The sequence below is a fragment of the Streptomyces sp. NPDC048258 genome (assembly GCF_043201995.1).
Taxonomy (GTDB): domain Bacteria; phylum Actinomycetota; class Actinomycetes; order Streptomycetales; family Streptomycetaceae; genus Streptomyces.
On sequence record NZ_JBICZH010000012.1, the window covers coordinates 161,806 to 217,224 of the forward strand.

The 55,419-nt window shown below is 70.5% G+C and carries 56 protein-coding genes and 1 tRNA gene (2 of these 57 cut by a window edge); 11 read left to right on the forward strand and 46 right to left on the reverse strand.

Annotation, left to right across the window (positions count from 1 at the left end):
- Positions 1-1,343, reverse strand: the 5' portion of a protein-coding gene (locus ACGFYQ_RS26390) for an immune inhibitor A domain-containing protein (protein ID WP_393748105.1). It extends 1,012 nt beyond the left edge of the window; only the first 1,343 of its 2,355 coding nucleotides appear in the window; its start codon is at positions 1,341-1,343; the stop codon falls past the left edge of the window.
- A gap of 472 nt (positions 1,344-1,815) precedes the next feature.
- Between ACGFYQ_RS26390 and ACGFYQ_RS26395 the strand changes: the two genes are divergently transcribed.
- Positions 1,816-2,151: a hypothetical protein gene (locus ACGFYQ_RS26395; protein WP_393747909.1), complete on the forward strand. Its 336-nt coding sequence runs from the start codon at positions 1,816-1,818 to the stop codon at positions 2,149-2,151.
- Positions 2,152-2,173: 22 nt separating this feature from the next.
- Here ACGFYQ_RS26395 and ACGFYQ_RS26400 read toward each other — a convergent pair whose 3' ends face one another.
- Positions 2,174-2,905, reverse strand: a complete 732-nt coding sequence (locus ACGFYQ_RS26400; RefSeq protein WP_393747911.1) for an RDD family protein — start codon at positions 2,903-2,905, stop codon at positions 2,174-2,176.
- 97 nt (positions 2,906-3,002) lie between these two features.
- Positions 3,003-4,457 carry an RDD family protein gene (locus tag ACGFYQ_RS26405; protein WP_393747913.1) on the reverse strand — a complete coding sequence of 485 codons (1,455 nt, stop codon included), beginning with the start codon at positions 4,455-4,457 and terminating at the stop codon, positions 3,003-3,005.
- A 258-nt stretch (positions 4,458-4,715) separates the two neighbouring features.
- Here ACGFYQ_RS26405 and ACGFYQ_RS26410 point away from each other — a divergent pair, with 258 nt between their 5' ends.
- A complete protein-coding gene (locus ACGFYQ_RS26410; RefSeq protein WP_393747915.1) occupies positions 4,716-5,195 on the forward strand; it encodes an SsgA family sporulation/cell division regulator in 480 nt (159 codons plus the stop codon).
- A 5-nt stretch (positions 5,196-5,200) separates the two neighbouring features.
- On the opposite strand, the gene ACGFYQ_RS26415 is transcribed toward ACGFYQ_RS26410, so the two are convergent.
- A complete protein-coding gene (locus ACGFYQ_RS26415; protein WP_393747917.1) occupies positions 5,201-6,583 on the reverse strand; it encodes an FAD-binding oxidoreductase in 1,383 nt (460 codons plus the stop codon).
- A gap of 96 nt (positions 6,584-6,679) precedes the next feature.
- Between ACGFYQ_RS26415 and ACGFYQ_RS26420 the strand changes: the two genes are divergently transcribed.
- A complete protein-coding gene (locus tag ACGFYQ_RS26420; protein ID WP_393747919.1) occupies positions 6,680-8,200 on the forward strand; it encodes a tetratricopeptide repeat protein in 1,521 nt (506 codons plus the stop codon).
- Positions 8,201-8,351: 151 nt separating this feature from the next.
- Here ACGFYQ_RS26420 and hppD read toward each other — a convergent pair whose 3' ends face one another.
- A complete protein-coding gene (gene hppD, locus ACGFYQ_RS26425; protein WP_362392094.1) occupies positions 8,352-9,497 on the reverse strand; it encodes a 4-hydroxyphenylpyruvate dioxygenase in 1,146 nt (381 codons plus the stop codon).
- A 133-nt stretch (positions 9,498-9,630) separates the two neighbouring features.
- On the opposite strand from hppD, the gene ACGFYQ_RS26430 reads away from it, so the two are divergent.
- From ACGFYQ_RS26430 to ACGFYQ_RS26440, 3 genes are all read left to right on the forward strand, one after another.
- A complete protein-coding gene (locus tag ACGFYQ_RS26430) occupies positions 9,631-10,107 on the forward strand; it encodes an Lrp/AsnC family transcriptional regulator (protein WP_393747921.1) in 477 nt (158 codons plus the stop codon).
- Between the two features lie 67 nt (positions 10,108-10,174).
- Complete coding sequence (locus ACGFYQ_RS26435; protein ID WP_393747923.1) at positions 10,175-10,777, forward strand: ArsR/SmtB family transcription factor; 603 nt, start codon at positions 10,175-10,177, stop codon at positions 10,775-10,777.
- Positions 10,774-12,069: an MFS transporter gene (locus ACGFYQ_RS26440; RefSeq protein WP_393747926.1), complete on the forward strand. Its 1,296-nt coding sequence runs from the start codon at positions 10,774-10,776 to the stop codon at positions 12,067-12,069. The genes ACGFYQ_RS26435 and ACGFYQ_RS26440 overlap by 4 nt, the downstream gene beginning before the upstream one ends.
- Here the strand turns inward: ACGFYQ_RS26440 and ACGFYQ_RS26445 are convergent.
- The 6 genes from ACGFYQ_RS26445 to ACGFYQ_RS26470 all read right to left on the reverse strand — a co-directional run bounded on the left by ACGFYQ_RS26445 (position 11,999) and on the right by ACGFYQ_RS26470 (position 18,140).
- Positions 11,999-12,796: a S16 family serine protease gene (locus tag ACGFYQ_RS26445; RefSeq protein ID WP_393747928.1), complete on the reverse strand. Its 798-nt coding sequence runs from the start codon at positions 12,794-12,796 to the stop codon at positions 11,999-12,001. The genes ACGFYQ_RS26440 and ACGFYQ_RS26445 overlap by 71 nt on opposite strands.
- Before the next feature lie 372 nt (positions 12,797-13,168).
- On the reverse strand, positions 13,169-13,810 hold the full coding sequence (locus ACGFYQ_RS26450) for an IclR family transcriptional regulator (RefSeq protein ID WP_007264382.1): 642 nt from the start codon (positions 13,808-13,810) through the stop codon (positions 13,169-13,171).
- 326 nt (positions 13,811-14,136) lie between these two features.
- Entirely contained in the window at positions 14,137-15,921 is a 1,785-nt protein-coding gene (locus ACGFYQ_RS26455; protein WP_393747930.1) for a DEAD/DEAH box helicase, read from the reverse strand.
- 136 nt (positions 15,922-16,057) lie between these two features.
- Positions 16,058-16,441 carry a type II toxin-antitoxin system death-on-curing family toxin gene (locus ACGFYQ_RS26460; RefSeq protein ID WP_393747932.1) on the reverse strand — a complete coding sequence of 128 codons (384 nt, stop codon included), beginning with the start codon at positions 16,439-16,441 and terminating at the stop codon, positions 16,058-16,060.
- Entirely contained in the window at positions 16,442-16,639 is a 198-nt protein-coding gene (locus ACGFYQ_RS26465) for an Arc family DNA-binding protein (protein WP_393748107.1), read from the reverse strand.
- A gap of 43 nt (positions 16,640-16,682) precedes the next feature.
- Positions 16,683-18,140 (reverse strand): MFS transporter, encoded by a 1,458-nt coding sequence (locus tag ACGFYQ_RS26470; RefSeq protein ID WP_393747934.1) that lies wholly within the window; start codon positions 18,138-18,140, stop codon positions 16,683-16,685.
- A gap of 171 nt (positions 18,141-18,311) precedes the next feature.
- On the opposite strand from ACGFYQ_RS26470, the gene ACGFYQ_RS26475 reads away from it, so the two are divergent.
- Positions 18,312-18,383 (forward strand) — tRNA-Cys (locus ACGFYQ_RS26475).
- Between the two features lie 157 nt (positions 18,384-18,540).
- On the opposite strand, the gene ACGFYQ_RS26480 is transcribed toward ACGFYQ_RS26475, so the two are convergent.
- The 17 genes from ACGFYQ_RS26480 to ACGFYQ_RS26560 form a co-directional block, all read right to left on the reverse strand.
- Complete coding sequence (locus tag ACGFYQ_RS26480; RefSeq protein ID WP_393747936.1) at positions 18,541-19,395, reverse strand: DUF6551 family protein; 855 nt, start codon at positions 19,393-19,395, stop codon at positions 18,541-18,543.
- 168 nt (positions 19,396-19,563) lie between these two features.
- Entirely contained in the window at positions 19,564-20,817 is a 1,254-nt protein-coding gene (locus ACGFYQ_RS26485; RefSeq protein WP_393747938.1) for a tyrosine-type recombinase/integrase, read from the reverse strand.
- 11 nt (positions 20,818-20,828) lie between these two features.
- Positions 20,829-21,065: an excisionase family DNA-binding protein gene (locus ACGFYQ_RS26490; RefSeq protein WP_393747940.1), complete on the reverse strand. Its 237-nt coding sequence runs from the start codon at positions 21,063-21,065 to the stop codon at positions 20,829-20,831.
- Positions 21,066-21,347: 282 nt separating this feature from the next.
- A complete protein-coding gene (locus ACGFYQ_RS26495) occupies positions 21,348-22,895 on the reverse strand; it encodes a YfjI family protein (RefSeq protein ID WP_393747942.1) in 1,548 nt (515 codons plus the stop codon).
- A complete protein-coding gene (locus ACGFYQ_RS26500; protein WP_393747944.1) occupies positions 22,892-23,821 on the reverse strand; it encodes a bifunctional DNA primase/polymerase in 930 nt (309 codons plus the stop codon). Before ACGFYQ_RS26500 ends, ACGFYQ_RS26495 begins: the two co-directional genes overlap by 4 nt.
- 84 nt (positions 23,822-23,905) lie before the next feature.
- Positions 23,906-24,196, reverse strand: a complete 291-nt coding sequence (locus ACGFYQ_RS26505) for a hypothetical protein (protein WP_393747946.1) — start codon at positions 24,194-24,196, stop codon at positions 23,906-23,908.
- Between the two features lie 13 nt (positions 24,197-24,209).
- Positions 24,210-24,512, reverse strand: a complete 303-nt coding sequence (locus tag ACGFYQ_RS26510) for a hypothetical protein (protein ID WP_393747948.1) — start codon at positions 24,510-24,512, stop codon at positions 24,210-24,212.
- Entirely contained in the window at positions 24,509-25,114 is a 606-nt protein-coding gene (locus ACGFYQ_RS26515) for a hypothetical protein (RefSeq protein ID WP_393747950.1), read from the reverse strand. The genes ACGFYQ_RS26510 and ACGFYQ_RS26515 overlap by 4 nt, the downstream gene beginning before the upstream one ends.
- Positions 25,114-25,311 carry a hypothetical protein gene (locus tag ACGFYQ_RS26520; protein ID WP_393747952.1) on the reverse strand — a complete coding sequence of 66 codons (198 nt, stop codon included), beginning with the start codon at positions 25,309-25,311 and terminating at the stop codon, positions 25,114-25,116. Before ACGFYQ_RS26520 ends, ACGFYQ_RS26515 begins: the two co-directional genes overlap by 1 nt.
- A gap of 4 nt (positions 25,312-25,315) precedes the next feature.
- Positions 25,316-25,597: a hypothetical protein gene (locus ACGFYQ_RS26525; RefSeq protein WP_393747954.1), complete on the reverse strand. Its 282-nt coding sequence runs from the start codon at positions 25,595-25,597 to the stop codon at positions 25,316-25,318.
- A 140-nt stretch (positions 25,598-25,737) separates the two neighbouring features.
- Positions 25,738-27,897: a cell division protein FtsK gene (locus ACGFYQ_RS26530; RefSeq protein ID WP_393747956.1), complete on the reverse strand. Its 2,160-nt coding sequence runs from the start codon at positions 27,895-27,897 to the stop codon at positions 25,738-25,740.
- A gap of 74 nt (positions 27,898-27,971) precedes the next feature.
- Positions 27,972-28,316: an RRQRL motif-containing zinc-binding protein gene (locus ACGFYQ_RS26535; RefSeq protein ID WP_393747958.1), complete on the reverse strand. Its 345-nt coding sequence runs from the start codon at positions 28,314-28,316 to the stop codon at positions 27,972-27,974.
- On the reverse strand, positions 28,316-29,422 hold the full coding sequence (locus ACGFYQ_RS26540; RefSeq protein ID WP_393747960.1) for a conjugal transfer protein: 1,107 nt from the start codon (positions 29,420-29,422) through the stop codon (positions 28,316-28,318). The genes ACGFYQ_RS26535 and ACGFYQ_RS26540 overlap by 1 nt, the downstream gene beginning before the upstream one ends.
- Entirely contained in the window at positions 29,422-30,066 is a 645-nt protein-coding gene (locus ACGFYQ_RS26545) for a GGDEF domain-containing protein (protein ID WP_393747962.1), read from the reverse strand. The genes ACGFYQ_RS26540 and ACGFYQ_RS26545 overlap by 1 nt, the downstream gene beginning before the upstream one ends.
- Positions 30,063-30,383, reverse strand: coding sequence for a hypothetical protein (locus ACGFYQ_RS26550; RefSeq protein WP_393747964.1), 321 nt, complete (start codon positions 30,381-30,383; stop codon positions 30,063-30,065). The genes ACGFYQ_RS26545 and ACGFYQ_RS26550 overlap by 4 nt, the downstream gene beginning before the upstream one ends.
- Positions 30,384-30,460: 77 nt before the next feature.
- Positions 30,461-30,931, reverse strand: a complete 471-nt coding sequence (locus ACGFYQ_RS26555) for a transcriptional regulator (RefSeq protein WP_393747966.1) — start codon at positions 30,929-30,931, stop codon at positions 30,461-30,463.
- Positions 30,932-31,024: 93 nt separating this feature from the next.
- A complete protein-coding gene (locus ACGFYQ_RS26560; protein WP_393747968.1) occupies positions 31,025-31,174 on the reverse strand; it encodes a hypothetical protein in 150 nt (49 codons plus the stop codon).
- Positions 31,175-31,422: 248 nt separating this feature from the next.
- On the opposite strand from ACGFYQ_RS26560, the gene ACGFYQ_RS26565 reads away from it, so the two are divergent.
- Entirely contained in the window at positions 31,423-32,169 is a 747-nt protein-coding gene (locus tag ACGFYQ_RS26565; RefSeq protein WP_393747970.1) for a helix-turn-helix domain-containing protein, read from the forward strand.
- Entirely contained in the window at positions 32,166-32,636 is a 471-nt protein-coding gene (locus tag ACGFYQ_RS26570) for an NUDIX domain-containing protein (protein WP_393747972.1), read from the forward strand. The genes ACGFYQ_RS26565 and ACGFYQ_RS26570 overlap by 4 nt, the downstream gene beginning before the upstream one ends.
- Here the strand turns inward: ACGFYQ_RS26570 and ACGFYQ_RS26575 are convergent.
- Positions 32,629-33,192, reverse strand: a complete 564-nt coding sequence (locus ACGFYQ_RS26575) for an HD domain-containing protein (RefSeq protein ID WP_393747974.1) — start codon at positions 33,190-33,192, stop codon at positions 32,629-32,631. The two genes, ACGFYQ_RS26570 and ACGFYQ_RS26575, sit on opposite strands and share 8 nt — an antisense overlap.
- 27 nt (positions 33,193-33,219) lie before the next feature.
- Positions 33,220-33,657 carry a GntR family transcriptional regulator gene (locus ACGFYQ_RS26580; protein WP_393747976.1) on the reverse strand — a complete coding sequence of 146 codons (438 nt, stop codon included), beginning with the start codon at positions 33,655-33,657 and terminating at the stop codon, positions 33,220-33,222.
- Positions 33,658-34,152: 495 nt separating this feature from the next.
- Here ACGFYQ_RS26580 and ACGFYQ_RS26585 point away from each other — a divergent pair, with 495 nt between their 5' ends.
- Positions 34,153-34,635: a hypothetical protein gene (locus tag ACGFYQ_RS26585; protein ID WP_393747978.1), complete on the forward strand. Its 483-nt coding sequence runs from the start codon at positions 34,153-34,155 to the stop codon at positions 34,633-34,635.
- A 231-nt stretch (positions 34,636-34,866) separates the two neighbouring features.
- Here ACGFYQ_RS26585 and ACGFYQ_RS26590 read toward each other — a convergent pair whose 3' ends face one another.
- From ACGFYQ_RS26590 to ACGFYQ_RS26655, 14 genes are all read right to left on the reverse strand, one after another.
- Positions 34,867-36,285 carry a deoxyguanosinetriphosphate triphosphohydrolase family protein gene (locus ACGFYQ_RS26590; RefSeq protein WP_393747980.1) on the reverse strand — a complete coding sequence of 473 codons (1,419 nt, stop codon included), beginning with the start codon at positions 36,283-36,285 and terminating at the stop codon, positions 34,867-34,869.
- A 946-nt stretch (positions 36,286-37,231) separates the two neighbouring features.
- Positions 37,232-37,690 carry a hypothetical protein gene (locus ACGFYQ_RS26595; RefSeq protein WP_393747982.1) on the reverse strand — a complete coding sequence of 153 codons (459 nt, stop codon included), beginning with the start codon at positions 37,688-37,690 and terminating at the stop codon, positions 37,232-37,234.
- Between the two features lie 310 nt (positions 37,691-38,000).
- Positions 38,001-38,546: a hypothetical protein gene (locus tag ACGFYQ_RS26600; RefSeq protein ID WP_393747984.1), complete on the reverse strand. Its 546-nt coding sequence runs from the start codon at positions 38,544-38,546 to the stop codon at positions 38,001-38,003.
- Positions 38,546-40,861 carry a hypothetical protein gene (locus ACGFYQ_RS26605; protein ID WP_393747986.1) on the reverse strand — a complete coding sequence of 772 codons (2,316 nt, stop codon included), beginning with the start codon at positions 40,859-40,861 and terminating at the stop codon, positions 38,546-38,548. The genes ACGFYQ_RS26600 and ACGFYQ_RS26605 overlap by 1 nt, the downstream gene beginning before the upstream one ends.
- Positions 40,862-40,869: 8 nt before the next feature.
- Positions 40,870-41,301, reverse strand: coding sequence for a hypothetical protein (locus ACGFYQ_RS26610; protein ID WP_393747988.1), 432 nt, complete (start codon positions 41,299-41,301; stop codon positions 40,870-40,872).
- Between the two features lie 49 nt (positions 41,302-41,350).
- The gene (gene mycP, locus ACGFYQ_RS26615) at positions 41,351-42,499 is read right to left on the reverse strand and encodes a type VII secretion-associated serine protease mycosin (RefSeq protein WP_393747990.1); all 1,149 of its coding nucleotides are present in this window, start codon (positions 42,497-42,499) and stop codon (positions 41,351-41,353) included.
- A 51-nt stretch (positions 42,500-42,550) separates the two neighbouring features.
- Positions 42,551-43,963: a WXG100 family type VII secretion target gene (locus ACGFYQ_RS26620; protein WP_393747992.1), complete on the reverse strand. Its 1,413-nt coding sequence runs from the start codon at positions 43,961-43,963 to the stop codon at positions 42,551-42,553.
- Positions 43,963-44,490, reverse strand: coding sequence for a hypothetical protein (locus ACGFYQ_RS26625; RefSeq protein WP_393747994.1), 528 nt, complete (start codon positions 44,488-44,490; stop codon positions 43,963-43,965). Before ACGFYQ_RS26625 ends, ACGFYQ_RS26620 begins: the two co-directional genes overlap by 1 nt.
- Positions 44,491-44,661: 171 nt before the next feature.
- A complete protein-coding gene (locus ACGFYQ_RS26630) occupies positions 44,662-46,965 on the reverse strand; it encodes a xanthine dehydrogenase family protein molybdopterin-binding subunit (protein ID WP_393748109.1) in 2,304 nt (767 codons plus the stop codon).
- A 35-nt stretch (positions 46,966-47,000) separates the two neighbouring features.
- Positions 47,001-48,974 carry a 2Fe-2S iron-sulfur cluster-binding protein gene (locus ACGFYQ_RS26635; RefSeq protein ID WP_393747996.1) on the reverse strand — a complete coding sequence of 658 codons (1,974 nt, stop codon included), beginning with the start codon at positions 48,972-48,974 and terminating at the stop codon, positions 47,001-47,003.
- Complete coding sequence (locus tag ACGFYQ_RS26640; protein WP_393747998.1) at positions 48,971-49,861, reverse strand: FAD binding domain-containing protein; 891 nt, start codon at positions 49,859-49,861, stop codon at positions 48,971-48,973. The genes ACGFYQ_RS26635 and ACGFYQ_RS26640 overlap by 4 nt, the downstream gene beginning before the upstream one ends.
- 247 nt (positions 49,862-50,108) lie before the next feature.
- On the reverse strand, positions 50,109-51,767 hold the full coding sequence (locus ACGFYQ_RS26645) for a beta-N-acetylhexosaminidase (protein WP_393748000.1): 1,659 nt from the start codon (positions 51,765-51,767) through the stop codon (positions 50,109-50,111).
- A gap of 146 nt (positions 51,768-51,913) precedes the next feature.
- Positions 51,914-52,198 carry a DUF3039 domain-containing protein gene (locus tag ACGFYQ_RS26650; RefSeq protein ID WP_030010729.1) on the reverse strand — a complete coding sequence of 95 codons (285 nt, stop codon included), beginning with the start codon at positions 52,196-52,198 and terminating at the stop codon, positions 51,914-51,916.
- 28 nt (positions 52,199-52,226) lie between these two features.
- A complete protein-coding gene (locus tag ACGFYQ_RS26655; protein ID WP_382647708.1) occupies positions 52,227-52,787 on the reverse strand; it encodes a YqgE/AlgH family protein in 561 nt (186 codons plus the stop codon).
- Positions 52,788-53,050: 263 nt separating this feature from the next.
- Here ACGFYQ_RS26655 and murA point away from each other — a divergent pair, with 263 nt between their 5' ends.
- Positions 53,051-54,394 (forward strand): UDP-N-acetylglucosamine 1-carboxyvinyltransferase, encoded by a 1,344-nt coding sequence (gene murA / locus ACGFYQ_RS26660; protein ID WP_393748002.1) that lies wholly within the window; start codon positions 53,051-53,053, stop codon positions 54,392-54,394.
- 297 nt (positions 54,395-54,691) lie between these two features.
- Here the strand turns inward: murA and ACGFYQ_RS26665 are convergent, their stop codons facing one another.
- Positions 54,692-54,973 carry an HU family DNA-binding protein gene (locus ACGFYQ_RS26665; protein ID WP_007264399.1) on the reverse strand — a complete coding sequence of 94 codons (282 nt, stop codon included), beginning with the start codon at positions 54,971-54,973 and terminating at the stop codon, positions 54,692-54,694.
- 395 nt (positions 54,974-55,368) lie between these two features.
- A protein-coding gene (locus ACGFYQ_RS26670; RefSeq protein ID WP_393748004.1) for an NAD-dependent malic enzyme crosses the window boundary here: on the reverse strand, positions 55,369-55,419 show its 3' end. 1,353 nt of this gene lie beyond the right edge of the window; only the last 51 of its 1,404 coding nucleotides appear in the window; its start codon lies off the right edge, out of view — the gene reads right to left on this strand; its stop codon occupies positions 55,369-55,371.

Here is a 55,419-nt window from a genome sequence, read left to right on the forward strand (position 1 = left end):
ACGACGTCGGTCTTGACCTGCTTCTTCGGCAGCTCGACGACCAGCGCCTGCTTGTCGCTGGTGTTGTACTCCGAAACGCCCAGCTTGTGGGTGGACTTCGTCGCGGCCTTGGCCTTGTCGTAGTTCAGCCAGCCCAGCTGGAGCTTGTCCCAGGCGGTCATGTCGCCCGGGAGGTCGCCTATGGAGTCCTTGCCGGTGCCGAGCCAGGAGCCGGCCGACATCAGGGACCAGAAGCCGACCGAGTTCTCGCCGCCACCGGAGGTGTCGTAGAGGTCCGGCAGACCGAGGTCGTGGCCGTACTCGTGCGCGAAGACGCCGAGGCCGCCGTTCTCCGGCTGCATCGTGTAGTCGCCGACCCAGATGCCGGTGTCACCGATCTGGGTGCCGCCGGCCTTGTTGTTGTCCGGGCCGGTCTTGCCCGCCGCGGTGCCGTAGGCGTACCAGCGGTGCGCCCACAGCGCGGTCGTGCCCTGCACGCCGCCGCCGGCCGACTCGTCCTCGCCCGCGTGGACGATCTGGAAGTGGTCGATGTAGCCGTCGGGCTCGTTGAAGTTGCCGTCGCCGTCGAAGTCGTAGCGGTCCCACTGGTCGTACTGGGCCAGCTGCGCCTTGATCTGGGCGTCGGTCTTCCCGGCCTTCTTCTGGGCCTCCGTCCACGCCGTGACGCCGTCCTTGACGGTGTCCCACACGTTGGAGCAGTTGGTCTGGCCGCAGTAGTTGGAGCCGTAACGGCCCTCGTTGTACGGGACCTTGACCCAGTCGGCGACCTCGCCCTCGACCGAGTAACGGCCCGAGGAGGTCTTCTCGTAGTAGGTCTTCAGCGAGTCCTTGCCCTGGCCGGTACCGAAGTACAGCTCCTGGAAGTAGTCGCGGCTGAAGTCCTTGCGCCAGGCGGTGCTGTTGTCCGAGGCGCGGTCCGGCTGGGCGATCGTGTTGTGCATCGGCCCGGGGGTGCCCCCGTACTTCGGAACGGCCGGCTTCGGGCCGGGACCGTCCGGGTCGAACATGGTCGTGTTGTCGACCTGGTCGCCGAACTCGACGAGGATCGTGAAGATCTTGTCGGTCTTCTCACGGCCGAGCTCGACGTACTTCTTGTCGTCGAGCTTGACGACCTTGGAGGCGCCGCGCTGCTCGACGCCCTTCTTGCCGGCCAGCACCTGGTCGAGAGCGGCCTTGCGCTGCTCCGCCTGCTGCTCGCTGAACGGGCCCTTCAGGTCGTGCTCGACGACCTTGGCAGGAGCGGTCGGGTCCTGCCGGTCGGCCGCGGGCGCCCCGATCGGACTGGGGTTGGCCTGGGCCGCGGTGACGCTGAAGAAGGTGGCACTGGTCGCGCAGGCGGCCATGGTCACGGTGACGGCGGCAGCACGAAGCGCACGCCGACGGGCGGAATTGCTGGTCACTTGATGTCGTTCCCCTCCCGCGGCCGCAACGTAGGTCGGAACGTCTCCATAGGAGCGGGGGGTTCCGCGCGGCGCGCGTCTCAAGTGACGACATTTGACCGGAGAGTCGAAAGAAAAGACAGACCTTGACTTGTTCCTTACAACTGCACTATGCGGTCAACGAGTTCCGCTATTCGGACGTTCGGATGCCATACGGGGCGAAGGGTGCTTCCCGACCGTCCATCGCGTGCCTCAGGACGGCATTTCTGGCAGGCCGCGGCGCGAAGAATGACCCCGTGCGCCCCCCGTGCTCCGGCACCGTGGGTTAGGTCACGCTTACTGGCGGTTCCCCTCGGGCATTCCCCGTCGTAGAGTCACTTGACGCGCGACCTAGTTGAGCCGACTCCCCCTCCCCTCCCTGAGGACGGATATCGCCATGCCGCGTCCGACTGCCGCACAGCTCGCCTACGGGTCCGCCACCGTCGTCGTGTCGACGATCGCCATGCTGCTGCTCTCGCAGACGAGTACGGGGCTCGGGATCGCGGTCATCTCCGCGGCCGCCCTCGGGCTCGGTCTGCTCGTCGCCGTCACCGTGCCCCACCCCAGGCGCCGCGGCCGCCACGCGGCCCGTACGGGCGCTCCCGCGGCCACCGCGGCCCCCGTCCCGGCCCCCGCGTCCGCCCACTCGCGCGTCTCCTACGCGGACGCGCCGGCGGCCGCCCGGGTACCGGAACCCCGAACGGCCGCCGCCGAACACCCTGTTCACCACTGAGCCCGTCAGGGCCCGGCGGACGTCAGGTCGTCTGGACCACCACCGTCCTGCCGACCTTGTCGTGCAGGCCCTGCTTGTACGGCTTGTCGACGAGGATCGAGATCACCAGCGCGATCGGCCACAGGCAGAAGCAGCAGATCAGCGTCGGCAGCCAGAGGACGGCGGCGCGGGCGAGCGCCGGGTTCGACTGCGGGACACTGCCGTCGTTGAGCATCGCGATGCGCAGGCCCATCGCCTTCTTGCCGACGGTCTGCCCGCTCTTCTTGGTGAACCACCAGTCGTAGCCGACGTACGCGACGATCGAGATCAGCGTCATGATCAGGCCGCTGCCGCTGTAGGACTTGGTGATGACCTCGGTGACGTCCTCGCCCTTGTTCGTCTCGACGGTGTACCGGTTCGTGCCGAACGCCAGCTGGATGAGGAACAGCGGCACGGCGATGATCACCACGTCGATGATGCGGGCGGCGAGCCGCTTGCCGAAGTCCGCGAGCGGGGGCATTCCGGCGAGCGGATCGGGCATGCCGTAGCCGCCGCTGCCGCCGTAGGGGTCGCCGCCACCGCCGTACGGGGGCGGCGGTGGCGGGTATCCGCCGCCGCCGCCTCCGGGGGGTGGGGACGGCGGGTATCCGCCACCGCCACCGGGTGGGGGTGAGTCGTACGGCGAACCGCCCGACGGAGGCGTCGGTTCCTGGGGCTTCTTGAGGAACGGGTCTTCCTCGGGAGGCTCGCCGGGCGGCGGCTGATCGGTACTCATGGCCCGAGTCGAACCCGGCTCCGTCAACCCCGCAACGGGAGGCTGTCCATTCGGGGGACGGGCCCGTCCCGGGCGGCCCGGCGGGCCTCAGCTGGGCTCAGCGGGCCACGTACGTCTTGGCCGCCTTGTCGTGCCAGGCCTGGCGGCGCGGGCGGTCCACGAGGCACCAGAGGGCGCCGGGGACGCCGAGGAGGACGAACACCAGCCAGCGGCGCAGGGCCGCGCCGAAGGTGGGCGGGCGCAGGGTGGTGGTGGCGAGCACCCGGACGCCGAGCAGCTTCTTGCCCGGGGTGCGGCCCCAACGGGCCGTGGGCAGGGCCTCGTAGAAGACGCCGAAGAGCAGGACCGCGCCGAGGACCAGGCCGAGCTGGCCGGCGATGATGCCGTCGAACAGCCAGACCGTGGTGGTGCGGCCGCCGGTCCGGGCGGCGTCCACCTTGTCCTGGATGTGGGCGGTGGCGGCGGGCAGGAGGGGCCGGGCGACCGCCGCCGCGACCGCCGCGAGGACCAGGGAGTCCAGGGCGCGGGCCGCGGCGCGGCGCACCAACCCGGCGGGCCGTGCGGCCCGCTCGGCCATCCGCTCGAACACTTCCCGGTGCGTACGGGTCCCCTCGGGCCGGGGCTCGGCCGGGGCGGCCGTCCGGGCCGCCGGAACAGCAGGACGGGCCCCGCCGGTCCGGGGCTGCCAGGGCTCGGGGCGGGCCGCCTCGGCCGACGGGGCCTCGGCGGGGGCGGAGGGGCTGGGTCGGGATGCGGCCGGGGCCGGAGCCGGGTGGCGGCGCGCGGGCGCCTCCCGCGGGGACGGCTCGGCCGGGGCGGCGGGCGCGGGACGCGGCCGCGCCGGGCGGACCGCCTCGGACGGGGGCGCCGCCGGGGCGGCCGCCGCCTCGGGCCAGGAGGACGTCAGGCCGGACCCGCCGGAGCCGCTGCCACCGGGGGCATCGGGCCACGCCGGAACCGGGGCCGGGGCGGGGGCGGCGGGGGCGGGAGCCGGTGCCGGGGCGGGAGCCGGGGCCGCCGCCGGGGAGCGGACCGACAGGATCCCGGCCGCGGCCTGGGGCCGGAACCGCTGGGCCGGTGCACCCGCCGCCGCGGCGGCCGGCGTACGGGCCAGGGAGATCCCGGGGCCCGGGCCCGGGGCCTGAGCCGGAGCCGCGGCCGCCGGCTCCGGCGGGCTGCCCCACGACACCCGGTGGTCGCGCGGCCCGCCGAAACCGGCCTGGTGGACGGGGTCGGCCTGCCACGCCGCCTGCTCGGCGGCCCGCTCGGCGACCGGCTCCGCGCCCCGCTGGACGACCGGCCCGGCGACCGGCCGAAGCTCCGGTTCCGGTTCCGGTTCGGGCACCGCCGGCGTCTCCGTCACCGAGGTCCGGTCCAGGAAGACCGGCCCCGTCTCCTCGACGGGCGCGGCGGGGGCAGGGGTGGGGGCAGGACGGCTCGTACCCGGAACCCAGGCGGCGCCGTTCCAGTACCGGACGTACCCGGGGATGGAGGGGTCCGGGTAGTAGCCCTCGCGGGCCGCGTGCTCGCCGTCACCAGGGGAGGCCGTCAATGTCCCCAACTCCGATCGTGGCTTGAGGCATGTGCAAGGCAGGACCATAGCCAAGAACCGCCCCCCGACAGGTCGGGTAACGGGAGATTGTCAACCTTTGAGCGAACCTCGGGCCAAGCGAATGTTTTCGGTCACCCGACAGAATTCGGCCAACCTTCGATTCCCCGCCCGAAGTCGCGTCATACCCGGGTACACCGGAGCTCTCTCCGGGTGTGGGGCGCTATCCGGCCCCTCGCACCGAACCGAAGTGAGGCCGTCATGCACCACCCCGTCATCGAGCGCGAGCTGGAACTGAAGCTGGTCCTGTCCCCCGAGCGCAGCATCCCCGTACCCGCCCGGCTCCTCTACCTCACGGACGACCCGTACGCCGTCCACATCACCTTCCACACCGGCTCCAGCGCCCCGGTCAACTGGACCTTCGCCCGCGAGCTGCTGGTCGAGGGCGTGTTCCGCCCGTGCGGACACGGCGACGTCCGGATCTGGCCCACCAAGATCGACAACAAGGCCGTGCTCTGCATGGCCCTCAGCTCGCCCGACGGCGACGCCCTGCTGGAGGCCCCCGCCACCTCCGTGTCGGCCTGGCTGGAGCGCACCCTGCGCATCGTCCCGCCCGGCACCGAGGCCGAGCGGCTCGGCCTGGACGCGGCCCTGGCCGAGCTGCTCACCCCGACCCCGGCCGACGAGCTGTGGCTGCACGACCCCTGGCCGTCGGACGAGTCGGCGGACGGGGAGCTGTGACGCCGTCAGAAGAGCTTGCCCGGATTGAGCAGCCCCAGCGGGTCGAAGGCCCGTTTGACGGCGCGCTGCATCTCCAGGCCCACCGGGCCGAGTTCGCGGGCCAGCCACTCCTTCTTCAGCACCCCGACGCCGTGTTCGCCGGTGATAGTCCCGCCCAGTTCCAGTCCGAGCGCCATGATCGCGTCGAAGGACTCGCGGGCCCGCCGCGTCTCGTCCTCGTCCGCCGGGTCGAAGCAGACGACGGGGTGGGTGTTGCCGTCGCCCGCGTGCGCGCAGACCCCGATGAGCAGGCCGTACGAACGGGCGATGGCGGCCGTCCCGTCCAGCATCTCGGCGAGCCGGGAGCGCGGTACGCACACGTCGTCGATCATCGTGGCGGGCCGCAGCGTCTCCAGGGCGGTGAGCGACATCCGGCGGGCCTGGAGCAGCAGTTCGGACTCGGCCTCGTCCTCGGCGGGCACCACGGCGGTGGCCCCGGCGGCCGTGCACAGCTTCCCCACGGCCGCGAGGTCCTCGGGGGCGTGCGGGGTGTCGAAGGCGGCGAGCAGCAGGGCCTCGGTGGTGTCGGGCAGTCCCATCCTGCCGAGCGCGTTGACCGCCTGGACGGTCGTACGGTCCATCAGCTCCAGCAGGGAGGGCGTCAGCCCGGCCTCCATGACGGCGCAGACGGCCGCGCAGGCGGCCGCGGTGGAGGGGAACTCGGCGGCCAGCGCGAGCCGGCGGGGCGGTGCGGGTCGCAGGGCGAGGACGGCCTGGACGACGACGCCGAGGGTGCCTTCGGAGCCGACGAAGAGCCGGGTGAGGTCGTATCCGGCGACGCCCTTGGCGGTACGCCGGCCCGTGCTCAGCAGCCGCCCGTCGGCCAGGACCACGTCGAGGCCGAGGACGTACTCGGCGGTGACCCCGTACTTGACGCAGCACAGCCCGCCGGAGGCGGTGCCGATGTTGCCGCCTATGGTGCACTGCTCCCAGCTGGAGGGGTCGGGCGGGTAGTACAGGCCCTGTTCGGCGACGGCGCGCGAGAGCACGGCGTTGACCACGCCGGGCTCGACGACGGCGATCCGGTCGACGGCGGAGACCTCCAGGATCCGGTCCATGGTGACGAGCGAGAGCACGATGCAGCCGTCGGAGGCGTTGGCGCCGCCCGACAGGCCCGTACGGGCGCCCTGCGGGACCACGGGGATCCGTAGGGCGGTGGCGGTGCGCATGACGTGCCGGACCTGTTCGACGGTCCGGGGCAGGACGACGGCGGCCGGGGTGCCGGCGGCGCAGAAACCGGCCATGTCGGTGGCGTAGGAGGCGGTCACCTGGGGATCGGTGAGCAGGGCTTCGGCGGGGAGACCTTCCAGCAGGCGTGCGCGCAGACGCGCGGAGAGATCGTCATCCATGGGAGCAGCGTGGCACCGGGGGCCATCGGTGTGAACACGGCCGCGACCGGCTTCGGACATCTCGGCGCGCTCTTCATATTGACGCACAGTGAGCGCATGGACCGTATCGACCGTATCGACGAGGAATCGCAGACCCCGGCGCCGCCCGTGACCTTCACCGGCCGCAAGACGCTCGTGGCGGCCGCGGTCGCGGTGGTCCTGATCGCGGGGGCCCTGCTGATCCGGCCCGCCCGCGGCGGTGACGACGCCCGCCCGCCGGGACCGAGCGAGCGGGCCGCGGCGGCGGTCGGCATGGGCGCGCCCGCGGCCGCGGTGGACCTGGCGGCGCTGGTCGCGGACCGGGAGAAGTGGGTCGCGGCGCACCCGGACGACGAGGCTTCGTGGGCGGTCCTCGGTGCCGCGTACCTGGAACTGGCGCGGCGCTCGGCGGACTCGGGCTGGTTCCCGAAGGCGGAGAAGGCCCTGAAGCGGTCGCTGGAGGCCCGCCCGGCCGAGAAGGGCAACTTCGACGCGATGACGGGCATGGGCACGCTGGCCAACGCCCGGCGGGACTTCGGGACCGGCAAGAAGTGGGGCGAGCTCGTACGGGCGCAGGCGCCGAAGCGGTGGGGGGCGTACCCGGTGCTCGTGGACGCGTACACGGGCCTGGGCGACTACAAGGCCGCGCAGGCGGCGATGGAGCAGCTGATGGAGCTCCGGCCGGGCCTGGCGGCGTACGTCAGGGCCTCGCAGGTCTACCGGGACCGCGGCTGGCGCGAGGACGCGGCGATGTCGATGGAACACGCGGCGGGCGCGGCGAAGGCCCCGGCGGAGAAGGCGTACACGCTGTTCCGGCTCGGGGAGCTGTCCTGGGAGCGGGGTGACGCGGGGGAGGCCCTGCGCCAGTACGAGGGCTCGCTGCGGGCGGATCCGGCGCAGGCGGAGGCGCTGGGCGGCCGGGCCAGGGCGCTGGCCGCGCTGGGGCGGACCGGCGAGGCGGTGCGGGACTACCGGCTGGCGCTGGGCCGCACTCCGGTGCCGCAGCTGGCGCGGGAGCTGGGCGAGCTGCTGGAGTCGCTGGGACGGGCGCAGGAGGCGCGCGTGCCGTACGACATGCTGGGCGCGCTGGCGGCGCGGGACAACACGAACGGCGTGGACGACGACGTGGTCCTGGGCCTGTACGAGGCGGACCACGGGGATCCGGCGGCGGCGGTGCGGAGGCTGTCGGAGGAGTGGACGCGGCACAAGAGCATGCCGGTCGCGGACGCGCTGGGCTGGGCGCTGCACAAGGCGGGCGAGGACGAGGCGGCGCTGGAGTACGCGAAGAAGGCGACGGAACCGGGGCTGCGGAGCGCGGAGTTCGCGTATCACCGGGCGATGATCGAGCGCGGCCTCGGCGACGCGGCGGCGACGCGGCGCCACCTGGAGGAGGCGATGCGCACGAATCCGCAGTTCTCGCCGCTGCGGGGGCCGCTGGCGAAGGAGGCCCTGGCGGCGGTCGGGCAGCCGCCGCCGGGCGGTCCGGAGCACCTGCAGCCGACCGCGCCGTGGGTCGCCCCGGAGCTCCCGAAGGCGGCCGCCCCGAAGCCGACGCCGCCGCCGGTGGACCCGAAGCCGAAGCCGTCCGCGTCGGCCTGACGGTCCGTTGCGCAGGGCTCCCCGCGCGCTGCCCGTATCGCCGGCGCGGCTCAAAGCCCTGGGGCTCCGCCCCAGACCCCGGGGGCAGCGCCCCCGGCAACGGCGCCGCGCCCGGACCCCCCGGCGGAGCCGAGGGGCCGGGCTTTGCAGGCTAGAGGTTGCCCCGCTTCGCCTGCTCGCGCTCGATCGCCTCGAACAGGGCCTTGAAGTTGCCCTTTCCGAAGCCCATCGATCCGTGCCGCTCGATCATCTCGAAGAAGACCGTCGGCCGGTCCTGCACCGGCTTGGTGAAGATCTGCAGCAGGTAGCCGTCCTCGTCGCGGTCGACGAGGATCTTCAGCTCGCGCAGGGTCTCGACGGGGACCCGGGTCTCGCCCGCCCACTCGCCGAGCGTGTCGTAGTACGAGTCGGGGGTGTCCAGGAACTGCACACCCGCGGCCCGCATGGACCGCACGGTCGCCACGATGTCGTTCGTGGCCAGCGCGATGTGCTGGACGCCCGCGCCGCCGTAGAACTCCAGGTACTCGTCGATCTGCGACTTCTTCTTCGCGATCGCCGGCTCGTTGATCGGGAACTTCACCTTCAGGGTGCCGTCCGCGACCACCTTGGACATCAGCGCCGAGTACTCGGTCGCGATGTCGTCGCCCACGAACTCCTTCATGTTCGTGAAGCCCATGACCTTGTTGTAGAAGGCGACCCACTCGTTCATGCGGCCGAGCTCGACGTTGCCCACGCAGTGGTCGATGGCCTGGAAGGTGCGCTTGGCCGGCGGCTCGACCATCGGGTCGACGGCGACGAAGCCGGGCAGGTACGGGCCGGTGTAGTCCCCGCGCTGGACCAGCGTGTGGCGGGTCTGGCCGTACGTGGCGATCGCGGCCAGCACGACCGTGCCGTGCTCGTCCTTGACCTCGTACGGCTCGTCCAGGCCGCGCGCGCCGTGCTCGACGGCGTACGCGTACGCCGCCCGCACGTCGGGGACCTCGATGGCCAGGTCGATCACGCCGTCGCCGTGGTCGGCGACGTGCTCGGCGAGGAAGCGGCCGCGGTCGGTCGTCGCCTTGATGACGGAGGTCAGCACGAAGCGGGCGCCGCCGTTGGTCAGGACGTAGCTGGCGGTCTCGCGGACGCCGTTCTCCGGCCCGGAGTAGGCCACGAGCTTCATGCCGAAGGCGGTCGAGTAGTAGTGCGCGGCCTGCTTGGCGTTGCCGACGGCGAAGACGACCGCGTCCATGCCCTTTACCGGGAAGGGGTCTGCCTCACGCGCGGTGTGCGGGGTGGTGTCGAGGGTCTCAGTCATGAGCGCAGAGTCCCGCCGATCCACAAGCTGCGCAATAGTTTCCTATTTGGCTGTACAAACTGACCAGCTGCGCAGGAGGATGGTTGAAACATCTGTGCACTATGACCACCTCTGAGGACCCCGGAGCATATTCATGGGAATCGACGACCTCGACGGCCGGCTGATCGTCCTGCTCGCCCGCGAGCCCCGGATCGGGGTCCTGGAGGCCTCGCGGCGCCTGGGGGTGGCCCGCGGGACCGTGCAGGCCCGTCTCGACCGGCTCCAGTCGAACGGAGTCATCCGCGGCTTCGGCCCGCAGGTCGACCCGGCGGCCCTCGGGTACCCGGTGACCGCCTTCGCCACCCTGGAGATCAAACAGGGTCAAGGGGCCGACGTACGGGCCCACTTGGACGGGGTGCCGGAGGTGCTGGAGCTGCACACCACCACGGGGCACGGGGACATGCTGTGCCGGCTCGTGGCCCGGTCCAACGCGGATCTCCAGCGGGTGATCGACCGTGTCGTCGGTCTTGACGGCATCGTGCGGGCCTCGACGGCGATCGTCATGGAGAATCCCGTGCCCTTGCGGATCATCCCGCTGGTCGAACAGGCCGCCGAGGACGACAGTCGATAGGACCATCCCCTCCAGGCGTTGCAAATAAATCGTTGCACAGACTTCTTTGCAACTCTACGGTCGGCGCATGCCCGAGAAGAACGCCGCCTCCCGAGAGCCGTCCGCGCCCCAGGAGCGGGTCCTCGACGCCCGCTCCCTGCGGGGCCTCGCCCACCCGCTGCGCATCCGCATGCTGGCCGCCCTGCGCCACGACGGCCCGGCCACCGCCTCCCAACTGGCCCAGCGGCTCGGGGAGTCCAGCGGGTCGACCAGCTATCACCTGCGCCAGCTCGCCGCGCACGGGTTCGTCGAGGACGCGCCCGAACGCGGCAAGGGCCGCGAGCGCTGGTGGAAGGCCGCCCACGACGGCACGGTCTTCGACGAGAAGCTGATCTACGACGAGGACCCGGCCACGCGGGGCGCGGCGGACCTCTTCCTGCACGAGATCGCGACGATCCACACGCAGGAGATGAGCACCTGGCTCGGCAACGCCCACAGCTGGCCCCAGGAGTGGCGGCGCGGCTCGGACATGAGCGACTTCACCCTGCGCCTGACGGCAGGGCAGAGCCTCGAACTGATCGACAAGATGCACGAACTGGTCAACAACTACCGCGATCTGCCGCCCGTGGAGGGCATGGCGTCGGTCCGTGTCCACACCCACGTCCTCCCGCGCACCGGCGAGACCTCATGAGCCGGCGGCCCCTGGCGGCGGTCCTGGCCGCCAACACGATCTCGATAGCCGGAAGTTCGCTCACCCTCATCGGCGTCCCGTGGTTCGTGCTCCAGACCACGGGCAGCGCCGCCCGGGCCGGAGTCGTCGCGTTCTGCGCCACCCTGCCCGTCGTCGTGGCGGCCCTCGTCGGCGGACCCGTCATCGACCGGATCGGCCGCCGCCGGGTCTCCGCCGCCTCCGACCTGATCTGCGCCCTGTCCGTCGGCGCGATCCCGCTGCTGCACCACGCGGGCGTGCTGGAGTTCTGGATGCTGTGCGCGCTGATGGCCGTCGGCGGCCTCGTGCACACCCCGGGCCTGACCGCCCGGTCCGTCCTGCTGCCGAATCTCGCCGAGCACGCCGGCACCACCGTCCCGCGGGCGGCCGGCCTCTACGACGCGGTCTCGCGCGGAGCCCGGATGATCGGGGCCGCGGTGGCCGGCGTACTGATCGCGGCGTTCGGCGCCGAGACCGTACTGCTGCTGGACGCGGCGACCTTCGGGGCGTCGGCCCTGCTGGTCACCGCCTTCCTGCGCGGGATCCCGGCCGCCGAGCCGCAGCGGGCGGCCGGGAAGGTGTCGTTCGCGGCCTACCGGGCCGAACTGGCCGAGGGCTGGGTCTTCCTGACCCGCTCGCGGCTGCTGCTGGGCATCACGGTGATGGTCATGATGACCAACGGCCTGGACCAGGGCTGGTCCTCGGTACTGCTGCCCGTACACGGCCAGGAGGCCCTGGGCGGCCCCGCCGCGCTCGGCCTGATGATCTCCCTCTTCGGCGGCTTCGCGCTGCTGGGCGCCCTGCTCTACGGGGCGTGGGGCGAGCGGCTGCCGCGCAGGGCGGTCTTCGCGGCCGCGTTCCTGCTCTGCGGGACGCCCCGCTACGTGACGGCCGCCGTCACGGACACGCCGCTGCCGCTCGCGGTGACGATGGCCCTGTGCGGGCTGGGCGCGGGCGTGCTCAACCCGGTCCTGACCACGGTCATCTACGAGCGGGTGCCGGAGGAGCTGCGCACCCGCGTCTCGGGCGTGACCATGGCGGGCTGCGAGCTGACCATGCCGCTGGGCGGGCTCGCCGCGGGCCTGCTGGTCGACGGCTTCGGCGTGGCGAAGGCACTGCTGCTGTTCGGCGGCACGTACCTGCTGACCACGCTGGCGCCGCTGGTGTTCCCCGCGTGGCGCGGCATGGACCGCGCCGCGTCCGTCAGCAGGACGGAGCGGGCTCTCCCCGGTTCAGTGCGCGAAGGGCGCTCACCGCATCCGTCAGCGAGGTGACGGGGACCAGCCGGAGCCCCTCGGGGAGTTCCGACTGCGCGTCGGAGCACTCGGCCTTCGGTACGAGGAACACGGTCGCCCCGTCGCGCCGCGCGGCCTGGGTCTTCAGGGCCACTCCGCCGACCGCGCCGACCGCGCCGTCCGCGCCGATGGTGCCCGTACCGGCGATGGTGCGTCCGCCGGTGAGGTCGCCGCCGCTGCCGTCGCCGTCGAGCTTGTCGACGATGCCGAGGGAGAAGAGGAGCCCGGCGCTGGGACCGCCGACGTCGGCGAGGTTCAGCTCGACCTTCACGTCCTTGGGGTCCTTGTGGAGGTAGCCGAGGGCCGCCTGCGCGGCCGTCGACTGGGATTTGGCCATTTCCTCCAGATTGTGCTCCTCGATCTCCTTGTCGGTTCCGCCCGAGGAGTAGACGACCTCCTTGGGCATGACGGCCCGGGAGGTGTCGAACCAGTTGTCGAGGAGGTCGGGCAGGTTCACCGTCGTGGAGGGGCCGGTGGCCTGGATGGTGGTCATGCGGAGCTGCCCCGTGGTCTGCCGGGCAGGGGCACCGCTGACCGCGATGACTGCCTTGCCGTCCCGCTCGCCCAGCACGTCGGCCGTGAGCCCCGGCTGCGCGATCACGAAGGGCAACGGCGCGAAGACCGCGACGGCGAACAACCCGAGCACGGGCACGGCGCAGACGGCCAGAGCGGCGGAACGCGGCAGACGAGAGAGACGAGAGAGCACGCCCCCAATCTATCGGCCCACCCACCCGCCCCTCGGCCGGGCACATCCATCCCCGCCGACCACCCTTGGCCCCGCCGGGCACCTCGGCCCCGCCGACCACCCTTGGCCCCCGCCGGGCACAACCCAGCCCCGCCGGGCTCAAACCAGCCCCGCCGGGCACAACCCAGCCCCGCCGGCGTTTGAGGCGCGGGGCCCGGGGCGGAGCCCCGATCCTTCAGCCCCGCCGGCGTTTGAGGCGCGGGGCCCGGGGCAGAGCCCCGATCCTTCAGCCCCGCCGGCGTTTGAGGCGCGGGGGCCCGGGGGCAGCGCCCCCGGCAACGGCGCCGCACCCACCACACGGCCCGGCCCGACCGACCCGGCCAGGCCCGCGGCTCAGCGAAGGGCGTCCGCGACCTCACGCGCCGCGTCGACCACCCGCGGCCCGACCCGCTCCGGCACGGCGTCGGCCAGCATCACGACCCCGACGCTGCCCTCCAGCCCGGTGATCCCCACGAGCGGCGCGGCAGCGCCACTGGCGCCCGCCTCCAGCTCCCCGTGGGTCAGCGTGTAACCCGGCTCGATCAGCGAGCCCTGACGGGCGGCCAGAATGGCCCGCCCCGCGGCCCCACGGTCCAGCGGATGGCGGAAGCCGGCCCGGTAGGCCACGTGGTAGTCCGTCCAGGTCGGCTCCACGACGGCGACGGCGAGCGCCTCGGTGCCGTCGACGAGGGTCAGGTGCGCGGTGGCGCCTATGTCCTCGGCGAGGGACCGCAGCGCGGGCAGGGCGGCCTCGCGCACGAGCGGATGCACCTGCCGCCCAAGCCGCAGCACTCCGAGCCCGACCCGGGCCCGGCCGCCGAGGTCACGGCGGACCAGGGCGTGCTGCTCCAGGGTGGCGAGGAGCCGGTAGACCACGGTGCGGTTCACACCGAGGCGGTTGGAGAGCTCGGTGACGGTCAGACCGTGGTCGGTGTCGGCGAGCAGTTTGAGGACTCTGAGCCCTCTGTCGAGAGTCTGGGAGGTTTCCGCGGTCACGACGCCTCTCCCTCTTTCGGTGAGCGGCGGTGACTCTCGGGGTGGCACGCCGCCGGTCCCGCGGCGGCGCACGGAGAGGCCGCCGGTAGCGGCCATTGCACCGGCTGCGCTCCCGCGGCGGCGCTGCCACGGTGCGTTCGATGCGGGGACAGTAGCGAGCAGGTCCGCTCAGCGGAAGGCCTCGTCCAGAATCCGGGCGCGCGCTACCCCTTTATGCCGTTTCCTGACCGCCTCCGGAGTCGTTTCGTGACCCCGGATCTCCGCGGGGTCCGTACGAAGCTCCGTACGGACCCCAACTCACTCCCGGGGGAAGCCGCGGGTACAAGTCACCGCATACGGGTGGCCCACTCCTGCACCTTCTTGATCCGCTCGCGCAGCTGGCCCGCCGTCGCCTCCGCGCTCGGCGGCCCGCCGCACACCCGGCGCAGCTCCGTGTGGATGACGCCGTGCGGCTTGCCGCTCTGGTGGACGTACGCGCCCACCATCGTGTTCAGCGACTTGCGCAGCTCCAGCAGTTCCTTGTGCGAGACCACGGGCCGCCGGTCGGCCGGCAGCTCCAGCAGGTCCGCCTCCGCGTCCGGCTTGCGCCGGCTGTGCGCGATCTGCCGCGACTGGCGCTTCTGGAGCAGCATCTGCACCTGGTCCGGCTCCAGCAGCCCGGGGATGCCGAGGTAGTCCTGCTCCTCCTCGCTGCCTGGGTGCGCCTGCATGCCGAATTCGGCGCCGTCGTAGAGGACCCGGTCGAAGACCGCGTCGGACTCCAGCGCCTCGAAGGACATCTGCTCGTCCTCGCCGGTGTCCTCGTCCTCCTGCCGGTTCGCCTCGTCCATCTCCTTCTCGGACTCGGCGTACGGGTCCTCCTCGCCCTGCTTCTTCGGCTTGTCGAGGACGTGGTCGCGCTCGACCTCCATCTCGTTCGCGAAGCCGAGGAGGTAGGGGATGGTCGGAAGGAACACGGACGCGGTCTCGCCACGTCTGCGCGATCGCACGAAGCGCCCGACTGCCTGCGCGAAGAAGAGCGGGGTGGAAATGGTCGTGGCGTACACCCCGACGGCCAGTCGGGGCACGTCGACGCCCTCGGACACCATCCGGACCGCGACCATCCAGCGGCTGCCGTCCGCACTGAACTCGTCGATCCGCTTGGACGCACCGGTGTCGTCGGAGAGCACCACGGTCGCCTTGCTGCCGGTGATCTCCCGCAGCAGCTTGGCGTACGCGCGCGCAGAGTCCTGGTCGGAGGCGATGACCAGGCCGCCCGCATCGGGGATGCCCTTCCTGACCTCCGTCAGCCGCTGGTCGGCGGCGCGCAGCACGTTCGGCATCCAGTCGCCGCGCGGGTCCAGGGCGGTACGCCAGGCCTGCGAGATGGCGTCCTTGGTCATCGGCTCGCCGAGCCGGGCGGCGATCTCGTCGCCCGCCTTGGTCCGCCAGCGCATGTTCCCGCTGTAGGAAAGGAAGATGACCGGCCGGACGACACCGTCCCCGAGCGCGTTCCCGTACCCGTAGGTGTAGTCGGCGGAAGAGCGCCGGATCCCGTCGTTCCCCTCCTCATACGTGACGAAGGGGATGGGGTTCGTGTCGGACCGGAAGGGCGTACCGGTCAGGGCCAGCCGGCGGGTCGCCGGGTCGAAGGCCTCCAGGCAGGCCTCGCCCCAGGACTTCGAGTCGCCGGCGTGGTGGATCTCGTCGAGGATCACCAGGGTCTTGCGCTGCTCGCAGCGGTTGCGGTGCAGCATGGGCCGTACGCCGACACCCGCGTACGTGACGGCGACGCCGTGGTAGTCCTTGCTGAGCGGCCCGGCGGAGTACTCGGGGTCCAGCCGGATGCCTATCCGCGCCGCCGCCTCCGCCCACTGCTTCTTCAGGTGCTCGGTCGGCGCGACCACCGTCACCTGCTGGACGACGTGGTGGTGCAGCAGCCAGGACGCGAGGGTCAGCGCGAAGGTGGTCTTTCCGGCGCCGGGCGTGGCGACCGCGAGGAAGTCCCGCGGCTGGGTCTGGATGTAGCGGTCCAGCGCCCCCTGCTGCCAGGCACGCAGCGCGCTGGCGGTACCCCAGGGGGCACGGCCGGGGAAGGCGGGTGAGAGGTGGTGGGAGGCGGTAGTAGTCACGGTCTCCGGTTCGGGCTCTCGGCGTACTCGCGTACTGGTACGGGCAGTCGTACGTAGGACAACCGGGCCACCCTACCGGCCCGGGCCCACCCCTCGCGGAGGGACAGGCCCGTGACCTCGGCGGGTGCGGCGAGCGTCACATCGCTTCGTGCAGGGCCCGCAGTCTCCGCGCGATCTGCGCCACGTCCTCCAGGCTGCCAGTGGCCACCTCGATCACCAGCTTGTACGACTCGTCCTGATCGACGTCGACCATTTCGGTCCCGTTGAAGTCGAGGAACACGACCGTGCACATCCACGCCATGCGCTTGTTGCCGTCCACCAGCGGATGGTTCACGGCGAGGGACTGGAGCAGCGCACCGGCCTTCTCGAACAGGTCCGTGTACGCCTCGACCCCGAACATTTGGGACTGCGGCCGGTGCACGGCGGAGCTCAGCAGGCCCAGATCGCGCACCGCGACCTGTTGTCCGCCCATGGCAAGCTCCGCAAGGTCCAGGGCTTCCTGGATGGTCAGGTACTTCACTCACTCCCCCAGGCGGCGCAGCAGGTCGGCGTGGCTCTTCGCGTACTTCTCGCCCAGCCGGCGGACGGTCTCGTGGTCCGCCTCCTGTTCGAGGTAGCGGTCAATCGCCTGGAGCACTATGGCGTGCATGCTGCGACCCTCCTCCTCGGCACGGAGCTTGAGGGCCTCTTGCTGGTCGTCGCGGAGACGCAGGTTCATCGCCATACCAAAACGGTACCACTCGGGTGGGGCCATCGTGGTACTACTTTCCGGCCGGGCCGTCCAGCCGGGTGGCCACCCACGCCCCCACCAGCGCCACGCACGCCATCGGCAGGAACACGACGACGAAGGCGGCGGGGTGCGAGGCCGCCCTCTCGGCGGTGACAGCGTGCGAGGCACCCACCGCACCACCCCCCAGCGCGGCGAACGCCGCCCCGCCCCCGGCCAGCAGCACCACGTTGGCCAGCGCGTCCGAGATCTGCAGCGCGGCGGAGTTCGCCCCCGCCTCCTCCGGCGCCGACAGCTTCAGCAGCAGCACGCTCGTCGAGCCGATCACCAGCCCCATCCCCAGGCACCCCACCGCCCAGGCCAGCGCCAGCGTCCACACCGGCACCGACTCGATCAGCACGGCCGGGGCGCCCGCGATGGCGGCGGCCACCATCACCATCCCGCCCACCATGAGCCGCTCCCGGTAGGGCGCCATCCGCCCCTTCGACTGCACCCATGACCCCGCCGCCCAGGTCAGCCCGCCCAGCGCGAGCGAGAAACCGGCCAGCGTCGGGCTCAGCCCGCGCTGGGTGACCAGCATCAGCGGTACGAAGCTCTCCGCCCCGATGAACGCCCCCGCCGCAAGACCGCGCAGCAGCACCACGGACGGCAGGCCGCGGCGCGCCCGGTAGGTGCCGCGCGGCAGCAGCCCCCGTACGGCCGGCACCAGCAGGGCCACGCCCGCCGCGCCCGGGAGCAGCGACAGCCACCGGAGGTCCTGGGCGGCGTACTGGAGCAGCCCCGCGCCCACGGAGATGCCGAAGGCCAGCCGGATCCGGCGCCGGTCCAAGGCCACCGGCGGCGCGTCGGGGTCCACCGGCCCGGACGCGGTCCGCCGTATCGCCGGCAGCGCGATGACGAGCGGTACGACGACGAGGGCGGGTATCCCGAGGAAGACCCACCGCCACCCGAGGTGCTCGGTGACCGTCCCGGAGGCGAGCGGGCCGACGATCGAGGGGACCACCCAGCTGGCGGCGAAGGCCGCCATGATCGCGGGGCGCAGCCGCTCCTCGTAGGCGCGGCTGACGACCACGTACAGGGCGACGATGACCAGCCCGCCGCCGAAGCCCTGTATCGCCCGGCCGAGGACGAACACCCACATGGCGCCGGCGGTCCCGGCGACCACGAGCCCCGTGGCGAACGAGGCGATCCCGACGGTCAGCGGCCGCAACGGCCCCTGCCGGTCGGCCCACTGCCCGGACAGGACCATGCCGAAGAGGCTGGTCGTGAAGTAGGCGGAGAAGGCGAAGGCGTAGAGCCCGATCCCCTCCAGCTCCCGCGCGGCGACGGGCATGGCCGTCCCCACGGCGGTGGCCTCGAAGGCGATCAGGAAGATGACGGAGATGATCCCGATGCTGAGCGTCCGGTACGCGGGCCCGAGGATCCCCGCGCGCGGCGGTGACGGGGGGACGGGTGCGGTCTTCTCGGGCACGCGGGGTTCGAGGGCGCTCATCGCCCCAGCGTAAGGGGCGTATCCCGGTTTGGTCCCTGTCAATTCGACGGATCCCGCCTCGTCCTCCGGACCTAGGTCCATGAACGCGGCATGGCAGTCGTGTTGCGGCCCCGGCGCAGACCTTCCCCGGCCCCGGCGCCGCCCGTACGGTCGTGCACATCACCACCACCCAGCCGTGTGCCCGAGTGGTTGAGGGACTCGCCTGCAAAGCGAGTTACGCCGGTTCGATTCCGGTCACGGCTTCTAGGACCTGAACAGGTAGAACGAAAGAGCGGCACCCCCTGGGGGTGCCGCTCTTTCGGCCATCCGTCTCAGTTCCCGTCTCAGTCAGCGGGTACGGGCGAGGAAAGCGTGGCTCCCCGCACCGCAGGTAAGAAGCGAGGCACAGCCTCCCCCGCAGCTACTCGAAGATGTTCGGGACGGGGATGCGGTTGACGCGGCGGTTCGCGTTCCAGGCGGAGGCAACCGCCAGATGAGCGGCCTTGAGGCGGCCCTTGGTGCCATCGGCACGAGTGTTGTTGTTGGTGGCGATGGTCTGGATCTTGGCCTTGAAGGAAGTGGGGTCACCCTGGCGCTTGAGCTTCTGGGCCAACTCCGCCGGCTTCAGCTCGGGGTGCTTCGACATCACCGTGGCTATGCCTCCGATGGTGACGGAGTGCCAAGTGTCAGGGCTGCGACCCCAGGCGTCCTCGGCGATCGTGAGCGACAGGTCCAGGACTTCGGGGCCGTGCTCCATGACGATGCCGAGGATCCCCTTGATGCCGCGCAGGCCGTTGGCGGCGCTGCTGCCAACCTTGAGCTCATGCTTCTCCAGGACGTTATTGGTGTCCTGGAAGAGGGGGTGCCCGGCCAGCACACCGATCCTGAACTCGTCATTCGGACCGACCTTCGAGGACTCCTTGTTCTTGATGATGAACAGCGAAGCCTCGTTGGCCGTCGAGAGGTCGAGGTGAACCTCGCAGTGGATTGCCTGGACAGCCTCGCGGACCTTCTCCGGAACCGAGACCTTGCCAGTCAGAATGAGCTGGCATGCGTAGACGCGGTGCATGCCATCCACCGCGTACTGGCCATCCTCACGCTGCGAGAGGATCGGCGTTCCGAGGGCGGTGGGGACCAGCTTCTCAGCGATGGCCTGCGCACGAGCCTTGTTGAGGTTGCGCTGCGCGCGAGGGTCGAACTTGATGGTCCTCGGGTCCACCTTGATGTACTCAATCGGGTGGTCCGGGATGTCGTAGCTGTAGTCCTTGGCGGACAAGGCTGCTCCTCTTGTGTCAGCACCCCAATGGGGGCGACGACGACACATGTCAGCTCCCGAATGCGGGAGACGGCGACTAATCGTCGATCAGAGTATCCGACAACTGGACTATTCGGTGGGCAATTTCAACGCCACCAAACGGAACATCAGCTAATTCAAAGCGACTTGTTAGGACAAGCCCTCTTCGTCGCCTCGCACCTGAAGCACATCTGACTGCCAGATCAAGCCGTCCACCTGCCTCGCAACGTCGGTCCGCACCGCGTCCACCATGTGCTGATAGCGCGCGGCCATGGCGGTGGTCGACCACCCCATGAGGCCCATGACGGCCCGCTCGGACACCCCAAGGATCAGCAGCACTGTGGCTGCCGTGTGGCGCGCGTCGTGCAGACGCCCGTCACGAACCTTCGCTTCCACCAGCAGGGCCTTCCACTCCGCCCAGTCCCTGCGGTGAGAAGGGCTGCGGCCATGTTCATCAGGGAACACCCAGCCGCCTTCCGCCCAGCGCTCCCCTACCGCCAGCCGCTCCGCAGCCTGGGCCTCGCGGTGGGCTCGGAGGAGGTCAACGAGCTGCGTGGGGAGACCGACCGCGCGGCGGCCGGCCCGCGACTTGGTGGTGGAGGTCTCCGGGTTGCTGCGTCGCCTCTCCGGGCAGTACCCGGCCTTGCGGCCGCAGGGGTCGATGCACCCGTGTGTGTACTGCGGCCGGTGGCGGCTGCGACGCACCACCAGGAACCCTCCGTCAAGGTCCACGTCCTCCCACTTGAGGGCCAGCACCTCTCCCTGACGCAGTCCGAGGGCAAGGGCGACGGCCCAGCGCGCGGAATTTCGCTGCCGGCCCGCGGCCTTCAGCAGCCGCTGCACCTCTTTCACCGTGTACGGCTCCGCCTCGTAGTCACCCGTCTTCGGAGCCTTGGCCAACAGCACCGGGTTCTTGCCGAGATGGCCGCGCCGCACTGCCTCGTTGAGGGCGGTACGGAAGGTCCGGTGCACCTGGTGGGCCGTCGCGGGCTTGCTGCCGTTCGCCTGCATCTTCGTGTAGAAGATCTCGACATGCTCGGGCTTGAGCCTGTCGAGGCGGTGAGCACCCAAGCCGGGAATGAGGTGTTTCCGCACGGCCACGCCGTACCCGACCATCGTGTTGTCGTTGACCGTGAGGGGCGCGACGTTCTCAATCCAGTGGGTCAGCCAGGCCTTGACCGTCATGGCCTTGCCCGGTTTGCGCACCGTCTTGGCCTCTCGCTGCTTCTCAAGCTCACGCACAGCGTCGGTGACTTCGGCACGGGTCTTACGTTCGACGTGGCGCCGGTCGGGGGTGCCGTCGTCGCGCACGCCGACGGTGACGCGGCCGTGCCACTTGCCGTCCTTCCCGAGGTAGATGGAACTGCGGCCGTTGGGCTGGCGGGTTCGCTTGTTCTCTGTCACAGGCAGGTTCCTCAGGCAGCGGCGGAGGTAGGACGGTTCGCTTCGCGGAGTCGTGCAAGGAAGTCGTGCACGGCTTCCGCCGGCACTCGGCGAAGTCGGCCAATGGGTACGGACTCCAGCTGTCCGGAGCCGATGAGGTGGAAGCAGGTGGTTCGGCCGATGGAGAGTCGGCGGGCGGCTTCCTCGACGGTCAGCAGCACCAGCGTTGGATCTGCCGCGTGGGATGCCGCGACATGGGCGTCGTGCATGGGCTCGCTCCTTGGCGGGCCGCCACAGAAACCACGGAGTACACAGAAACCCTGGGCAGAGGCGCTGACCTGCGCGAACTGCGGAGTGAGGGCCGGTGGGCGCGCCGCCACAGAAATGTCGGGAAGTCCCACAGAAATAAGCGGGCCGGGGTGGGCTCGTATTTGTGTGGTTCTTCTGCGGGTTTCTGTGGCAGCCGTCCGACTGTGGCCTGTAGCGGCGTTCGTACAGGTCAGAGGCCGGGGTGGGCTATTTCTGTGATTCTGTGGTTTCTGTGGCGGGGGTCAGACGGCGGGTTCGCTCAGCTGGGGGTGGATTAGGTAGCGCGGGGACGGCGGCCGACCGCGCCCTCCGGTGCGCAAGGCGAGCTGGGCTCGGATGTACCCGTGCTCTTCGAGCAGGTTCAGCGCGGGATCGAGATCGGCCACGGTGGGGAACTCCGAGCGGGAGAGCTTCACCATGAGGTCGCGCTTGCTGACCTCGCTCCACTTCTGGGTACGCAGCAGCTCCAGCACTGAGCGGGCGCGCCCCACGGTGGGCTCGGCACCCATGACGTCGAAGACTCCGAGGGCGTGGGCGGTGAAGTACTCCCCCAGGGTGATCGCCGCGCGCATGGTGGCCTCAGCGACCGGTTTGGTGTGCCCGCCCTCCAGGTGCTCGGCCAGGTGCAGCAGAGCGGCCATGCGGGCCACGGCCCCGGCGAGCTTGCCCGCCCAGTTAGCAATGTGTCCCAGCGCACCGCCTCGGGCCGCGAGCTGCGGCTCTACCCGCTGCTGGTAGGTGATCAGGGCCTTGTCCGCTTCGGGGCTGAACTGGATGACTGCGGGGTCGGTCCACTCAGCGAGCCAGAGCGTGAGCGCGAGGACGTTGCTCTCGTAGACCGCCGCGATGTCCTCGGGGATCGGGTCGGTGATGACCTCGCGCTCACCGACCAGGGAACGGGGCATCGAGTACAGGAAGCGGGCCAGCAGGCCGCGCCCGTCGAAGCCCTTGACCTTGGCGATGTCCCGGAGCACATCCGGCTGGACGGCCAGCCCAATGGTCAGGGCCGGGTGGTCGATGTACTCGCGGCGGGTCTGCCGGTTGACCCTGAGGCGGTCTCCGGCGTGACCCTTGAGGAAGACCTCCATGTTGGGGGCGCCGGAGTAGCGTCCGGCGATGATGTCGAAGATGCCGCCCTCGGCCGACATCACGGCGAGCCTGCCGCCCTGCTCCGCGATGAGCGAGGTGACCGTCTCGGAGGTGGAGTCGTCGGCCAGCAGCAGCGGTTCAACCGGCACGGCCACCGATTCGGCGGTCTGCGCCAGCCCGACCGCCTCGGCGATCAGTTGCTCGCGCTTCCCGCCATCGGCCTTCACGGCCTTGGCAGCAGCGTTGTCTGCCGCTTCCTTAGCCAGCCGGGCGGTCATCGCCGCTTCCACGATCGCCGGAGCCATGGTCGTCTGGAGCTTCTTCTCCGCCTCGTACAGCGGATCGGTCAGCAGCGCGAAGACTGCGGACTTGCGGTTGGCCGGGGGCAGCGCGCACACCACGTACAGGTTGGTGGGCTCACGCCAGCTCCCGCGCACGTGGACGACCGACCGTCCGCCGGCCGCTGCCGCGAGCACCGACAGGGCGATGGACCCGGGCAGGTCGATCGGCGTTTGCGTCTCCTCGGCGACGGCTTTCACGAACGCGCCGAGCCAGCCCGGGAAGACTTGGGCGGGGAACGTGGGAAGCTCCCGGCGCCCGTTGAGCGGGATCGGCTCCTCCCACACGGGCTCGGTGGGCTGGGGTTCGTCGGTCGCGTCCAGTCCCGCCCACAGGTCGCTGTCCACGGGCTGTGCGGTCATGCCGCGTCTCCCGTTGCGTTGCGGGTGCTGCGGCGGATGCCGTCGCGGACGCTGGCCGCGATCCGGGAGGGCGCGAGGCCCTTGGCCAGGGCCGCTTCGGTGAGCGCGGCGGTCACCTCGTGCTCGGTGAGGGTCCCTGCGGCGACGAGCCTTCCGAGGGCGTACGCCGCGTTGTACAGCGTCGTGTTCTGCGCGCCGGTGACGGCGGCGGCCACCTTGGCGACCTCGCCATTGAGAGCGGCGGTCGCGTACCGGTCCGCCTTGCCGATGCGGGAGCGGATGACGGCCACGGGGACCGGGGCGGGTGCGGGCGGCGTGGTGAGGAGGTCACTGAGCCACGTGGGGAGGGGGGCCGGAGGCGCGTCGTGAATGATCTCGTAGGACCCGGTGCCCACGGTGCTGCCGGCGGCGACCACGTACCCGCCCCAGGCTCGCGTGTCGACCTTCCAGCCCAGGCGTCCTGCGCTCCCACGCAGCTGCTTTTCGGCGGGGGCGGTGAAGTACAGGTGCTGTCCGCCACGACGGGTGCGCACCGTGAAGGTCTCGGTCGGCAGCCGCTCACCGGCCCGCTCGCAGAGCATCGCGAACACGTCGAGTCCGTCCGTCGCCCCGGCCCACTCGGTGGGCGGGGCTCCGTCGTCGTCCTTGGGGATGTCGAGGTCCACGACGAGGAGACCGGCGGGGCCGGTGGCGATACCAACGTTGTAGGGGGCGCTCTGCCAGCAGGCGGTGATGTGCTCGGTCGCGAGGGTGGCGCGCTGTTCGGGGGTGCGGTGGCCGTCCGTGCAGCGGCCGGTGCGGGGGCAGTTGCGTTCGGGGTGTCCGGCGGGCCGCTTGTCCCGAGGGCGGAGCGGGAAGACGGGCCAGCCGCGGTCAGCAGCTGCCAGGGCGGCATGCAGCAGCGCGGGGGTGGGGGTTGGTGTCATGCTGGGGGTCTCCTGTTTCTGCGAAGGGACGGAGAACCGGGGCGGTCGCGGTCTTGTGGTGAGAGGCGACCGCCCCGGGCATAGCTAGAGGTCGGTGAGCGCGGCGGTGGGGATCTCGTAGACGTCGATGACGTCGCGGACGCCGTCCCAGCGGCCGGGGGTGTGGTGGATGTAGACCACGTGCAGCGGGATTCCGTCGCGGCTGGTGAAGGCGTAGACGTTGACCGCGTCCACGTTCTTGCGGCTCTTGCGGGCGCTGCGGATGTGGGACAGGGCCGCGATCACGCTGATCGGTTCGGGCTGGTAGCTGAGACCGTCGACCTGCGTGTGGAGCGTGGGGTGTTGCGTGGTGCTCAGGGCGGGGCTGGAGCTCATGGCGATCTCTCTTTCAGTGGTGGCGGATCCAGAGGGCGTATTCCTGGCGGACGTAGCCGCGGGAGTCTGCGGTGCGGGGACCCTCCGCGTGGTCGATCTCCATCAGGCGGCGAGCCGCTTCGACGGCGCAGGTCGCGGCGTCACCGCCTACGGGGTCGTCGTCGGTGAGGGCGATGCGGTCCAGGAGTGCGGCCTTGCGGAGCCAGAACTCGCGGACGTGGATGCCGTGCAGGCAGTCGCGGGCTCCGCGCACGGTCCAGCCGATCTCGCTGATGACACTCGGCGCGGTGGCGTACACCGCCTCGGGCCCAGTCACCAGTCCTTCCCTTCGGCAGAGGGCAGTTCGGGCAGTCCCGCGTCCGTGATGGCCTGCGGGTTGAAGCCGGGCAGGGTGGCGCGGGTGATGAGGGCAGTGGCGAGCTGCTCGGCGTAAGCGGCGCCGGAGCGGGCGACCTCGATCTGTGCTCCGGCGCGCAGCGCTTCCACGCGTTCCACGTGGGCGTGGTCTTCGCGCCGCCCGAAGGTGTGGCGCTCGTGCGCCACGCTCTCGCGGCGGTCGGTGCGCCAGTAGCGGGCCGCGAGTCCGTAGGCGACCGCGGTGGCCAGTGCCCACAGCAGCAGCGGCAGCGAGAGGCCATCGGCGTATCCGGCGACCCCGGCCAGGGCCAGCCCGCCGGATGCGGCGAAAGCGGTTCCGGCGATCACGCTGTCACCGGACCGGCCGCCCGAGGCGAACGCGCCGGCCGTCGCGGCCCCGGTGGCGAGGACGACCATGAGGGCCGCGTTGCCGACGGAGTGTTCGGCGCCGTTGGCGTTCCAGATCCGGCCCAGAGTGAGCACGGTCGTGGTGGCCAGGGCGGGGGCCGCCTTGGGGGCGAGGTCGATGGCCCAGTGCCGGTAGGTGATGGGTTCGTTCATCACTGGCCCCCCAGATCCGAGATGGCGTTGATGACGGCGGTGGTGAGTTCGTTGATGGGGCCCGACGCGCCGGTGGAGGCGAGGAAGAAGCCGAACATCATGGCGACGAACGCGGAGCCGTAGCCGAGGGTCTTGGAGCGGAGGAGGAAGAACAGGACCAGCCCGAACAGGGCGACGAGCGAGAGGGTGATGGCCACGGGGTTATCCCTTCGGGGCGAACTTCTTGCGCGGGGTGGGGTTGGCGTCGCGGTAGAGGCGGAGCCACAGGTTGTAGAGGTGGCGGCCGACGCGGATGCGCTTGCCGTGGCCGTCGCAGCGGCGGCAGTGCTTGCCGCGCTTGAGGCGTCCCTTGCGGTCGGTCTTCATCGCGTAGCCGAAGCCCTTGCACTTGCGGCAGTTGCCGAACGGCGAAGACGCGCACAGGCCGAAGTAACCGAGTGTGACGATGAGCAGGCAGGCGCTAGCAAGGAGGGTGAGGGTCATGGGGTGCCTTCCGGGCGGGGTTTCCGGTGTTTTCGCAGGTCGGCTGCTAGGTGCGAGATCGCTGATCGGAGCCGGTTTGGTCTGCTAGCGGGGGTGCTAGACCTAGCAGCGCGGGCTGCTAGGTCTAGCAGCGGTGCGAGTCAGCTCCCGGACCGCCTGCCATCACGGAGGGTGATGGCTTTGGTGATGTCGGCTCGGACGACGCCGCGGCGGGTGGTGCCCTTGCCGGAGGCGGTGGAGCCCCATACGTCCTGGACGGTGACGCCGTGCGGCTTGAGGTTCGAGGTGACCGTCTCGCCCTTCCAGCCGCCGTAGACCTCGGGGCGCAGGGCCGCGAGGCGGGCCGCGACCTTCTCGTTCCAGACCTTCTCCTCATCGGCCGGCACGACCTTGAGGACGTCGGCCAGCAGATCGAAGGAGGCCTCCCCGCTCTCGGGTTCCTGGCCGATGGCGTGGCCGGTGACGTTGCCGTACTCCTCGCGCATCCGGCGGGCCCGGACGACGACCTGTTCGGCTCCGAGCGCGTCCACGAACGCGGAGGCGACGATGCGCGGGTCGTCTCCTTCACCGGCCATCCAGCAGATGCCGCGGTCGGTGCGGGAGAACATCGTGGCCCGGTACCCGGCCTTGTACATCGAGGTCCCCAGCACCATGTCGTTGGCGGGCTGGCCCATGACCTTGAGGCAGAACCGCAGCACCGCGTTCGCGGAGATGCCGGTGGGCAGCGACTTGGCATCGGGACGCTGGGTGCCGAACAACGTCACCATGCCCAGGGCCGGACCGCGCTTGCCGAGGTCGGTGCAGATCTCCTCGATCTCCGCGCCGTACTTGTCGTGCTCGAAGGGAACCTGGCACTCATCGAACGCGGCCACGATCGGGTGCAGGCCGAGGCTCTTGTCGTTGGCCAGGTCCGGGGTCACCTTCGACTCCGGGCAGCGCGAGCGGGGCAGGGACTTGATGACCTTGGCCCGGCGGCGCAGCTCCTGGCGCAGCTCCCGCAGCGATTCGAGGACGTAGAGGATGTCCTCGTCATCGTCCCCGGCCCGGTAGCGGTGGCAGACCGGCTCCAGCGCTCCGAAGTCGCCGGTGCCCTTGAAGTCGAACGCGTACAGCTGGGCGCGCGGGTCCAGGGCCGCGATGAGCAGGAACAGGCGCATCAGGAACGTCTTTCCCATGCGCGGGATGGAGCCGACGACCACGGAGGCGAACATGAGGGTCACGGCGACGTCGCCCATGCGCTGGTCGTTGCCGAAGACGACCGGCTTGAACAGGTCCACGCTGCCCGACTTCAGCAGCGGCCAGGCGGGCTTCTTGGTCTCGTTCATGGGCTTGTCGCCCACCCACAGGATCAGTCGGCCCTCGTGCTCTTCGGGGTCGGAGGACGGCCACACGGAGCCGACCTTGCGGCGCAGGCCGGAGGCGAGCGGCTTGCGGGCCTCCATGATGTCCTCGGGGGTGACACCCCAGGGGAGGTCCAGGTCGGCACGGTAGCCGGGCCCGTCCCGGGTGATCTCCGAGGTGAAGCGGAGACCGTTCATGTCGCCGCCCTTCTTGATGGCGGCCGACAGCTTCGCGTTGCCGATGTTGTCCAGCGCCCGGAGCACGATCGCCCCGGTCAGCTTCTGGATCTCCGTCTTCAGCACGGCGGGCCCGATCACGGGCTGGTCCTGGGGCGTGCCCCAGAACCCGGCGGTGAGCACGGCGGCCGAGGCCAGCACGGCGAGCCAGCCGGGGGCCATGACGTACATGGTCAGCGCGAAGCCGGTACCGAAGATGAGCGCCACGGCAGTGACCAGCGTCCGCAGCCGTACCCGGCTGTCGCGCTGCCGCGACAGCTTCAGGTACTCAGCGGTGTTCTCCTTGTAGACCTCATAGGCCCGCAGCGGGGCTGCCTCGGCGTCCCACACCCAGCGGTTGGTGTCCCGCACCAGCCGGGCGGCTCCGCGCGGGGCGTGCAGGCCGAGCTGCAGCGCGTACCAAGGAGTGCGGATCCCGTGGAAGACGGTCGCGTAGAACGCGTTGCTCGCGGCGCGCTGGGTGGTGGAGACGAACCCCGGCTTCGACTTCAGCCAGGTCGGGATGATCGGCAGCCGCTTGTAGGTGGTGACACCCGGGGACGGCAGGTCCGGGGAGTCGACCGGCCGCGGCCGCGGCGACTCCTCTTCGCCGTCGTCCGGGTCCGCCGGCGGGTCGGCCGGTGCCGGGGCAGGGTTGGTGGGGCGCTTGGTCGTGATGTCGAAGACTTCGGCGCCGGGGCGCTCCAGGTCTTCGCTCTGGCCGGTGACGTGGACATCAGACACGGTGGGTCTGCTCCCTCATGGCGAGTGGGGTGGAAGGGCCCCGGACGGCGAGGTGTCCGGGCCCGCTGTGCAGGTCAGGCGACGCGCTGTTCTTCGGGGTAGTCGCAGGGCACGCACCTGCCGAGCGATGCCGGGATGACGTAGCCCGCATCCGCACGGCAGGCGGGGCAGGTCCGGCGGGCGGTGTTCGCCTTGGCGAGTGCAGCGGCCCTGGCCGGGGTCATCGGCCGGACCGGCTTGGCCAGGTCGACGCGGTACAGGTAGGCGGTCAGCGGGTCCCGCCGGTAGCGGGGCCGCTCCAGCTGGGCGACGACGTCCTGACCTCCGGGGCGCAGGCCGGCCGCGCGGAGCTGACGGCGGGTGGCCAGCCCGTCCGGAGCCAGGCGCCACGGATAGACGGGTATGCCGTGGCCGGGCATCAGGCGGCCGCCTCTTCAGCCTCGGCGTCCGGGCTGGAGCGCTCGGCCTTGAGCGTGTCCCGCAGGGTCCGCCCGTTGGCCGAAGACGTACGGACGGCCTTGCGGATCGCCTCAGCGGTCAGTTCGTCAACCGTCCAGTCGGCCGTGACCGACCGTGCCTCGGCGAGGAGTTCGTCCGGTGTGCGGGTCGGTCGGGGCGTGCGGGCCGACTTCGGTACCCGACCGGTTGCCCGGCGCGGAGCCGACTCGACAGCAGCAACTGCCTTCACTGGAACCGACGGGCGAGCCTCTACCAGGTCGACTGCCGCAACCGGCTCGGTCTGCGCGGCCGCCTCGATGGCGGGTACCGGGTCGGCCGACTCGGGGGCGGCAAGTCCGGCCGCCCCAGTCGGGGCCACGGTGGCCGACTCGTGCAGGTCAGACCCCAACCGATTTACGGTGATCTCCACCGCTTCCTCCTCTTTTGCGGAGGGGGTGAACATGGCGGCAAGGGCGGCGTCCGCACCGCTGGTGAGCCGGTCGCGCTGTACGTTCAGGAGTCGGGCGCCCAGCGACGCGTCCCCCAGCCCGACCTTCCGGGCCAGCCGCCACGACGTCTGGTCGGACCACTTCCGAACCAGCGACCACGGGTGGTTCGCGGCGCGGGCGCGGTGGTAGGCAAGGGAGCGCACCACGGCGGCGGCTTTTGCTTCGGCTTCGGCGTCGCGGCCGTCCTGGTGGACGACGATCCGCCGGGCGAGGAACGCCATGCCTTCCGCAGCAACGCACATGCCCATAGGCGTCACGGCGTAAATCACAATGCGGCCCGGGTCGCTGGCAGCCATCGCGGCCATCACCGAAGCGGCAGCGGGCAGCGCCCACAAGCCGATCCGGATGATCGCCGGGGAGGACTGGCCCAGCATCGTCAGCCCGAGCAGCACCAGCGCGAGAACCGCCGTCGCGCCCTCGCCTGCCGCCACCGCACCCAGCGCTGTACCCGAGCCGTAGGCACGGCTGATGTTGCTGAACGTCCCTGCCCCACCGGCGACACCGGTGGCGAGCATGGGCACGAACGCGGCTGTCAGCACGACCTTCTGCACCATGGTCAGTGACTTGCGGGTCGCCATCACGCAGCCTCCCCACGGGTGCCGCGGCGGCCGTCACGGCGGCCGTTGACCGTGCTCATCGCGGGTACGGTCAGCCGGTGCGCGATACGCCAGCCTCCGCCGCGCTGCTTGGCCTTGTACATCTGCTCATCGGCCCGGCGCAGCAGGGTGGACAGGTCACCCGTGCCGGTGCCGAAGTAGGCAGCGCCGATCGAGGTGCGGACCTCGATCCGGCGGCCGTCGTACGCCACCGGCCGGTCCAGTCGGCCGGTCAGGAGGAACAGGTCCACGCGCAGCTTGTCGATCCCGTAGCCGGGGACGATGGCGGCGAACTCGTCCCCGCCGAGTCGTCCGGCGACGCCGGCGTGTTCTTCGGCCCACCGGCCCAGACGCTGCCCGGTCGCGTGGATGACTGCGTCCCCGGCCGCGTGGCCGAGGGTGTCGTTGATCTCCTTGAACCGGTTGAGGTCCAGGACGAGAACGGCACGTTGGCACTTCTGGGCCAGGCTCTTGCGGGCCCGCTCCTCGAATGGGTCCCGCGTCCACAACCCGGTCAGCGGGTCACGGCGGGCGGCCTCGATCCGGCGACGCATCCACAGGCTGTGAACCGACCAGCCCGACATCAGGGGAAGCGCTGCGGACAGCGCCGTCATAGTGTGGCTCATGCCGCTTCCCCCGTCCGGATGGCGCGGCCGGCGTCGCAGGCAGCGGCACGAAGGAAGGGAACGGTGCGGGTGAGCGCGTCGGCGTAGAGCGCGTCCCAAGCGGCGATCTCGTCGCCGCCCTCGCCAAGCTCAGCCAGCTCCGCGATGACCTCACGCGCCACCGCCTCACGAGCGGCTCGTTCCTGGGCCGTCTCCGGGCCCAGCGGGCCGCGGAACAGGTCGCGGTCGAGCCCGAGGGGCAGTTCATCGAAGCCGAGCGCCAGTTCTCCGAACTCGGCGGGGTTAGCGATCTCGCGGTTACCGATGTACGAACGCATGCGGTTTCTCCTGATGAGCGAAGGGAGTCAGGGCGCCTCGGTCTGTGGTGAGAGGCAGCGCCCCGGACTGAAAGAGGTCAAGCGGTGGTGATGAGGAGGGCGGCGACCAGCAGCCACAGGTGGTGGAAGGACTGGTCGAGCGCGTAGGAGCCGGTGCCGAGGTGAGCCGCGGGCTTGCCCTCGGCGGTGACCGGGTGCACCGGATGGGCCCCGGTGCCCAGTGCGTAGAAGTCCGCCAGCCCGAGGGCCTTGGCGAGTCGGGCCAGGGTGCTGCGGCGGTCCGCCCACCAGTGCGACACCGCGTCCACTCCCAGTCCGGCCACCAGGCCGAGAACGGAGAGGTCCAGGCCCAGCAGGACCGCGACGGGCAGGAGTAACGCGAGCTTGGTGGCGGTCAGCGAGGCTACGTGGCGGGCATTGGCCAGGCGGCCGGTCCAGCCCGGCTTGCCCTTGTCGGCCGACTGTCGAGAGGTCTGCACCCAGTGGTCACCCACGCTGTGCGCGACGTACAGGGCGACGAACACGGCGGCGAACGTTGCAGCGTCCATGAGCACTCCTTGATGTCGAAGGGACTGCCAGGGCGGTCGCGGTCTTGTGGTGAGAGGCGACCGCCCCGGCGGTACGGCGTGAAGTTCCAGCAGTCAGCGGTTGCGCTTGTGAGCCGCGTTCAGCTCGGCGGCAGCGTCCTTGCACTTGCCGGAGGCGATCCGGTCGTAGACCTTCTGGCTCTTCGCGACGGCCTCGGCCGAGGTCAGGCCAGCGGGCTTGCTCTGCGACTTCTTGCCGAACATGCGAACTCCTGATGTAGGCGTGGACCCAGCCGCACGCATCGCCGAAGCGATACATGCTTGAACATGTACCTCACATTGGCCCGCTCGATCAGGGCTGTCAAGCCCTTCGTGATTTCCGAGCCGTTGTGGTGTGCCATCAGACTGCCGCCCGAGGCAGGGACGAAGTCACCACGTCCCTGGACGACTTGGGACGTCCTCGATACCGTTCCGTGGGGCGAGTACGTCCCTGGACGTCCCTGGGGGATGAGATGGCCAACGAGCGGTTACGGTCCGCCATGCTGTCGAACGGCGTGACGGTGGATGCCATGGCGGAGCACGTCGGGGTGGACCCGAAGACCGTCGAGCGATGGATCACGCAAGGGCGTGCTCCGTACCGACGGCACCGACTCACCATCGCCGCCCACCTGCGGGAAGACGAGGCGTACCTGTGGCCTGATGGGCTGCCGGACGGGCAGCGAAAGGACGCGGCTGACGCCGAAGTCCTGAAGGTGTACCCGCATCGGTCGTATGTCCCAGCAGACCTCTGGCTACAGCTATTTGGCAGGGCTGAGCGAGAGATCGGCATCCTGGTTCATGCTGGCGTGTTCCTGGCAGAGAACCCGCGCTGGACGCAGTTGCTCAAACTGAAGGCGTCCTCGGGCGTCTGTGCCCGGATCCTTCTCGGTGATCCGCAGAGCCCGGAGATCCAGCGCCGCGGCGAGGAAGAAGAGATCGGGGAAGGCGTCGCATACAAGGTGCGGGAAGTGATGAAGCTCTACCGCCCGCTCTACGGCGTACCCGGCATCGAGTTCCGCCTGCACCGGTCGACCCTTCACAACTCGCTGTACCGATCCGACGACGAGTGGCTGGTCAACACCCAGGTCTACGGAGTCAGCGCTCCCATGGCTCCGGTACTACACCTCAGGAAGGTGACCGGCGCCGAGCTGGTCACCACCTACCAGCAAAGCTTCGAGAAGGTCTGGAGCGAGGCCGTCTCCATCGAAGGGCAGGCATGAGCCGCACCGACTACTTCAACGATCCCTCCGCGCCCAAGGCCAACAACATCGTGCCGGCGGTGACCGCCTTCGTGGTCAACGACGCAGACGAGATCCTCCTGGAACGCCGCTCGGACAACGGGCGGTGGGGCATGCCCGGAGGCGTCCAGGAGATCGGCGAAAACATCGCCGGAACTGTCGCACGAGAGGTCTTGGAGGAGACAGGGATCTCGGTCGAGGTGGTCGGCCTGGTCGGCATCTTCACCGACCCCGGACACGTCATCGCGTTCTCGGATGGTGAGGTCCGCCAAGAGTTCTCGCTCTGCTTCCGGGCCCGGCCCATCAGCGGCGAGATCAAGGTCAGCTCGGAGTCGTTCGAGGTCCGGTGGGTTCCTCGCGCCGAGGTCGATTCACTCGACATGTCACCCACGACAAGGCTCCGTCTCGAAGAGGGCTTCCGCGGATCGCCCATCCCTCGGATCAGCTGATCTTCTCCTGCGTGACCTCGGCCCGGCGCTGCTGCACGCGCTCCACGCGACTCAGCAGCTCGGGCCGGGCAGCCGAGACCGCACGGAAGACGACGTGCTCGGCCCCGTACCGGTCCAGCACCTCTACCAACCGTTTGGCAGGGTCGACCAGCTGACCTGTGGGGCTGCTGGTCAGGTCGCAGTAGGTGATCGCATCCACCAACTCGTCTTCCGCAGGCCCGAACTCGCTGAGGGCCTCGGACAGCCCCAGTTCGGCGGCCTCCCACGGGGAGGACGTGTGGAAGGCGACGATGCTGCACAGACGCGGATCGGCCCCGACCACATCGCGGAGGTACCGGGCGCCATCGATCATGTGCTGGCCCGTGTCCATGGCCTCCCGGGCATAGCCGACGTCGTGCGCGATGGCTGCCGCTGCCAGGAGTTCCGCGTCTCTCCCTAGGGCTGACGCCAAGGCCAAGGCCTGCGAATACACCCGCTGAGAGTGGGCCCACCGATCCGGGAGGCTTTCGGCGAGCAGCGACTCGGCTAGGTCGTGCGCCCACTTGGCCAGCTTCACAGTGCGTGCCCTCCGAGGCGTCTCGATTCAAGAGGTCGGGCTGACGAAGCGCCCAACGCCGTGCTGCGCTCTGACATACCCAGCCGTCTCCAGTTCACGTACAGCGCGCCGTACGGTCCCCCGGGACACTCCGTAGGTCTCCGCCAACGCTGCCTCACTGGGGAGCCGCGCGCCGGCAGGGAGAACGCCCTCTTGGATGCGCTTCTGGAGGTCCGTCATGATCTGCTCATACGGCGCCGGCCGCCCCACCTCGGCGACCTGCCGCCCGACCCCCGCAACGGTCGCAATCTCCCCCGACTTCTCAAGGGCGCGCAGCGCCCGCCGGACCGTGGTTCGGGCTACCCCGAACTCCCGCCCGATCTCAGCTTCGGAGGGCAGGCCGTCGGCATAGGCCCCCTCGGCGATCCGCGCGCGCAGAGCCTCCGAGATCACGAGATAGGTCCCGCGCGGACTGGGTTCGGACACATTGCTCCTTCGACAGCCGGATACACACAACTCCTCAAGCCTCCCATGTACACCAGGAAGTCATGAGCCCCGGCCCGCGTTGCAGGTCGCCTTCCGTACGTGCCCCAACGAACATCCGAGGTGCCATGAACGGCACAGCTTCGGAGGCCCCATGCGTCTCATGTGTTTGGGCAGGTCAGGAGGACATCGCCCCTCCGCAAGGGGTTCGCGTTTACGAACAGACCAAGAGGCTGACGGCGACCTTGCGCCCGCCACCTGCATCGCTGCCCCCTGCGTGCGCTCTCGTGGTTCCCCGAAGGCTCCGTCAGCTTCGATGGTGCGGAAGGTTTGCCTCTGACAGTGCCACGAGTACGAGGGGGGAACGGTATGGGGGAAGCGAATTCAGGATCGGAGTGGGCGCTCCGGACGTTCGGGGATCTGGCCGCGCCGCTCGCGAGCTTGATACCTCAGTGCATAGTGCGGGCTCATGAGCGAGCGAGGAACGGCCACCAAGGGGTGCACACGCAGACCCTTGAGGCGTACGGGCATGGCCTGCACGCCGTCCAGTACGAGGAGCTGGCCACTGGCCTTGCTCATGTTCCCGGCACCAAGACCATTCGCCTCCAGGCGCGAAGTGTGGTGATGGTCGCGGAACGGGTTCTCTATCCGATCCGCTATGCGAAGACGGACGTTCCCGTGACTGCGGCACGACTCCGTAGCAGGGTGGGATTACGCGCCGATCTGATCCGTCGGCATGGTCCAGAGCCCCTTCAGGGAGAACTGGACCTAGGGCTGGAAGAGCTGTATGCGCGGGAGTTCCACAGCGACCTGGACCAGCTCGGCCCAGACACACGCGTTGTGCTCCTGGCTTACGCCTGCGCGATGGACCGCGGTGTGATGCGTCTGGAATGGGGAGAGGCAGAAGTCCAGGCCGACCGCTACCTGCTCTGGCACCACCACAATGCACTGCCCCTGCCAGGCGAACGCCGCTCGGCTTAAGGAGAGACCGCGGCGCTGCTACCTGGGGCCGCGCGAGGGTCCATCCGGACACCCATCAAGACCAGCTGGGGGTGTTGTCACGCTGGGCCAGGACTGCCACGCACCGCCGACGTCCATTTGTGAGTTCGATCGTAGATTGGCGCGCCCTCTGATGCACCGGCCCTCCTCCTAGTCACCGCTGAATGAGGCGAGCAAGGAGGGCAGCGGCACCAGCTGCGAGGTTCCTAGTCTTCAAAACCAGCCACCAAACAAAGACCCGCGATATGTACCTGTGATTCGCTCGTACATGTCGAGCGCCTGGTCCTCAGTGAGCGTGCAAATATAATCCATCACGGCTCGCGCGTTTTGTGCCTCTTTGCTACCCATGATGCCACCCATAGATGCCTGATCTTCCTCCATTGAATCAGCAATCTCTTTTAGTGGCGCGGGGATCCTCAAGCTCGCATTCCTTTGAGACTCAACGAGCCAATCGGTGAGCATGCGGTAGAGCCCTTCGACAAGTCGCCGCTGCCCCTCCTGTAGGGCCCCAAGGGCAGGGCTCTCGATCACATAGAACCATGTGAGTTCTTTTAGTGCTTCAACCTCATACTGAACCGAGTTCGCGATCTTTACATATGGGGGATCGGGCAACACCGTGACGGCCTCAACGCAACGCTGTATCAATCCAGACACGAAATTGTGTATTCTGTAGCGATCTTCTCGTGTTCCACCAAACGCATTCTTGAGATCATATTCACGTATCACCGAATACGCGGCCGCGAACTTGCCAGAATCGAAGCGAGGCAAAGAATTCCCCAACCGCTTTCCCGCGTGAGCGAGAATCTCACCCCTATCCCGTTCCGGGTTATGCAAGGGAATCAATCCAGCTCGGAAGTAATCATCCAAGTCGTGAGTGGCGAAACCTACGTCGTCAGCCCAATCCATGATGACAGCATTGATACTCCTTACCTCACCAGCGCTCCTCCGGCGAGCGAACTCGACTTCTTTCGCTTCTGTCGTGTACGCACCCCATTTAACTCCGTAGCCTCGGTCAGTCCAGTCAGGGCGAGCGTCCTTATCCTCGGCGTCCATAGCTGCGCGCAGGCGTGGATACTTCAAGACCCCGTTGAGGGTTTCTCGGGTTAGATCCAATCCAGGGCCTGGAGGCCGGAGACGAACCGACAATTTAGTTACGATTCTGAGCGACTGCGCATTACCCTCAAAACCTCCGCATACATCCTTGGTCAGGCTGTCGAGTACTCTCTCCGCAATGTGGCCGAAGGGTGGATGTCCTAGGTCATGGGCCAGACCTGCTGCCTCCACTATGTCTGGACTCAGCGAAACGGAGTTAGCCCAGTCATCGCCGTAGTTGCGCTGCAGGCGTTGCGCAATCCTGCGGCCGATTTGTGCGACCTTTAGGCTGTGGGTAAGTCTATTGTGCAAGAGGCGCCGCTCATTCACCGCCGAAGTCTGCGTAACTCCGGCCAGCCTTCGAAACGCGGAAGAGTACAGCACGCGATCCCTGTCTTGCTCATATCGAGTCCGCCCCCATGCTCCCTGCGCATCTTCCCCTTTTCCTTCATAGGCTCGGTCGGTTGCATTCCAAGGCTCGGAATCATACAAGCGCCGCATCTCGCGCCCCTCAATCACGACTGTAAGCAGTACGGACATGGGAGGGTTCTGGGGAGGATTCATCTTAAGCGAGGGATGGCAACACCCGCTTACAGGATCTGGCACTGTTCAGCATACGTCGATTGCCTGTAGTGCGCTCTCGAAGGGTCGAGCGCTATCCAGTTCTCGGCCGTCACACTAGCTCGTGGGTGATGGAGCGGCTTGGGCCGGTGTTCTGCCCGAACTGAGGTCGAGCAGGGGCCGTACGCTGGTGGCCAACTCGGTCAGGTCTTTGGGCCTGACTGCAATGTGATCGAGTGGCCCCCTGGTCCTGCTCGACCCCAGCCCGGGGAGTTGGCTGCAGCCGCGGGGCCGACGGCCCCAGCCACAGCGGGGTTCACCCCATCTCGCCCTCGCCTTGGCGTGCGGCCGGCCGACGGAGCGGAGCGGAGCGAAGACAGGAGCGTCGGCCCGGACGACGGGCCGCGCGTCGCCGTGCCGTGCGCGGCGGAAGCGCCTTGATCGGGCAAAGAAGCCCTCATCGCTCATCCACGCCGCCTGGTCGAAGAGGAGGTTCCCAACCGCGGGACCGTTTGGCTGCGGGTGTTCGTCAGGTCAGTAACGTGCCATGCCACATCCGCGGATGCCCTCCGGAGACATGTGCCTGAAGCTCGCCTGCACGGCCAGCCACGGCTTCGCCCTCATCAGGGACAGCCACAAGGACGAGGAGTCCGCGGCCTTCGTGCACCCCGACTTCGCTCCGTCTCAGTTTCCGTCTCGTTCCTCGACGTACGCACCAGTCCGGGCGTGTTCGTGGAGCCCTTAACCACCTTGTGCCCGTACGAGGATGAACAGCACTGAACACCTGCGGATCCGGCTCTGACCAGCCAAGACAATCCTGCAAAGCGAGTTACGCCGGTTCGATTCCGGTCACGGCTTCGCGGCGGGCCGCTCAGGGGCAGGCGCTCCCCTGGGCGGCCTTCGCCATGTCCGGCGCGCGCTCCGCCTAGCCGGCCGGAAGCTCCCGCACGGTCAGCTTGTCCGGCAGACCGCCGTTGTCCCGGCAGCCGAGCTCCTTGGCCAGCGCAACCGAGGCCGCGTGGGCGAGTGCCAGGTTGGCCTCGCGGTACTTGGCGGCGTCCCCCTGGGGAAACGTCCGGTTCCAGGCCCTCACCGCCAGAACGGCCGGAGTGGCCCCGTCCGCACCGGGCAGCTTGGGGCTGATGCAGTCGACGTACACGACAGCCTTGTCCGCGTCGGCCCAGGCCCCGCGCCCCAGCGCGTACCGCGCGGTCCCGGGGCCGGTGTGCGAGGCGTCCGCGACGGCGGGCCGCACCCGCTCGGCGGTCACGGTCAGGTCGGCGATGCCCGCCTCCGGGCCCTTCTGGACGGAGCAGACGCGCTGCTCCCGCCACGCACCGTCGTCCACCGGCTCCGCGGCCAGCTTCCCCGCCGCGTCCCGCACGCTCTCCCCGTCCGTCGACGTGGCGAACCTCTCGACCCCCAGCGTCGCCCGGAGCGCTGCGCCCGCATCACCGGCGAACAGCCCGTGGCACACCTTCCCGGGCGGCCACGTCCGGCTCGCCCTTCTTCCCCCCGTCGTCCCCGCCCCCGCCCCCGCACGCGGTGAGCACGAGCGCCGCCGCCACCCCCACAGCCACTGCTCCCCGCCGTGCGAGGCCCGTCTTCTCACTCCGGGTCATGGCCCTGCTGGTCCTCTCGGTCGGCGCCCGTCCCATAGCCGATCAGAGCGGCCTTCGCGTGGTGTCCGTTCGTCAAGGGGCGCAGTTCAGCTGCTTGCGAGTGGAGTCCTGCAGGTCCTTCATCAGCTGGGTGTCCAGTGCTCTGACCTTCGCGCTGTCCAGGTCCGACGGATTGTGGCTGATCTCCAGTTCGAGCTCGAAGCCCTCCGTGGGCGTCTTGCAGGTGTAGAGGAGCGTTGCGCCGAAGTCCCACACGAGGCCCTTGCGCCCGAAGTCCAGCTTGTCGGGATGCAGCGGGTCGAAGGACTGCCAGAACGCGTCACTGCCCAGCGGCTTGCGCGAGACCTGGGCTGTCAGCAATGTCGCCCCGTCCAGCTGAACACGGCAGGTGATCTTCTTTAGATCGGCCGAGAGCGAGAAAGCATCCCGGGTGTCTTCCGTGATCTTCCTTCCGCTGCCCAGCAGGGGAGCCACGTCCTTCCCGGCGAATGCCCCCCAGCACAGACGGGCCGGTGCCTCGGGAGCACCGGCTTTCTCCGGCTCTGCCGAACAGCCGGCCAGCAAGGCGCCGACCGCCACCACGGCGGCGACGGCTCGCAACGAACTCGCCACGGCCATCAGGACGGCCCCTTCGAGCTGTCCACCAGGCCGCGGCCGACCGAGTGGGCAACCGAGGACCCCCTGGACGCCGTACCAGCGAGCGTGTCGATGTCCCTCTGGGACAGACCCGAGCCGATGGCAGCGCTCCGGACTGCGTCATCGGCCGCCTTGCTGACGCTGCGGTCCGCCTTCGAGTACATCTCGGCCACGGCCTTCTCGGTGTCGGCGGCTTTCTCCTTACCCTTGTCCTTCGCCTCGTCGACGAAGTACTCGGTGACGTCCTCCTGGACCCATTCGACGATGTCGCCGGCCACCGGCACCAGTTCCAGGTACTTTCCCCCGGCAGCAGTGATGCCGCGGTTGATCCACTTCGCCCCGTCCTCGACGCCCTTCACATACTCCTCGTTCGTGTGGGCGGTCTCGGCGTGCATGTTCTGCGCGCGGGCCTCCGTCATCATGCCCGCGATCTGGCCACCGGGCTGTACGGCGTTCTCCACCGCGTCCCCCAGCAGGGTGTACTCGCCATGGTGCTGGACGACGTCGTTGACCAGGACGGCCGTGAACGCCTGGTTGGCATTGGTGATCGCACCGTAGGCCTCGGGATCCTGAGCGACCGCCCCGAGGAAGCGGGACACCGTCGCCTCGTCGAATTCGGCCATCGTCCCATTGACCTTGATCTGGTTCCCGCCGTTCTCGGCGGCCGCCTGGAGGTCCGGGATGTATTCCGCCGCCATGTTGCCAAAGTGCCCGGCCAGCGGGCCCAGCCTCGGCTTCTTGTCCTCGTCGTCCGGGTCCTGCGCCACCAGGGACGGGTCGTCGCCGACCTTTTCGACGACGCGTTCCATGATCGCCGCCATTTCCTTGGTGTGCGGCACCGGCTTCGCGTCCTCGTCGCCCGCCGCGCGGCCGCTGACCGCCGTCTCCAACGCGGAGCCGAGGGCCTCCTGGGCCGGGCCCGCTTCGCCGTAGGGGTGGTCGGGCGTCCGGTCGAAGGCGTCGGCCCAGGACTCCTTGTCCAGCATGTAGTCGACCATGCCCCGGGGCTTGCCGTGCTCTCCGTCCACCACCTTGTCGGCCAAGGTGACGATGCCGTCGCCGTTGCTGTCCTGGCGGACCGGCTCGGTGAAGAAGGCCGTCGCCGCGTCCGGGTTGTGGGACATCGCGTCCATCAGGCCCGTCAGCGGGTAGAAGCCCCGGCTGCCGTCCTTGCCCTGGCTGAGCACCGTCTTCGGGTCGTACGGGGACCCGTGCTCCCAGGCCTTCGGGTTCTCACGGTCGAACGCGACCATGTCGCGGCCGACCGAGGTCAGGAAGTCCTTGTCGTACTTGCCCTCGTGGAGCAGCGCGCCCAGCGCCTGGTAACCGTAGATCTTGCTGGTCAGATCGCCGGTGACCTGCATCTCCTTGCGGCCGGCCTTCATCAGGTCGGTTGTCCACGTCGCATCCAGGTGGTTCGGCGAGCTCGTCTGCGTGGCGAGCCCGAGCATCGCGCCCATGTCGTTCTGGATGTTGCCGACCATCGCCAGGCGGTCCTTGCCCGCCTCGCCCAGGGTCGACGCGTCGATGGACAGCTTGGCGTACGCCTCGAGCGTGCCTTCGGGCCCGAGCTTGCGGTAGAAGTCCGTCGAGAAGTCGGCCTCGTTGCGGTTGTCGTCGAGCAGGTCCTCCAGCTCGCGCAGCGCCTCGGGGTTGCGGGCCACTCCGCCCTGCTCCTTGCTGAGCTTCTTCATCAGCTCGGCCGCCCGGTCGGCCTGTTCGCCGTCCAGGGTGGTGTACTTCGGCGCGGTGAAGTTGTGGTCGTCCGAGACGTTGGCGCGCAGTGCGCGGGCCAGGGAGTCGTCGGCGTCCGCGCAGTCCTCGACGAGCCGGTCCACCCTCGCCTGCCAGGCCTTGCGGTTCTCCTCCTGCTTGCGCTTGAACTCGGGGTAGTCCGGGTCGTGCCGGGCCGCGTACTCGGTCTTCGGGTCCATCGGAACGGCCGAGACCTTGCCGGCCGCGTCCACGCGGAACCCGGCGGCCGGGGCCTCCTCGTCGACAGCCTTCTTCAGCGCGTCACGGGCCGTCTTGATGGTGGTGTGGCCGTCGGTGAGGAGCTGGTGGATGCCCTTGGCTTCCTTGGCGGCGTCCTCGAACTCCTTGGCCGTCTTGTCGACGAACCCCCGGGCCACCCCTGCGGTGACCCCGCTCCACTCGGCCTTGTCGGACTTCGCCTTCATACCGTTGCGCGCCGCCTCGGCCATCTCGTCCAGCTTGCCGACGAGCGCCTTCCAGTCGGTGGCAGCCGTCTGGAGCTTGTCCAGCGGGGCGTTCATCACGTTCTCGTACGTCAGCATGCGGGCGCCTACTTGAGGTATGTGTCGAGCGCGGACGTGGTGAAGTCGGCGTGGAGCTGCTGCTCGTCCTTGGCGTGGGAGGAGAGCGAGTAGTTCAGCCCGTTGGAGATGTTGGCGCAGGCGGCCAGGAGGGTCTTCACCTGGCTCTCCCAGGTGGTGTTGGCCTTGAGCAGCGCCGCCCCGCTGGCGAAGCCCTCTTTGGTGAGGGCGCCCGCGGCCTCGGTGGTGGAGGTGGAGGCGTGCTTGCCGTCGGTCAGCAGGCGGGTGTGCAGCTTGTACGCCTCGGAGCCGATGGCACCGATGTGGTCCTGGTTGAGATCGAGGTCGCCGCCACCGCCGCCACCGCCGCCACCGGGTTCTACGGGGACCTGGTTGAGCCGCATGGAGACATTGGCGGCGGCCGTGGCGCGTGCCGCCGACCATTCCTCGTCGAACGACATCGCGTGAACTCCCGAGTCAGGTCGGACAGATCAGGTCAGGTCAGGTCAGTCATCGGTTGCGGCGCACCACGACTACGGTCACGGCTCCGCCGATCAGCACGCAGGCTCCCAGACCGAGGGCGATCCAAGGAAGGGAACTGCCGCTCTTCTTCTCCTCCGCCCGGGGCGCGGGCTTGGACGCCGCGGCGTCGGGGGCCTTGCCGTCGGGGGAGGCCGAGGGCTTCTTGGCGGCGTCCGCCGCCGCCAGGTCGGGCAGCGGGTACACGTCGGCCGGGCCGGGGTCGCCGGGGGTGGGAATCGCGATCCGGGGCCGGACGACGCCGTAGCCGACGTAGTCGTTGCGCTGGGAGCCGTCGGTCGGCTTGCCGGCGGTGTTCAGGAGGACGCGGAGTACCTGGTTGTTGGTCCAGTCGGGGTGCGCGGACCAGAGCAGGGCGGCGGAGGCGGAGGCGAGGGCGGTGGCGTCACTGGTTCCGTGGCTCGTGCAGAGACCGGTCTTGCCTGAGCAGCCCGTGACGATGTCGATACCCGGGGCAGCCAGGTCCACCTGGGGTCCGTGCGCCGATTCCTTCGTGGCCTCGCCGTTGGCGCTCACCGCGGAAACACCCACAACCCCGGGTGTCGCAGCAGGGTAGGCGACCTCGTTGAGCGTGTCGCCGTCATTTCCAACGGCAGCGAAGATCAGCTTGCCCTTCGAGAGCGCATACTTCACGGCTTCAGCCCGCTCCCGGTCCCTCTCCGGCGCGGTAGGCAGACCCATGGAAATATTGATGATCTTGGCATCGGAGTCTGCCGCGTACCGGATGGCTGCAGCCCACGATGGGGTGGCCGATTCCGTCTCGTGGGGTACACGGATCGGAAGAATCTTCGCACCGGGGGCAAGTCCAAAGGCACCGTCACCGCTCGGGTGCTTTCCACTACCGGCGATCAGTGCGGCCATGGTGGTGCCATGACTGCTGATGTCGGTGCGTTCGTCGCCCTTGGTGCCTTCCGGTTCGAAGTCCTTGCCGGAGAGGACCTGCCCTTCGAGTTCCGGGATGCGGTTGATACCACTGTCGATCACCGCAACGGTGACCCCTTTACCAGTGCTGATCTTCCAGATGTCATCGGCCTTCATCGCGTCGAGATGCCACTGCTGCGATCGAATGGTCTCCGCGTGGGCCGGGGTCGCGGCGACCCCGGCCAGCAGCAGACCCACCAGGGCCGAGGTCGCCTTACGCATGCGCATCCCGTGCAATGTCCGTTCTGCTCAGTCGATCACCGGCGGAACAACACGACGGTTGCCCTGCCAGGTCTCTTCGTCCTCGGCCAGGTAGTCGGGGCGTTCGCCCGCGTGGTCATCGCGTCGGCCGCCCGGAGTGCGTGCACCCGCGCCGACGCCACCGGCGTTGTTCCGCACGAGGCCCGAGCCGCCCTGGGTGAACGGCGTCGAGCGACCGCCCGTCGCAGGCTGACGCCCGCCGACGATACCTCCCGGCTCCGAGGCCAGCCGACGGCCCACCGGAGAACCACCGTGACCGCCGTGGGCACCGCCCGCGCCGTGGCCCATGCCGCCGCCCATCATGCCGCGGCCGGCCTGCGCACCTTCGGTGCCGATGACCGTGCCGCGCGGGATGCCCGCGCTGGGGCCGGTGGACGTCACCGGGCGGCCACCCATGATGCCGGTGTCACGCGGCGACGGCAGGCCTGGCATACCGAGCTTGCCGAGGGGACCGCTCGTGCCCGGGACCGGGCCGCCGGGAGGCAAGCCGACGGGACCGATGCCGGGGATCGTCTTCATCCCGCCGACCGGCGGCAGCGGTACAGGCGGAACGGGGCCGATCGGGGTGGGGCCGCCGGGGCCTGTGGGCAGCGGGCCGCCGGGCGTGGTCGTCGGAGGCAGGGTCGGGTTCGGAAGCGTGGTGACGGTGTCCAGGCCCACGTCCACGTTGTGGTCCGGAGTCACCGGCAAGGACGGCATCGGCATCGTCGGGACGGTGTTGTCCGGCTTCGGCGGGTGCCCGGGAACCCAACCCGGTTCGTTCGTAGCGCCACTGCGAACGGGTGCCGACGATGCATACGAGGAGCTTCCCGAACTCCCCGATCCGGAACTGCCTGCCGAGCGATCCCTGTCCGTTTCGCCGCCGTAGCCCTCCGGCACAAACGCCGGCGGCGGCGGCGGAAACGTCGGGATCTCCGCCTTGTTCATCTGCGTCGAGGAATGCTCGTACGACTCGGCCAGGGCCTTCATCAGCTTCACGGCCTCGGCGTGATCCGAGTTCAGCTTCGAGTGCGCCGTCTGGCTGATCTGCTGCGAGTCCGGGTCGTTGTGGTACTTGCGGGCCGCCTCCAAGTCAGCAGCGGCGACCGTGTCGTAGGCGGGCATCTTCGATGCCTCGACCATCTTCTGGACGGCGTCGGTCATCCACTTGGAGCCCTCGGCGCTGTACTCGCTCAGTCGCAGCGTCGCGTTGCCCGCGCGGCCCACCCACTCCTGAAACTTGACGGCTGCTTCGCCTTCCCAGCCCTTGACACGGTGGTTCTTGAGCTTCTCCGCGATCTTCGCGATGTCGTCGGCGGCCTTCTTGAGCTGCGCGGCCCTGGTCTTCGCCGTCTCCGGGTCCAGCGAAGCGATCATCGCCTTCAGCTGCTGGTGCGAGTAACCCTGGAAATCCGTCGCCATCAGATCGTACCGCCCGTCGTGTTGCCGTCGTGGGCAGGAGGCGTGGTTCCCGCGTTCTTGCGCTGTTCCTCCAGGTACGGGTCCCGGGCCGGAATGTAGTGCTCCTTCGCCTCCTTGGCGATGGCGACCATGCGCCGCTTCGTCTCCTCGTCCACCTCCGCGATGCCCTTGCCCGCCGAGAGGACAGCGATACCCAGGGCCTCGATCTGCCCCGCCAGGCCCTTCGAAAGCTTCTCCAGCTCCGTGATGACCGTCGTGTACGACTTGTACAGGGCGTCGGCCTCCGGGAAACCCTTGCCCAGCGAGCCCTCGCGCAGGGTGCCGTGGGCCAGCTTCTTGTGGTCCGCGTCGGATCCGCTCAGCTCTTCGAGCAGGACATCGACCATGCCCTTGTATTCCTTCAGCGAGTCATGCTCGATCGCGAGCGCCGCGGCGTTCGCCTGCGCGTCGGCCTGCGCCCTGATCGCGTCCGCCAAACCCGTCGTAGGGCCTGCTCCGAACAGACCCGAACCACTCTCCGCTGCCACGATGGCCTCCCCGACTCCCCGTCTCCCCGTGGTAGCGGCGTGAGTTACCGCCGCTCCCCGTCCCCGTTCGCACCCGTTCGCACGCGCGCGTGCACACTCTCATCGATCACTCTAGCGACCGGCACCGACAGTCCCAAGTCCGGGGTTGCACGTGCAATGCGGGTCACACGGTCACGAGTTGGGCGCCGCGACCGCCGCCGATGGCCGGATCGGGAGCCTGTTGACCGGGCGGCCCGTGGCCGACCGTACCGCCGAGGCTACCGCTGCGGGTGCCGTCACCACAGGGATCGCGCTCGCCGCCTTCGCGCCGAAGGGGGCCACCACGTCCCGTTCCTCGACCAGTTTGACGATGCGCACCGCCGGGGCGTCCAGCGAGGTCGGCAGGGCGTAGCCCGTCAGGTCGGGGTGGCGGACCAGGCCGGAGACCGTGCGGAGGTTCTCCGTCAGGGCCGCGCCCACGCCCTGCGTCACGCCCGCTTCGATACGGGCCGCCAGCTGGCGGGGGTTGAGGACGCGGCCCACGTCCTGGGCCACGGCCAGTTCGACGACGCGCACCGAGCCCAGCTCGATGTCCACGTCCACCACCGCGCGGATCGCGCAGAACGCGAGGCCCACGAAGGCGTCGCCCTGGCCGTCCGCGTCCAGGGGTTCCGTCGGGTGGGGGCGGCACTGGGCCGTCGCCCAGAGTTCCTTGCCCTCCATCGCCTCCGTGACCGTCGTGGAGAACGCGCCGTCGTACGACGTGATCCGGCCGTCCGTGATCTGCAGCAGTTCGGTGGACATGCCGAGCTTGTGCGCCATCGGCTGGAGGAGTTGGGTGCGGACCATCTTCGCCGCCCGCTCCACCGCGCCGCCCGACACCCACGTGTGGCGGCCGTGCGCCGACGGGCCCGCCGGCGGCTGGTCGGTGTCGACCGGGGCCGTCGTCACCTCGTCCACGCCCAGGACCTCCTGGACGATCTGACGGGCCAGCGTGGCGAAGCCCTGGCCCGTGTCGACCGCCGCGCAGATGACCGTCGCCACGCCGTTGACCACCTTCACGGTGGCCGTGGCGACCTCGTCCGCGCCCTCCGCGCCCAGCATGTGCACCATGCCGACGCCGTAGCCGACCCCGCGCCGTACCGCGCCCGGCTCGCCGGCGCCCTCCGGGCCGCCCGGCAGCAGCCACTCCTCCTCCGGGGTGTCCTTCGGGAGCGAGGGCAGTTCGTAATCGCGTACCGCGCGCAGGAGTTCCGCCACCGGGGCCGGGCACGTCACCGTCTGGCCCGTCGGGAGCAGGTCGCCCGTCGCCAGGACGTTGCGCAGACGGAGTTCCGCGCCGTCGATGCCGAGGGCGGCGGCCAGTTTGTCCATCTGGCCCTCGTACGCCGCGCACACCTGCATGGCGCCCTCGCCCCGTACGTGGCCCGACGGCGGGTTGTTCGTACGGACCGCCCAGCCCTCGACGAAGGCGTGCGGGACGACGTACGGGCCGCAGGCGAACGCCACCGCCGCGGCGAGGGATTCGGAGGACGAGTCCGCGTACGCGCCCGCGTCCATCAGGATCTGGGCCTCGACCTTGACCAGCCGGCCCTCCGCGTCCGCGTGGTGGCGGTAGCGCAGCAGGGTCGGGTGCCGGTGGGTGTGGCCGAGGAAGGACTCCTCGCGGGTGGCTGCCAGCTTGACCGGGCAGCCCGTGCGCAGGGCGAGGAGACCGAGGGGGAGCTGGAACGCCGCGTCCTCGCGGTCCGCCGTCGCGCCCGGGACTCCGGTGACCACGACACGCACGCGGTCCGGTTCGAGGCCGAAGCAGGCCGCCGCCAGGTCGCGGTCGGTGTGCGGGTCGGTGGAGGCGGTGTACAGCTCCACGCCGCCGTCGGGGCGCGGCACGGCCAGTCCGGCCTCGGCGCCGATGGGCGCCGGGTCCTGGCGGCCGATCCGGTACAGGCCCTCGACGACGACCTCGCCGGTCGCCTCCGGGTCGCCGTAGCGGAGCGGGATGTGCCGGATCAGGTTGCCGTCGGGGTGCAGGGCGGGCGCCCCGAAGGACTGCTCGGGGTCGGTGACCGGGTCCAGCAGCTCGTACTCGACCGCGATCGCGGCCGCGGCGAGCCGTGCCGTGTCCGGGTGGTCGGCGGCGACGGCGGCGATGGGCTCGCCGTGGTGGCGTACGACGTCGTGCGCGAAGACCGGCCGGTCGGCGATGCGGCGGCCGTGGGTGGTGGCGCCGGGGACGTCGGCGTGGGTGACGACGGCGCGCACGCCGGGCATCTCGGCGGCGGCCGAGGTGTCGATGGAGAGGATCCGGGCGTGGGCGTGCGGGGAGCGCAGTACGGCGGCCCACAGGAGGCCCTCCGCCCACAGGTCGGCGGCGTAGGGGAAGGTGCCCTCGGTCTTGGCGCGGGTGTCGGCGGCCGGGACGGAGGCTCCGATTCCGCGCGGTACCTGCTGGTCCGAGGCCTCGGGGGCGGCGGAGGCCGTCACCGTGGCGTTCATGGTCGTCGTCGTGGCCGTCGCCGCGTCCTGCGCGCTCACGCCGTGCCTCCGTGGTGGATGCCGCCCTCGCCGGGCGGTGCCTGATGCGGAATGCGCGGCTCAGTAGGACCCTGAGCCGGAGCCTGACCAGCGGGCTCGGCCGCTGCCGCCGACGACGCCGCCGTCCCCGTCCCCGCCTCGCGCTCGGCCACGACCTCGCGCACGGCGTCGATGACCCCCGCGTAGCCGGAGCAGCGGCAGAGGTTGCCGCACAGCGCCTGACGGGTCTCCAGCTCGCTGGGGGCGTGATTGCCCTCCAGCAGGTCGTGGATGGTCATGGCCATGCCGGGCACGCAGAAACCGCACTGCACCGCACCCGACCTGCACAACGCCTGCTGCACGTCCGAGAGTTCCCCGTCCGTCGCGAGACCCTCGACGGTACGGACCTCGCTCCCGGCGGCCGTCGCGGCCGGCACCAGGCAGGAGGCGACGAGCCGGCCGTCGACCTGCACCGCGCAGGCGCCGCATTCGCCCTGCGAGCAGCCGTCCTTGGCGCCGGCGAGGCCGAGGCGCTCGCGCAGCACGTAGAGCAGGGACTCGCCGATCCAGGCGCCGGTGACGGGCCGGTCGGCGCCGTTGACGCGCAGGACGTAGGAAGCCTGCGGGTGCTCGTGGTGCGCGACGGCCCCGGCTGCCGCTGTCTCTTCTTCGTACGTCGGCACCTCGGTCGGGAAACCTTCGGCGGTGTCCTCGGCCGGGGGTGCCACAGCGGTGTCGGCGGTGTCGCCGGTCGGCGTGGGCCCGGCCGGGATCCCGGCCGGGGCAGGGGCGGCTCCGGCGAAGCCGTGCCCGTCCGCGTCGGCCGACACCGCATCGGCCGACACCGCGTCGGCGGGCTCCGCCTCGGGCTCGGACTCCACCTGGGGCTCGGGCTCCACCTCGGGCTCGCGAGCCGCCTCCGGCGCATGCCCGAATGCCGCGAAGCCGCGCCCGTCGCTTTCAGCCGACACGGCGGACATGGCGGGCACAGCGGACTCAGCGGGCACGGCGGGCTCGGCCTGCGCGAGCTCGGACGGCGCGGATTGCGCCGCCGCCTCGACCCTCACTCCGCCGAACAGGTCCAGGCCGCCGACCGCGGCCGGCCGCTCCGCCGCCTCGGCCACCGGGTGCGGCCGCTCCCCCTCGACCGGCATGGCCGCCGCGCCGTGCGCGGCCTCGATGTCGTGCGGGGCCGGGTGCACCGGCTCGCCCGCCTCCGGGAGCGGGGTGCCCACACCGGGGCCGCCCAGCACGCGCGGCCCGCGCGGCGGGGTGCCGACCCCGGGCCCGCCGAGCAGCCGCCCGGCGTCCGCCGCCGTGGCTGCGGCCGCCGTGGCCGCAGCCGCGGCCGCCTCGTCCGTACCCGGCAAGGTCCCCTGACCCTGCTGCTGCGCCGCGAAGTCGGGGTGGTTCGCCCACGGCGCCGGGGCCCCGCCCGGCAGCGTCGCCGGGGCCTGGCTCCAGTCGGCGTTCAGCGAGCTCTGCCGGAAGTCGGCGGGCTGCTCGGAGGGTTCCGGCACGGCCCACTGCCCGGTCGCCGAAGCCTCGTCCGGGAACCGCCACTCCGCCGTCTCCCCCGGATCGGGCTCCGGCTCCGCCTCGGCGAACGCCGCGGCCACCGACGCCGGGATCGGGATCGACGCCGGGATCGGCCCGCCGACCGGCGCCGGGGCTGGAGCATGGGCAGCGGAAGCGGAGTCCGCGGGGGCCTGGGCTCCCGCCTCCGGCCACTGAACCGGAATCGTCCAGGTACCCGTGGCCGCCGGATCCGTGCTGGCCGAGCCGAGCGGCACGATCATCGGCGGCGGCACGTACCCGTGCCCGGGCGCGGCCAGCGGCTCGCCGGTGCCGAGCGCGTCCAGCATGTCCTGCGGCAGCTTGACGAACGCCGTCGCGTCGGAGTCGTACTCGCCGCCCTGCGGGACCGGTTCCCAGCCCCAGCCCGCCGTACCGTTCCCCTGGGTCACGTTCTCGTTCTCGTTCTCGCTCATGAGGTCAGTGCCCTCCCGAGGGCCCTGCGCGCCAGCACGGCCACCGTCCGCCGCAGATGCAGTACACCGGCGGCCACCGGTTCGCCCTGGTCGGGCACGCAGGCGGCCGCGACGTACTCGCCGAAGGCCTCCAGGGCCTCGGGGGCCAGGCTCCGCTCCCCGTCCCAGTCGATCAACGAGGCCACCCACTGTTCGGCCTCCAGCGGCCGAAGCGGCATCGGGGCCACCGCGCCGATCGCGCAGCGCACGCCCCGGCGCGCGGGGTCCAGTACGAGCCCCACGGACGCGACCGCGCGCCCCGGCCCGGTACGGCCCGTGGCCTTCAGGAACACCTGGGGCGCGTGCAGCAGCGGCACGCGGACGAAGCCGATCAGCTCGCCCGGGCTCAGCATCTCGCGGCCGGCCAGCAGGTGGGACACGGGGATCTCGCGCGATCCGCCCGGGCCGACGATGACGAGTACGGCCTCCAGCGCGGCCAGCACGGGCAGGGCGTCACCGGTGGGCGCGGCGGTGGCGATGTTCCCGCCGAGGGTGCCCGCGTTGCGGATCTGCGGGGGCCCGGCGGCGCGCGCGGCGGCCGCCAGCGCGGGGATCAGAGCGGCGAAATCCGGCCGCCCCATCCGCGCGTGGGTCAGACCGGCGCCGAGCAGCGCGTGACCGTCCTGGTACTGCCAGCCGCGGATCTCGTTGATCCGCCCCAGGCCCACCAGCGCGGCGGGCCGCAGCAGTCCGGAGTTGACGGCGGCCATGAGGTCGGTGCCGCCCGCCACGGGCACGGCGGCGGGCATGGCGGTGAGCGCCGCCACGGCCTCGTCGAGCGAGACCGGCAACGTCACGGACTGCGCCGCCTGCGGCCCCTGAACTGAATGCGGTGCGTGCGTGGTCAACCCAGCTGCCCCTTCCCGATGTCCCGGTCACGGCGCTCACGCCTGTCCGCCGTACGGTACGTGCTCACCGCCGGGACGTGGCAACTCTGGCACATCTTCCCGGCCGCCCGGCGCGAGGGTCGGCCGGGCGCCCCAGGGCGGCCCCGCTGCCGGAATTCCCTCCCCGGGCCGGGTCCGGGCAGCCACCCCCAACTGCCCGTTTTTCCCCGTATCATCAGAAATCCGGCCAGAGTCCCCGTTCCCGTTGTCACACGTTCGGGGGCGCCCCCTCCTTCGGCCGCCCGAGCACCCCCGGACGCCGCTGCCACGGCAGCGGGCCGCCCGGCGGCCGGTAACCGACCCCCAGCGCGTCCAGCCGCGCGTAGTGGGCCGCCGCCATCCGGGCCTCGAACCGGGCGAAGTCCCGCTCCTGCGGCTCCGCCAGCCGCGACCACACCACCTCCGCGAAGGCCGCCAGCCGCGGGAACACCTGGTAGTCGACGCGGCCCTGGTCCTCCATCACCTCGGTCCACACGTTGGCCTGCGCGCCGAGCACGTGGGCGGCCGCCGCTTCCGACAACTTCGGCGGAACCGGCTCAAACCGGTATACGTCCTCCAGTGTGCGCACGTAGGCGATGGGCATCGGCTCCTCGGCGCCGCCCGCCTGACGGTAGTCCAGGTAGACGTGCTGCTCCGGGCACATCACCACGTCGTGCCCGGCCTCCGCGGCGGCGATCCCGCCCCCGTACCCCCGCCACGAGGAGACGGCCGCCCCGGGCGCGAGCCCGCCCTCCAAGATCTCGTCCCACCCGATCAGCCGCCGCCCGCGCTCGGCGAGCCAGGTGTCGAAGTGCCGGATGAACCAGGACTGCAGCCCGTCCTCCCCGTCCACGCCCAGCTCGCGGATCCGCTCCTGCGCCACCGCGGAGGCCTTCCACTGCGCCTTGGGGCACTCGTCGCCGCCCACGTGGACGAAGGGGGAGACCTCGGCGGGGAACAGCTCCAGCAGCTCCTCGAAGACCCCCTCGTAGAACCGCAGCACCGCCTCGGTCGGCGCGAGCACGTTCTCGCTGATCCCCCAGTCGTCCCACACCTCCAGCGCCCCGGTGTCGGCCACGTCCGCGTTGCCCAGCTCCGGGTACGCGGCGATCGCGGCCTGCGAGTGCCCCGGGACGTCGATCTCCGGGACCACCCGGACGTGCCGCTCGACGGCGTACGCGACGATCTCGCGGATGTCGTCCTGCGTGTAGTAGCCGCCGTGCGGGGTCTCGTTCCACAGCGGGGAGGCCCGGTGGCCCCACCGGCTGCGCGCCCGCCACGCGCCGACGCCGGTCAGCCTCGGGTAGCGCTTGATCTCGACCCGCCAGCCCTGGTCGTCCGTCAGGTGCAGGTGCAGCACGTTCAGCTTGTGCGCGGCGAGCAGGTCGATGTACCGCAGCACCCCGTCCTTCGGCGTGAAGTGCCGGGCCACGTCGAGCATCATCCCGCGCCACCCGAACCGGGGACCGTCCTCGATCCCGGCGTACGGCAGGGACCACGCGCGCCCGGGCAGCGGGGCCTTGCGGCAGGCGTCGGGCCCGAGCAGCTGACGCAGTGTCTGGGCAGCCCAGAACAGCCCGGCGCCGCTCGCGCCGACCAGCTCGACTCCCGTGGCGTCGACGGTGATCCCGTACGCCTCGGGCCCCGCACCCGCCCCCGCCCCGTCGCCCCGCCCCCGCTCCGGGTCGACGCGCAGGCGTATGTCCGCGGCGGCGCCGGGCCCGGCGGCCGCCAGGCTCCAGCCGGTGGCCGCGCCGAGCTCGCGGCGCAGCCAGCGCGCGACGCCCTCACCGCCCGGCCCGGTGGCGAGCGTCGGCTCGGGCCCGAACTCGAAGCGGAGCCCGTCCTCGTGGAAGACGGCGAGCCGGGGTGCGGGAATCAGGTCCATGCGTCAGCCCTTCGCAGCAGCCTGTTGCGCCCTGCGCAACGCACGTTCCGCAGAGTGCTCGTCGCGCCGACCCTAGTACGCCGAAGGCCCCCCGGGTACGCCGATGCGCACCCGGGGGGCCCCGGTCCTGCTCGGGAGGGACCGGACTACTTGTCCTTGCCGCCCTTGTCCTTGTCCCCGCCGGGGCCCATGGACTCGTAGATCTCCTTGCACATGGGGCAGACCGGGTACTTCTTCGGGTCCCGGCCCGGTACCCAGACCTTGCCGCAGAGCGCGACGACGGGGGTCCCGTCGAGGGCGCTCGCCATGATCTTGTCCTTCTGGACGTAGTGGGCGAAGCGCTCGTGGTCGCCGTCACCGTGCGACACCTGCGGCGTCGGCTCTACGAGGGTCCCCGTGCCAGTCCCGCGCTCGGGCTCAAGAGTGCTCATGCCACCAGGGTACCGATCCCCGTGCGCGTCAGTTCAGCGACGGGTCGTCCGGATAGGTGGCGACCATCGCGAGTTCGCTGCGCTGGCGGCGCAGCACCGCCCGCCAGAGCCGCTCGGGGTCCGGGAAGGACACGTCGCCGGGCTCCGACTCCACCACGTACCAGGCGCCGTCGCCCAGCTCGTCCTCCAGCTGGCCCGGGCCCCAGCCCGAGTAGCCGGCGAAGATCCGCAGGCTGCCCAGCGCCGCGGCCAGCAGCTCCGGCGGCGCCTCCAGGTCGACCAGGCCGATCGCCCCGTGCACCCGGCGCCAGCCGAGCGGGCCCTCCTCGCCCGGGATGACCGCCACCCCCAGGGCCGAGTCCAGCGCGACGGGTCCGCCCTGGAAGACCACGCCCGGGTCGCCGGCCAGGGGCGCCCAGGGCAGCAGGACGTCGCCGACGCCCACCGGGGTCGGCCGGTTGAGGACCACGCCGAGCGAGCCCTGCTCGTCGTGGTCGAGCAGGAGCACCACCGCGCGGTCGAAATTCGGGTCCGCGAGGGCGGGGGTGGCCACGAGCAGCCGCCCTGTGAGGGAGGACACCTCGGTCATGCCGCCATGATCCCCCACATTCGCCTTCCGCGGGGAGCGGGCGGGGGGATCCGATCTCACGCAGCTCAGGGCGCACGGCAGCAGGAGGGAGGGCGCGCGGGCCGCACGAGCGGAATGCGACACTCCGCCATGAGGTGGATACGGAGGGTGTTGTACCGAATTCATGACAGTCCTACGGCCGCGTCAGCCATGCGAACAAAGGGGTGGTGGCCCTTACTCTTTTCTCTGGCCCCCTGCCCACCCCACTCCGGAACGCGAGATTCATGACCGGCATCAGTGACGATGTACTGCTTGTCCACGGCGGCACCCCGCTTGAGGGCGAGATCCGAGTCCGCGGTGCGAAGAACCTCGTGCCCAAGGCCATGGTCGCCGCGCTGCTCGGCAGCGAGCCCAGCCGGCTGCGCAACGTTCCCGACATCCGTGACGTGCGCGTCGTGCGCGGGCTGCTCCAGCTGCACGGGGTGACGGTCCGTCCCGGCGAGGAGCCGGGCGAGCTGGTGCTCGACCCGACCCACGTCGAGAGCGCGAACGTCGCCGACATCGACGCCCACGCGGGCTCGTCGCGCATCCCGATCCTGTTCTGCGGCCCCCTGCTGCACCGCCTCGGCCACGCCTTCATCCCGGGCCTGGGCGGCTGCGACATCGGCGGCCGGCCGATCGACTTCCACTTCGACGTGCTCCGCCAGTTCGGCGCGACCATCGAGAAGCGCGAGGGCGGCCAGTACCTGGAGGCCCCGCAGCGCCTCCGCGGCTGCAAGATCCGCCTCCCGTACCCGTCGGTCGGCTCGACCGAGCAGGTGCTGCTGACGGCCGTCCTGGCCGAGGGCGTCACCGAGCTCAGCAACGCCGCGGTGGAGCCGGAGATCGAGGACCTCATCTGCGTCCTGCAGAAGATGGGCGCGATCATCTCCGTCGACACCGACCGGACCATCCGGATCACGGGTGTCGACCGCCTCGGCGGCTACAACCACAAGGCGCTCCCGGACCGCCTGGAGGCCGCCTCCTGGGCTTCCGCGGCCCTGGCGACCGGCGGCAACATCTACGTGCGCGGCGCCCAGCAGCGCTCGATGATGACCTTCCTGAACACCTTCCGCCGGGTCGGCGGGGCGTTCGAGATCGACGACGAGGGCATCCGCTTCTGGCACCCCGGCGGCCCGCTCAACGCCATCGCGCTGGAGACGGACGTACACCCCGGCTTCCAGACCGACTGGCAGCAGCCGCTCGTCGTGGCCCTGACGCAGGCCTCCGGCCTCTCGATCGTGCACGAGACGGTCTACGAGTCCCGGCTCGGCTTCACCTCGGCGCTCAACCAGATGGGTGCTCACATCCAGCTGTACCGCGAGTGCCTGGGCGGCTCGGCCTGCCGCTTCGGCCAGCGCAACTTCCTGCACTCGGCGGTCGTCTCCGGCCCCACCAAGCTGCAGGGCGCCGACCTGGTCATCCCCGACCTGCGCGGCGGGTTCTCATACCTGATCGCGGCGCTGGCGGCCGAGGGCACCTCGCGGGTCCACGGCATCGACCTCATCAACCGCGGCTACGAGAACTTCATGGAGAAGCTCGTCGAGCTCGGCGCGAAGGTCGAACTGCCGGGCGGCGACCTCGTCTGAGCCGTGACCGGCCATGACCGGCCGTCAGAAAGCCCCCCGGGCCCCGCAAAGGGCCCGGGGGGCTTTCTCGTGGCCCCAGGGGGCGCACAACGGCGCCCGTCGGCCCACGACGACCCGCCGGCGGCCGCAACGGCCCACAACAGCCCACAACGGCCCGGGACAGGCAGAAGGGCGGCCGCCCCGCCCGGGGTGGCCGCCCTTCGGCGTTCTACGCTTCTGCGCGCCTGTCTACGCGACCGGCGCGCGCACTACTCACCGTTCCAAAGGCCTGTGCGGCCTTCGGCGCCGGGGGCAGGACTACTTGCCCTTGGCGGCTTCCTTGAGCTTGGAGCCCGCGGAGACCTTCACGCTGTAGCCGGCCGGGATCTGGATGGGGTCGCCGGTCTGCGGGTTGCGCGCGGTGCGAGCGGCACGGTGGGTGCGCTCGAAGGTCAGGAAGCCGGGGATGGTGACCTTCTCGTCGCCCTTGGCGACAATCTCGCCAACGGTCTCGGCGAGCGCGGCCAGAACGGCGTCGGCGTCCTTGCGGGTCACCTCGGCGCGCTCGGACAGAGCGGCCACCAGCTCACTGCGGTTCATGTTGTACTCCCGTGTTCAACTTGCCTTAGAGGCGTGAGATCGAAGCCGATGCTGCCAGGGCCCTCGGACAGTCCCCGGACCCGGGTCTGAACGTCAGACCCTCTCGCCCGGTTACGCATCCTGCCCCCACCAGCGGCGGGAAAGCCAATCCGGCACCCGCCGGGGTCACACGAAAAGCGCCACAGTCACGCCGCGGTGACCCTCCGTCCACGTCCTCGCTCAGACTCTGCTGCGGACCGCGGACCTCGCGGGCATCCCCGCAACCCTAGAGGCGGCCCGGCGGGCCCGCATCCCGCGACGCGCCGGGATCAGGAGTCCGTGAGGGCGGTCACAGCCCGGGCGCGGCCCGGGCGCGGCGCCCTCACGGCGGCGGTGACGGACGGCCGTCGGCCCCGTCAGGCCGTGGAGGCGGCCTTGCGGACGGCGCCCGCGACCGCACCCGCGAC

What these genes read in the sequence shown, in the direction of transcription:
- ACGFYQ_RS26435 (WP_393747923.1), top strand. Translation starts at nt 10,175, where the DNA reads ATGCCCGAGAAGAACGCCGCCTCCCGAGAGCCGTCCGCGCCCCAGGAG.
- ACGFYQ_RS26545 (WP_393747962.1), bottom strand. Translation starts at nt 30,066, where the DNA reads ATGAGCCACACTATGACGGCGCTGTCCGCAGCGCTTCCCCTGATGTCG.
- ACGFYQ_RS26590 (WP_393747980.1), bottom strand. Translation starts at nt 36,285, where the DNA reads ATGTCCGTACTGCTTACAGTCGTGATTGAGGGGCGCGAGATGCGGCGC.
- ACGFYQ_RS26565 (WP_393747970.1), top strand. Translation starts at nt 31,423, where the DNA reads ATGGCCAACGAGCGGTTACGGTCCGCCATGCTGTCGAACGGCGTGACG.
- ACGFYQ_RS26500 (WP_393747944.1), bottom strand. Translation starts at nt 23,821, where the DNA reads ATGACACCAACCCCCACCCCCGCGCTGCTGCATGCCGCCCTGGCAGCT.
- ACGFYQ_RS26525 (WP_393747954.1), bottom strand. Translation starts at nt 25,597, where the DNA reads ATGACCCTCACCCTCCTTGCTAGCGCCTGCCTGCTCATCGTCACACTC.
- ACGFYQ_RS26645 (WP_393748000.1), bottom strand. Translation starts at nt 51,767, where the DNA reads ATGGACCTGATTCCCGCACCCCGGCTCGCCGTCTTCCACGAGGACGGG.
- murA (WP_393748002.1), top strand. Translation starts at nt 53,051, where the DNA reads ATGACCGGCATCAGTGACGATGTACTGCTTGTCCACGGCGGCACCCCG.
- ACGFYQ_RS26630 (WP_393748109.1), bottom strand. Translation starts at nt 46,965, where the DNA reads ATGAACGCCACGGTGACGGCCTCCGCCGCCCCCGAGGCCTCGGACCAG.
- ACGFYQ_RS26600 (WP_393747984.1), bottom strand. Translation starts at nt 38,546, where the DNA reads ATGGCCGTGGCGAGTTCGTTGCGAGCCGTCGCCGCCGTGGTGGCGGTC.
- ACGFYQ_RS26555 (WP_393747966.1), bottom strand. Translation starts at nt 30,931, where the DNA reads ATGGACGCTGCAACGTTCGCCGCCGTGTTCGTCGCCCTGTACGTCGCG.
- ACGFYQ_RS26620 (WP_393747992.1), bottom strand. Translation starts at nt 43,963, where the DNA reads ATGGCGACGGATTTCCAGGGTTACTCGCACCAGCAGCTGAAGGCGATG.
- ACGFYQ_RS26410 (WP_393747915.1), top strand. Translation starts at nt 4,716, where the DNA reads ATGCACCACCCCGTCATCGAGCGCGAGCTGGAACTGAAGCTGGTCCTG.
- ACGFYQ_RS26400 (WP_393747911.1), bottom strand. Translation starts at nt 2,905, where the DNA reads ATGAGTACCGATCAGCCGCCGCCCGGCGAGCCTCCCGAGGAAGACCCG.
- ACGFYQ_RS26430 (WP_393747921.1), top strand. Translation starts at nt 9,631, where the DNA reads ATGGGAATCGACGACCTCGACGGCCGGCTGATCGTCCTGCTCGCCCGC.
- ACGFYQ_RS26465 (WP_393748107.1), bottom strand. Translation starts at nt 16,639, where the DNA reads ATGAACCTGCGTCTCCGCGACGACCAGCAAGAGGCCCTCAAGCTCCGT.
- ACGFYQ_RS26665 (WP_007264399.1), bottom strand. Translation starts at nt 54,973, where the DNA reads ATGAACCGCAGTGAGCTGGTGGCCGCTCTGTCCGAGCGCGCCGAGGTG.
- ACGFYQ_RS26635 (WP_393747996.1), bottom strand. Translation starts at nt 48,974, where the DNA reads ATGAGCGAGAACGAGAACGAGAACGTGACCCAGGGGAACGGTACGGCG.
- ACGFYQ_RS26495 (WP_393747942.1), bottom strand. Translation starts at nt 22,895, where the DNA reads ATGACCGCACAGCCCGTGGACAGCGACCTGTGGGCGGGACTGGACGCG.
- ACGFYQ_RS26505 (WP_393747946.1), bottom strand. Translation starts at nt 24,196, where the DNA reads ATGAGCTCCAGCCCCGCCCTGAGCACCACGCAACACCCCACGCTCCAC.
- hppD (WP_362392094.1), bottom strand. Translation starts at nt 9,497, where the DNA reads ATGACTGAGACCCTCGACACCACCCCGCACACCGCGCGTGAGGCAGAC.
- ACGFYQ_RS26395 (WP_393747909.1), top strand. Translation starts at nt 1,816, where the DNA reads ATGCCGCGTCCGACTGCCGCACAGCTCGCCTACGGGTCCGCCACCGTC.
- ACGFYQ_RS26490 (WP_393747940.1), bottom strand. Translation starts at nt 21,065, where the DNA reads ATGCACGACGCCCATGTCGCGGCATCCCACGCGGCAGATCCAACGCTG.
- ACGFYQ_RS26650 (WP_030010729.1), bottom strand. Translation starts at nt 52,198, where the DNA reads ATGAGCACTCTTGAGCCCGAGCGCGGGACTGGCACGGGGACCCTCGTA.
- ACGFYQ_RS26515 (WP_393747950.1), bottom strand. Translation starts at nt 25,114, where the DNA reads ATGAACGAACCCATCACCTACCGGCACTGGGCCATCGACCTCGCCCCC.
- ACGFYQ_RS26420 (WP_393747919.1), top strand. Translation starts at nt 6,680, where the DNA reads ATGGACCGTATCGACCGTATCGACGAGGAATCGCAGACCCCGGCGCCG.
- ACGFYQ_RS26550 (WP_393747964.1), bottom strand. Translation starts at nt 30,383, where the DNA reads ATGCGTTCGTACATCGGTAACCGCGAGATCGCTAACCCCGCCGAGTTC.
- ACGFYQ_RS26605 (WP_393747986.1), bottom strand. Translation starts at nt 40,861, where the DNA reads ATGCTGACGTACGAGAACGTGATGAACGCCCCGCTGGACAAGCTCCAG.
- ACGFYQ_RS26570 (WP_393747972.1), top strand. Translation starts at nt 32,166, where the DNA reads ATGAGCCGCACCGACTACTTCAACGATCCCTCCGCGCCCAAGGCCAAC.
- ACGFYQ_RS26540 (WP_393747960.1), bottom strand. Translation starts at nt 29,422, where the DNA reads ATGGCGACCCGCAAGTCACTGACCATGGTGCAGAAGGTCGTGCTGACA.
- ACGFYQ_RS26560 (WP_393747968.1), bottom strand. Translation starts at nt 31,174, where the DNA reads ATGTTCGGCAAGAAGTCGCAGAGCAAGCCCGCTGGCCTGACCTCGGCC.
- ACGFYQ_RS26470 (WP_393747934.1), bottom strand. Translation starts at nt 18,140, where the DNA reads ATGAGCGCCCTCGAACCCCGCGTGCCCGAGAAGACCGCACCCGTCCCC.
- ACGFYQ_RS26610 (WP_393747988.1), bottom strand. Translation starts at nt 41,301, where the DNA reads ATGTCGTTCGACGAGGAATGGTCGGCGGCACGCGCCACGGCCGCCGCC.
- ACGFYQ_RS26535 (WP_393747958.1), bottom strand. Translation starts at nt 28,316, where the DNA reads ATGCCCGGCCACGGCATACCCGTCTATCCGTGGCGCCTGGCTCCGGAC.
- ACGFYQ_RS26440 (WP_393747926.1), top strand. Translation starts at nt 10,774, where the DNA reads ATGAGCCGGCGGCCCCTGGCGGCGGTCCTGGCCGCCAACACGATCTCG.
- ACGFYQ_RS26655 (WP_382647708.1), bottom strand. Translation starts at nt 52,787, where the DNA reads ATGACCGAGGTGTCCTCCCTCACAGGGCGGCTGCTCGTGGCCACCCCC.
- ACGFYQ_RS26415 (WP_393747917.1), bottom strand. Translation starts at nt 6,583, where the DNA reads ATGGATGACGATCTCTCCGCGCGTCTGCGCGCACGCCTGCTGGAAGGT.